Annotated in this window: 47 protein-coding genes and 1 pseudogene; 19 read left to right on the top strand and 29 right to left on the bottom strand. The window is 61.8% G+C overall.

Translation table 11 applies throughout. From position 1 onward, the window contains the following. Positions 1-9: 9 nt before the first annotated feature. Both HX793_RS03435 and HX793_RS31175 read left to right on the top strand, forming a co-directional pair. Positions 10-285: an HU family DNA-binding protein gene (locus HX793_RS03435; RefSeq protein ID WP_178905456.1), complete on the top strand. Its 276-nt coding sequence runs from the start codon at positions 10-12 to the stop codon at positions 283-285. Between the two features lie 278 nt (positions 286-563). Further along, positions 564-1,532 (top strand): hypothetical protein, encoded by a 969-nt coding sequence (locus HX793_RS31175; RefSeq protein ID WP_256733861.1) that lies wholly within the window; start codon positions 564-566, stop codon positions 1,530-1,532. Positions 1,533-1,694: 162 nt separating this feature from the next. On the opposite strand, the gene HX793_RS03445 is transcribed toward HX793_RS31175, so the two are convergent. The 12 genes from HX793_RS03445 to tssA all read right to left on the bottom strand — a co-directional run bounded on the left by HX793_RS03445 (position 1,695) and on the right by tssA (position 19,141). Further along, positions 1,695-2,312, bottom strand: coding sequence for a hypothetical protein (locus HX793_RS03445; RefSeq protein ID WP_177052577.1), 618 nt, complete (start codon positions 2,310-2,312; stop codon positions 1,695-1,697). A gap of 5 nt (positions 2,313-2,317) precedes the next feature. After that, entirely contained in the window at positions 2,318-6,721 is a 4,404-nt protein-coding gene (locus HX793_RS03450; RefSeq protein ID WP_177097228.1) for an RHS repeat-associated core domain-containing protein, read from the bottom strand. A gap of 12 nt (positions 6,722-6,733) precedes the next feature. Beyond that, a complete protein-coding gene (locus tag HX793_RS03455) occupies positions 6,734-7,168 on the bottom strand; it encodes a DcrB-related protein (protein WP_177052579.1) in 435 nt (144 codons plus the stop codon). Between the two features lie 15 nt (positions 7,169-7,183). Next, complete coding sequence (locus tag HX793_RS03460; protein ID WP_133075585.1) at positions 7,184-9,124, bottom strand: type VI secretion system Vgr family protein; 1,941 nt, start codon at positions 9,122-9,124, stop codon at positions 7,184-7,186. 160 nt (positions 9,125-9,284) lie between these two features. Continuing rightward, positions 9,285-11,948, bottom strand: coding sequence for a type VI secretion system ATPase TssH (tssH, locus tag HX793_RS03465; protein WP_177052580.1), 2,664 nt, complete (start codon positions 11,946-11,948; stop codon positions 9,285-9,287). Continuing rightward, positions 11,941-12,984, bottom strand: a complete 1,044-nt coding sequence (gene tssG / locus HX793_RS03470; RefSeq protein ID WP_177097226.1) for a type VI secretion system baseplate subunit TssG — start codon at positions 12,982-12,984, stop codon at positions 11,941-11,943. The genes tssH and tssG overlap by 8 nt, the downstream gene beginning before the upstream one ends. After that, positions 12,948-14,807 (bottom strand): type VI secretion system baseplate subunit TssF, encoded by a 1,860-nt coding sequence (tssF, locus tag HX793_RS03475; RefSeq protein WP_177097224.1) that lies wholly within the window; start codon positions 14,805-14,807, stop codon positions 12,948-12,950. The genes tssG and tssF overlap by 37 nt, the downstream gene beginning before the upstream one ends. Continuing rightward, a complete protein-coding gene (gene tssE, locus HX793_RS03480) occupies positions 14,804-15,319 on the bottom strand; it encodes a type VI secretion system baseplate subunit TssE (RefSeq protein ID WP_005792513.1) in 516 nt (171 codons plus the stop codon). The genes tssF and tssE overlap by 4 nt, the downstream gene beginning before the upstream one ends. Before the next feature lie 78 nt (positions 15,320-15,397). Next, a complete protein-coding gene (locus tag HX793_RS03485; RefSeq protein ID WP_005792512.1) occupies positions 15,398-15,886 on the bottom strand; it encodes an Hcp family type VI secretion system effector in 489 nt (162 codons plus the stop codon). 175 nt (positions 15,887-16,061) lie between these two features. Beyond that, a complete protein-coding gene (tssC, locus tag HX793_RS03490) occupies positions 16,062-17,558 on the bottom strand; it encodes a type VI secretion system contractile sheath large subunit (RefSeq protein ID WP_010207548.1) in 1,497 nt (498 codons plus the stop codon). 2 nt (positions 17,559-17,560) lie between these two features. Continuing rightward, positions 17,561-18,067 (bottom strand): type VI secretion system contractile sheath small subunit, encoded by a 507-nt coding sequence (tssB, locus tag HX793_RS03495; protein WP_010207547.1) that lies wholly within the window; start codon positions 18,065-18,067, stop codon positions 17,561-17,563. Between the two features lie 54 nt (positions 18,068-18,121). Further along, a complete protein-coding gene (gene tssA, locus HX793_RS03500) occupies positions 18,122-19,141 on the bottom strand; it encodes a type VI secretion system protein TssA (RefSeq protein WP_177052583.1) in 1,020 nt (339 codons plus the stop codon). Positions 19,142-19,535: 394 nt separating this feature from the next. Here tssA and tagH point away from each other — a divergent pair, with 394 nt between their 5' ends. The 13 genes from tagH (at position 19,536) to HX793_RS03565 (ending at position 36,971) form a co-directional block, all read left to right on the top strand. Beyond that, positions 19,536-20,831, top strand: coding sequence for a type VI secretion system-associated FHA domain protein TagH (gene tagH, locus HX793_RS03505; protein WP_016975951.1), 1,296 nt, complete (start codon positions 19,536-19,538; stop codon positions 20,829-20,831). A gap of 57 nt (positions 20,832-20,888) precedes the next feature. Further along, the gene (gene tssJ, locus HX793_RS03510; protein WP_177052584.1) at positions 20,889-21,398 is read left to right on the top strand and encodes a type VI secretion system lipoprotein TssJ; all 510 of its coding nucleotides are present in this window, start codon (positions 20,889-20,891) and stop codon (positions 21,396-21,398) included. A gap of 18 nt (positions 21,399-21,416) precedes the next feature. Further along, positions 21,417-22,751 (top strand): type VI secretion system baseplate subunit TssK, encoded by a 1,335-nt coding sequence (tssK, locus tag HX793_RS03515; RefSeq protein WP_177052585.1) that lies wholly within the window; start codon positions 21,417-21,419, stop codon positions 22,749-22,751. A 6-nt stretch (positions 22,752-22,757) separates the two neighbouring features. After that, positions 22,758-24,047, top strand: coding sequence for a DotU family type VI secretion system protein (locus tag HX793_RS03520; RefSeq protein WP_028618491.1), 1,290 nt, complete (start codon positions 22,758-22,760; stop codon positions 24,045-24,047). Beyond that, positions 24,044-27,544 (top strand): type VI secretion system membrane subunit TssM, encoded by a 3,501-nt coding sequence (tssM, locus tag HX793_RS03525; protein ID WP_177097215.1) that lies wholly within the window; start codon positions 24,044-24,046, stop codon positions 27,542-27,544. Before HX793_RS03520 ends, tssM begins: the two co-directional genes overlap by 4 nt. Next, positions 27,541-28,194 (top strand): type VI secretion system-associated protein TagF, encoded by a 654-nt coding sequence (gene tagF / locus HX793_RS03530; RefSeq protein ID WP_095014007.1) that lies wholly within the window; start codon positions 27,541-27,543, stop codon positions 28,192-28,194. Before tssM ends, tagF begins: the two co-directional genes overlap by 4 nt. Next, positions 28,195-28,914 (top strand): PP2C family protein-serine/threonine phosphatase, encoded by a 720-nt coding sequence (locus HX793_RS03535; protein WP_028618488.1) that lies wholly within the window; start codon positions 28,195-28,197, stop codon positions 28,912-28,914. Continuing rightward, on the top strand, positions 28,911-31,868 hold the full coding sequence (locus tag HX793_RS03540; protein ID WP_177052587.1) for a serine/threonine-protein kinase: 2,958 nt from the start codon (positions 28,911-28,913) through the stop codon (positions 31,866-31,868). Before HX793_RS03535 ends, HX793_RS03540 begins: the two co-directional genes overlap by 4 nt. After that, a complete protein-coding gene (locus HX793_RS03545) occupies positions 31,868-32,572 on the top strand; it encodes an ABC transporter ATP-binding protein (protein ID WP_177097206.1) in 705 nt (234 codons plus the stop codon). The genes HX793_RS03540 and HX793_RS03545 overlap by 1 nt, the downstream gene beginning before the upstream one ends. Continuing rightward, a complete protein-coding gene (locus HX793_RS03550; protein ID WP_177052588.1) occupies positions 32,572-33,756 on the top strand; it encodes an ABC transporter permease family protein in 1,185 nt (394 codons plus the stop codon). The genes HX793_RS03545 and HX793_RS03550 overlap by 1 nt, the downstream gene beginning before the upstream one ends. Then, positions 33,749-35,458 (top strand): formylglycine-generating enzyme family protein, encoded by a 1,710-nt coding sequence (locus HX793_RS03555; RefSeq protein ID WP_122729887.1) that lies wholly within the window; start codon positions 33,749-33,751, stop codon positions 35,456-35,458. The genes HX793_RS03550 and HX793_RS03555 overlap by 8 nt, the downstream gene beginning before the upstream one ends. Positions 35,459-35,542: 84 nt before the next feature. Continuing rightward, positions 35,543-36,472 carry a type VI secretion system-associated lipoprotein TagQ gene (tagQ, locus tag HX793_RS03560; protein ID WP_177005038.1) on the top strand — a complete coding sequence of 310 codons (930 nt, stop codon included), beginning with the start codon at positions 35,543-35,545 and terminating at the stop codon, positions 36,470-36,472. A gap of 124 nt (positions 36,473-36,596) precedes the next feature. Next, complete coding sequence (locus HX793_RS03565; RefSeq protein ID WP_010207528.1) at positions 36,597-36,971, top strand: hypothetical protein; 375 nt, start codon at positions 36,597-36,599, stop codon at positions 36,969-36,971. A gap of 117 nt (positions 36,972-37,088) precedes the next feature. Here the strand turns inward: HX793_RS03565 and HX793_RS03570 are convergent, their stop codons facing one another. From HX793_RS03570 to exbB, 6 genes are all read right to left on the bottom strand, one after another. Then, positions 37,089-38,489, bottom strand: a complete 1,401-nt coding sequence (locus HX793_RS03570) for an aminoacyl-tRNA deacylase and HDOD domain-containing protein (RefSeq protein ID WP_016975938.1) — start codon at positions 38,487-38,489, stop codon at positions 37,089-37,091. Between the two features lie 77 nt (positions 38,490-38,566). Further along, the gene (gene recG / locus HX793_RS03575) at positions 38,567-40,642 is read right to left on the bottom strand and encodes an ATP-dependent DNA helicase RecG (protein ID WP_178905455.1); all 2,076 of its coding nucleotides are present in this window, start codon (positions 40,640-40,642) and stop codon (positions 38,567-38,569) included. Positions 40,643-40,650: 8 nt separating this feature from the next. Beyond that, complete coding sequence (locus HX793_RS03580) at positions 40,651-41,571, bottom strand: hydrogen peroxide-inducible genes activator (protein WP_016975936.1); 921 nt, start codon at positions 41,569-41,571, stop codon at positions 40,651-40,653. A 142-nt stretch (positions 41,572-41,713) separates the two neighbouring features. Next, the gene (locus tag HX793_RS03585; RefSeq protein WP_016975935.1) at positions 41,714-42,463 is read right to left on the bottom strand and encodes a TonB family protein; all 750 of its coding nucleotides are present in this window, start codon (positions 42,461-42,463) and stop codon (positions 41,714-41,716) included. Then, the gene (gene exbD / locus HX793_RS03590) at positions 42,460-42,885 is read right to left on the bottom strand and encodes a TonB system transport protein ExbD (RefSeq protein WP_003195519.1); all 426 of its coding nucleotides are present in this window, start codon (positions 42,883-42,885) and stop codon (positions 42,460-42,462) included. The genes HX793_RS03585 and exbD overlap by 4 nt, the downstream gene beginning before the upstream one ends. A gap of 6 nt (positions 42,886-42,891) precedes the next feature. Further along, positions 42,892-43,872: a tonB-system energizer ExbB gene (gene exbB / locus HX793_RS03595; protein ID WP_177052590.1), complete on the bottom strand. Its 981-nt coding sequence runs from the start codon at positions 43,870-43,872 to the stop codon at positions 42,892-42,894. 188 nt (positions 43,873-44,060) lie between these two features. On the opposite strand from exbB, the gene HX793_RS03600 reads away from it, so the two are divergent. Continuing rightward, a complete protein-coding gene (locus HX793_RS03600) occupies positions 44,061-44,918 on the top strand; it encodes an SDR family oxidoreductase (RefSeq protein ID WP_177058464.1) in 858 nt (285 codons plus the stop codon). A 31-nt stretch (positions 44,919-44,949) separates the two neighbouring features. On the opposite strand, the gene HX793_RS03605 is transcribed toward HX793_RS03600, so the two are convergent. From HX793_RS03605 to HX793_RS03630, 6 genes are all read right to left on the bottom strand, one after another. Further along, positions 44,950-45,693, bottom strand: coding sequence for a hypothetical protein (locus HX793_RS03605; protein ID WP_016975932.1), 744 nt, complete (start codon positions 45,691-45,693; stop codon positions 44,950-44,952). 56 nt (positions 45,694-45,749) lie between these two features. Then, complete coding sequence (locus tag HX793_RS03610) at positions 45,750-46,130, bottom strand: RidA family protein (RefSeq protein WP_003176922.1); 381 nt, start codon at positions 46,128-46,130, stop codon at positions 45,750-45,752. Between the two features lie 24 nt (positions 46,131-46,154). Then, positions 46,155-48,260 (bottom strand): bifunctional GTP diphosphokinase/guanosine-3',5'-bis pyrophosphate 3'-pyrophosphohydrolase, encoded by a 2,106-nt coding sequence (gene spoT / locus HX793_RS03615; RefSeq protein WP_016975931.1) that lies wholly within the window; start codon positions 48,258-48,260, stop codon positions 46,155-46,157. A gap of 60 nt (positions 48,261-48,320) precedes the next feature. Then, positions 48,321-48,584, bottom strand: a complete 264-nt coding sequence (gene rpoZ, locus HX793_RS03620; protein ID WP_003176920.1) for a DNA-directed RNA polymerase subunit omega — start codon at positions 48,582-48,584, stop codon at positions 48,321-48,323. A 167-nt stretch (positions 48,585-48,751) separates the two neighbouring features. Further along, positions 48,752-49,372: a guanylate kinase gene (gene gmk, locus HX793_RS03625; protein WP_016975930.1), complete on the bottom strand. Its 621-nt coding sequence runs from the start codon at positions 49,370-49,372 to the stop codon at positions 48,752-48,754. Positions 49,373-49,382: 10 nt separating this feature from the next. Beyond that, a complete protein-coding gene (locus HX793_RS03630) occupies positions 49,383-50,246 on the bottom strand; it encodes a YicC/YloC family endoribonuclease (RefSeq protein ID WP_016975929.1) in 864 nt (287 codons plus the stop codon). 185 nt (positions 50,247-50,431) lie between these two features. Between HX793_RS03630 and rph the strand changes: the two genes are divergently transcribed. Next, positions 50,432-51,154, top strand: a complete 723-nt coding sequence (gene rph / locus HX793_RS03635) for a ribonuclease PH (protein WP_016975928.1) — start codon at positions 50,432-50,434, stop codon at positions 51,152-51,154. 22 nt (positions 51,155-51,176) lie between these two features. Continuing rightward, positions 51,177-51,545, top strand: coding sequence for a DUF4870 domain-containing protein (locus tag HX793_RS03640; protein ID WP_016975927.1), 369 nt, complete (start codon positions 51,177-51,179; stop codon positions 51,543-51,545). Positions 51,546-51,603: 58 nt separating this feature from the next. Here HX793_RS03640 and crc read toward each other — a convergent pair whose 3' ends face one another. Beyond that, positions 51,604-52,383: a catabolite repression control protein Crc gene (crc, locus tag HX793_RS03645; RefSeq protein ID WP_003195493.1), complete on the bottom strand. Its 780-nt coding sequence runs from the start codon at positions 52,381-52,383 to the stop codon at positions 51,604-51,606. Between the two features lie 82 nt (positions 52,384-52,465). Here crc and pyrE point away from each other — a divergent pair, with 82 nt between their 5' ends. Beyond that, entirely contained in the window at positions 52,466-53,110 is a 645-nt protein-coding gene (gene pyrE, locus HX793_RS03650; protein ID WP_177097204.1) for an orotate phosphoribosyltransferase, read from the top strand. A gap of 169 nt (positions 53,111-53,279) precedes the next feature. Here the strand turns inward: pyrE and argB are convergent, their stop codons facing one another. The 4 genes and pseudogenes from argB to coaBC all read right to left on the bottom strand — a co-directional run bounded on the left by argB (position 53,280) and on the right by coaBC (position 57,536). Further along, on the bottom strand, positions 53,280-54,185 hold the full coding sequence (gene argB / locus HX793_RS03655; protein ID WP_016975925.1) for an acetylglutamate kinase: 906 nt from the start codon (positions 54,183-54,185) through the stop codon (positions 53,280-53,282). A gap of 19 nt (positions 54,186-54,204) precedes the next feature. Then, a pseudogene (locus HX793_RS03660) lies at positions 54,205-55,626 on the bottom strand (phosphomannomutase/phosphoglucomutase); the annotation flags it as partial. Between the two features lie 240 nt (positions 55,627-55,866). Beyond that, entirely contained in the window at positions 55,867-56,322 is a 456-nt protein-coding gene (dut, locus tag HX793_RS03665) for a dUTP diphosphatase (protein ID WP_016975923.1), read from the bottom strand. Between the two features lie 5 nt (positions 56,323-56,327). Continuing rightward, positions 56,328-57,536, bottom strand: a complete 1,209-nt coding sequence (coaBC, locus tag HX793_RS03670) for a bifunctional phosphopantothenoylcysteine decarboxylase/phosphopantothenate--cysteine ligase CoaBC (protein ID WP_016970585.1) — start codon at positions 57,534-57,536, stop codon at positions 56,328-56,330. Positions 57,537-57,671: the final 135 nt, after the last annotated feature.

The following is a 57,671-nucleotide window of genomic DNA, read 5'->3' on the forward strand; positions in this document are numbered from 1 at the left end:
ACTCGGTGGGTGGGGTCGCGGTATTTTGCCAAATCAGAAAGTCTTTTTCAGAGTTTCCCTAAAGAACAGGCCAACCGCGTCCTAAACGCCGTTCTCGAAGAAATCACCGGCGCCCTGCACCGCAAGGACAGCGTCACCCTGGTTGGCTTCGGCACCTTCCTGCAACGCCACCGCGGCGCCCGCACCGGCAAAAACCCTCAAACCGGTGAGCCGGTGAAAATCAAGGCCAGCAACACGGTTGCGTTCAAGCCGGGCAAATCGCTGAAAGATACTGTTAACGAGTAACCGGCAACACCGTCTCGAAAGGGGGCGGGGCGGTAGGAAAAATGGGCACGCCGACGGGGTTGGGTGCCCATTTTTTGTGGGAAGAAGAGAAGTGGGTTAACTGTTGATAGGGTTTCATTTTATATATTTTCGTAACTTTCTGCGCAAGTTGCGATGTGCATTCGCGAATGTTTTTTATTTAAATAGTTACAGGGTTTTTGGAACTTGTTTGTGCGAAGCGTCACTTAGTTTTCGAGGTTGCAGGGAGCCCTCTCTAATAATTTTTAAGAGGTCTATTTATGAATGTGTCCGAAAAGTCATATGTTCCGCTACTTGTTCCAATGAGCCAGCCAAAAACTCATGGTGTTACGACTCCAGCAGTTTCAGGCAATCATCTGACAGCTCCAGACAGTTCTGACGTTGAATGGAGCCTGAATAACGGAGGTGGTCGCTCGTCCCAGTACCCCGTCGCAAGTGATCAAGAGAATCACGCCAGATATAAGCGCGCAGGCTTTAAGTTTAAGCTCTCCAAGCCGCCAAAACCTGGGAAGCCCGCGGTGGCACCCAAGCCGCCAAAACCAGCGAAGCCTCCGGTGGGACCTAAGTCCCCAAAGCCAATAGGTGGGCCAAATGGTGTGCAGAGCGCCGTCAATAACTCGAAAGCCATTGGCAACTTGCACAACGCAAATGCATTTACGCCATTATCCAGTCAATTGGCGCACAGCGCGCGTAACGCCTTAATAAGTGCAACCGTAGGTACATTGATTCATTTGCCCTTCAGTGTGGCAGAGCATGTAGGCTCTAAAGCCATCGCGGACAGAATTGATGCGCAAGCTGAAATGCCGGGTGCAGAAAAAAAGAACGCGGATGGCACTGTCACTACGGTAGACCCGTCCGCGACGCAACAGCAAAAATTGGACGCGCGTCTTGAGGGCGCCGAAATAAAAACCGAGCTGATGGTCAACAATATTCTTTCCATCAACGAAGGGAAAGACGCGAAGGCTATGGGTAAAGACCCCAGTGCGCCCACTGATACTCCCTCAAGGCTTGCGGCACTTGAGAAAAGAATGGACGCCATAGAAGAACAGATGCAAGACATTGGTGAACGCTACGGGATTATTTATAAACCTTATGCTGCGCCCGACTCGTCGCAAGTGCCGACTGATGAGTCTCGTATGAAAAATATTGACGAGCGTTACGCTTATATGAACAAGATGACCAAGGTGTTGAATGCGGCGAGGAACGCAACTGTAGAAGACGAAGAGTAAAGTGTCGGCAGTGCCAATCGATAATTTCAGGCCGCAGCGTCAAGTTTAAAAATTGATCTGTGGCCTGCGATGCCAGCCGACTTTATTGTTGCAGATACGATAAAGGGGGGCGATTTATTTAAAGTCCCTATCCGGATTAAATAGATCCGTCCCTCTTCATTGTTAACTCAATATGTTGCTCGCTAACGCCAGATCGAACTGCTTGTTTCCAAAAATGGATTTGGTTGCGAGTGTTTTTTTGAATACGCCCGAATCCAGGCTGATATTGTTTTTATAGGCCGCAAAGACGATGGTGAGAAACGGGAATGCGTAATTGTCAGGCTCAGCCAATACATCATCAATTAGTGCAGTTCTGCCAAGAATGCAGTTCTCCGCCTTTGACAGATAAAAAGTTTTCAACCGGTCAGATATTTTTTTTACAGCCTGGTTTATTTCTTGCGGTGCCGGCGTTTTAATGATGCCACCCAGCTCGTCGCCGAACTGTTTTGTCTCTTCTGATAAGGAGGTCTTCGAACAAAATGACGCGTTCAACAGTCGGCTCTTATAGGGGGGGGATTGACTTAGGCAGAAGCTGAATGCCTCACACGTATAAATTTCCATTCCCGCGTAGTAACCATCGGCGTTGGTCAAATGTTGTAGGTAAATTTCTGCAAGTTTCTCCTTCGCTGAAAATAGGCTAAGTTTGTTTCTGCTCACCTTCATGTCGACATGGGGAGACGCAATTTGCTTCAGCTCCGCCAGTAACTCCACTTCCAAATTTTTACGAATTTCTAGGCTCATGTTATTCACTTGTAGATCAGAAGATTGAAGGTTGCGTTGTGCTTTGCGCCTTTTCCGCCTAACGGTACCCCTGGCTTTCCTTTGGTATCAACTTTGAACGATCCTTTTGTTCCGGCGGAGGGCTTGATTGTGCCTCCGCCTAAGTGTTGAGTGGTATTGGCTGGCTTAGTCATGTCGAAGACCCCTGAGCCAGTTTGGTTCGGAGTCAGCTTCCCGGTTCCGTGCTTCACTTCAAATACATGTAATTTCCCGTTGCGGTCCTTGGCTACGAAGTCGGCCCGGATACGTTTTCCGTTCACCTTCATGGTGACTTCTTCGGAGACGACCTTGAACCCATTCTTCTTCAGGTCATGAATCGCCTTGGTTCGGCCTTTATTGCCACTCACTGCACTTTTGCAAGCCCAGCCCCATGGGTCAATCCAGGTCAGGGGATTTGGTGCGTATTGATAGAGGTTCAGGCCACCCAGCAACCCAATCGGATCCGGCGTAGTAAACCGCCCCACATCCGGATCATAAAACCTGAACGTATTGAAATGCAGCCCCGTCTCCCGATCCAGGTACTGCCCCTGGAACCGCAGGTTCTGCTCTTCAATGTAATAAGGCTCGCGCACTTCCTCCAGCGTGTTGCCCCACACCCGATAAGTCGCCTGCCAGACGCTGTGCCCATCGGTCTCGGTCAGTTGTTCGGGCGACCCGTTCAGGTCGTTGTGGTAGTAGCGAATCTTCTGCAACGGACCCAGGCCGTCGACGCGGGCCAGGGGTTCGTAGCCGTCATCATCGTAAACATAGAGGCTGGTCTGGCTGTGTTTATGCTCCTGCAACAACCGCAGTCCATCCCACACAAACTGCGTTTCTCCCAGCGGATACCCGTCACTGCCATGCTCGGTTTTTTCGATGCGTCGGCCCAGCGGGTCGTAGGTCATTCGCACGACGCTGCCGTCATCGTTACGCACTTCAATCAAGCGGCTTTCAGCATCGTAGGCAAACCGCTGCACGCCCCGTCTGGCGCTGCGTTTTTCGATCATCCGCCCAAATGCATCGTAGCGATAACGCTTGTCCTGATAGGTCAACAGCTTGTTATGCACCACCAACCCGGCACCCGCCTGCGGGCCGTCCAGCAGGTTGGCGGCGGCATCGTAGGCGAAGGTTTCGCGCTGGCCGTGCAGGCTGTCCTGGCTGGCGATGATGCGGCCGGTGGCGTCGTAGTGCAGCAGTTGGCGGTGCTGCGTGGCGGGTTGTTGGTCGAGTTTGCCGATCAGGTTGTCGGCGGGGTCGTATTCGAACTGCTTTTGCGCAGCCGCCGGCATCAACGATGGCTGACTTGCCAAGCGGCGTTGGCGCGAACGTAGGCGGCCACTACGGTCGTATTCGCTGCGGGTGGTGAGCTGGCCCTGGGTGCGCAGTACTTCGCGGTGCAGGCGGTCGCGTTCGAAATCGCTGATGACTTGGCCGTCGAGGTTGATCTGGTGCAGGTGGCCACTGCCGTAGTGCAGGCGATTGAGCCAACGGCCGTCGGGTAGCTGGGTCTGGATCAGGTTGCCGAGTTCGTCGTAGTGGTGTTGCAGGTTGCCCGCCGAACTCTGCTCGCAAAGCAGTTGGCCAAGGGCGTCGTAGGCAAAACCCAGGGCTTGGACGTTGCCCTGCGAATCGGTGAAGGTGACAGCCGTGAGCTGGTCCACTGCGTCGTAGCTGTAGTCGGTGCGGCCATCGTCGGTGGTCTTGGCAATCAGCCGGCCCACCGCATCGCGTTCCAATCGATGGACGATAGGCGCGGGCGGCGTTTCGGGCACCAGGGCCAGACCGTTTCCGTAAGGCGCCGGCACGGCAGTCACCGCCGTGATGTTATCCAGCGGGTCATAGCTGTAGTGCTTGGCGCTGCCGTCGAGGTCTTGCTGTTCAGTCAACCGATCCCCGGCGTCCCACGCAAAACGATAACGCTCGCCGTTCTCGTTGATCAGCGCTTGCAGCCGTCCATAGCTGTCATAGCCGAACTGCACCTGCCGCCCATGGGCGTCGGTGCGTTGGCGGACTTGGCCACGGCGGTTGTGTTGGTAGAGCGTGGTGTGTCCGGCTGGGTCGGTGTAACCCACCAGCTGACCGCTGACATCACGCCGATACTGCTCGCTACGGCCGTCTGGTAATTGGGTGGTGAGCAAACGCCCCTGGGCGTCATAGCTGAATTGGGTGCGCTCACCCAGGGCATCGGTGATGACCTGCAGATAGCCGCGCTCGTCGTAGTTGAATCGCGTCGGGTAACCTGAGCAGTCGATGTGCTCGACCAGTTGTCCGAACGGGTTCCAGCGCAGCTTTTTGCTTTTGCCGGTGGCGTCAATAATTTCCACGGGCTGGCCGTGGGCGTCGTAGCGGTAACGGGTGATATAGCCCAGCGGATCGGTTTCGGCGATGCAGTTGCCGCGTGAGTCATAGCGATAGTGCCAGCTGTTGTCGGCGGCATCGGTTTCCACCAGTGGCAGCGCCCAATGCTCAAGCCATAACGTCGAATCGCTGCGGCCCAGCGGGTCGGTTTCGCCGATCAGGTTGCCGGCCTCATCGTAGCTGTACTCAAAGCGCCCGCCCAGCGGGTCGGTCGCACTGAGCAATTGGCGCTCATCGTTCCAGTCGAACAGCCAGGTCTGGCCGAGATTGTCGCTGTACCGAATGATTTGATGCTGAGTATTCCAGTGCCGGGTACTGACACGTTGCAAGCCATCGGTGATGCGGGTGAGACCGGCCGGCAGGTCATAATCGAACTGGTACGCGTCGCCCTCATCGGTCCAATGCCGCACTACACGCCATTCCACACCTTCAACCAGCGCCCATTCATAGAAGCAACGCAGCCCGGTGGGCAGTTGGTGCTCCACCATCCTGCGACCACTGTCGTAGGCGAAACGACGCAGAACCTGGCCCGTTGCATCGCGCACTTCAGCCAGGTTGCCCTGCGCGTCGAAGCCATAGCTGACCAGCACTTCTCGGCGCTGATCAGGGTACAGGCGTTCGATGCGCGCCAACTGGCCCTGATCACGGATCAACTCAACCTGCACGAGATCGAACGTATCACGCAGCCGCACCAGGCGACCGGCTTCGTCGTAGTCGACATGGATGTGGTTGTCGTTACGGTCGCCCAGTTGAGTCAGGCGCAGCAGCGATAGGTCGGCAGTGGGCTCGAACAAGCGATACAAGCCGTCATCGCTCTCGATCAACAGCTGCCCATTGAGATGCCGCCGCACGGCCAGCCCTTCACCCGCGCTGAACACGGCACCGCCCAGGGGGATGGAGCCCATGTCGATAGGCCGACCTTGCTCGTCGGTATAAATCAGCGTTTCACCGCCCTCTGGGTGGGGCAGGATCTCGACGCACACTTCATAGGGCACGCTCCAGCCTGCACCAAACATTCCACCCGAGCGCTCATCGCGGCTGTTGTAGAAGCGCTGCCAGTCGATCGGCAGGATGCCGGGCAGCACGAAATCCAGCTCCTCGGCATCGCCCAGCACCTTCGCGCCTGTGGCCGCATGCACCGGGTTCGACGAGCCCATCGCTGCGTTCGCCACGGCCCCCATCGCGCTGCTGACCGCCATCGACGTGGCCCCGCCGATCAGCATGCACGGTAACTTGCTGAAGAACTTGCCTTTGCCACCCTTGAGCATCAACAGCGCCGTGACCGCCAGCCCCACGCCCGGCGTCTTGCCACTGCGAATCTCGCGCACCACCACCGAGCCGCCGCCAATGGTCACGTTGGAGGAAATCAGGCCGGACGACACCACCGTTGCATCGCAGGTGCTGCGATCACCGCTGCGCACGGCCGGTTGGCCGTTGATCGTGACCTTGTCCGAGCCCTCGGCCAGGAACTGCGGCGGCATAGGCGGGTGCTTCATGCACACCACCAGGTCCAGCGGCTTGGGTACGGCGCCGGGAGCGGGCGTCGCGACTGTGGGACGCCACATCTGCGAGAAGAAACTTTCGGCCATGTCCAGGTAGCTGGGTTCTGCTTCAGGCGTGGGTTCTTCCAGCTCGGTGCCGGCTGGCGCGACATGGGAACTGATCGCCCCGGCGGCGCGGGCGGCCGGTATGTTATTGGTGAGGGTGTCGGTGGCGCCGGTGAGAATATTGGCCTGCACTGTGGGCGGGAACAGTGCGTTGGCGAAGGTGTCGCATAAATTCGTCAGGCCCTTGTCCGCCCCGGTCTTGCTCATGGCCAGGCCGACAATCGTGCCTACCACGGCACCCAGCAGGAAGCAGCCAAGCCCGCCGGTCGCGACGGTAATCCCGGTGGCGGCAACCACGGCGGCGGTCGCCACGGCGGTGATCGCGATATTGGCCGCTACCTCCAGCACGCCGCCAAGGATGTCCGCCATCATTGAGGTGTGCGAGAGCGCATCGCCCATCCGGGCGGCCCATAACGCGTCAGACATGCAGGCCGCTCATCAAGAAATAGCGTCGAACGACAGCGAATTTTTGATCAACGCCCAGTGCGCCGCCTCGGCGTCCCCAAGCGTGTCCGCCTTCACGTAACTCAACGCGAGCATCTTGCGCGTACCCGGCAGCACCAGCGCCAGCTGGTACTGGAACACCTTGTCATTGCCCTTGTTGAACTGGCTGCGCAGCTCGATGCCTGCCACTTCTTGAGCCGCGCCCAGGCGCACGTCCACGCCCGGCTGATAACGCAGGTCCTGCACCTGTTTTTCCAGGCGCTGGAGTTGGTCATTGAAGTTGCTGTGCAGGGTTTCACCCTCGGCGAGCAGGCTGCGGCTGACGATCAGGGAGGTGCCCAATTCAGGAAACTTGAGGATATTGATCGTTGCGTCCTGCAGCTCGCTGGCCGGTAGTTGAAACTGGAATTCGTTGATCCGGTACGTCATGGCAAACAGGTCTCGTCAGGAGCTTTTGGGCGCGGGGAACGCGGCTTTGATATTGGCGTCGATGGCGGCTTTCTGGCCCTGGCCGTCCGGTGTCGCGCCGGGGCCGCCGCCGTTGTTCAGGTGCAGCACGCCGCCGGTGTTGAACTCGGCATCGCCGCTGGCATAGAAGCTGATTTGCACGCCCGTGAGGTTGATCTGCCCGCTGGCGTTCAACTCCAGGATGCTTTCGCCGCAGACCAGGCGCAGGTTTTCACCGACTTCGATCACATAGCTCTGGCTGATGCTGTCGGTCTTCCTCTGGCCTACCGAAAGGATGTCTTCCTGCTTGACGATGCGCAGGCGGTTGTTGCCGATGGTTACCGTCTCGTTATGGCCAATGCTCTTGTTGCGGTCATGCCCCACCGAATGGCTCTCATCCACCTCGACCACGATGTCCTGATTGCGCTCGGCATGGATGTACAGCTGCTCCAACCCCTTCTTGTCCTCCATGCGGATTTCATTGAAGTTGGCCGGTGTGCCGCCCTTGCTCGAACGGCTTTTCATGCCGCTCTGAGTGGCGTTTTCCGGCAGGTCGTAAGGTACGGTCTGTTCGGCGTTGTAGACCCGCCCGGTGATGATCGGCCGGTCGGGGTCGCCCTCAAGGAAGCTCACGATCACTTCCTGGCCGATCCGTGGGATCTGCATCGAGCCCCAGTTCTTGCCGGCCCAGGATTGCGACACACGAATCCAGCACGAGCTGTTCTCGTTGGATTGGTCGTGACGGTCCCAGTAGAAATGCACCTTCACGCGGCCGTACTGGTCGGTCCAGATTTCCTCGCCTTTGGGGCCGACCACCAGCGCGGTTTGCGGGCCTTTGACGATGGGGCGGTGGGTGTTGGCCAGCGGGCGGAAGCTCTGCTGGGCGTCGATGCAGGTGAGGCTGCTTTCGAACTGTGCCGAGCCCGAACCGCCGCCGCTTTCCAGGCTTTCCTGGACGATGTAGTAGCGGCAGCCGACGATCAGGTATTCGCGGTTCTGGTCCTGGCGACTGAAGCCGGTCAGGCTGAATAAATGCCCCGAGCCCAGGCCGCGAGCATTGCCGCTGAACTCGATCTGTTCATGCAGGGTTTGCAGCGCTTCGATGCGGGTGCGCGCGTAGTGCTCGCCGTCTTCGCTTTGCACGTAGGTGCCGGGGTAGTCGTACAGCGGGTAGTCGCCGGCAGTGTGCGGGCGCGGCATGGCCGAGCGCACGTCGATGCTGGCGCTGGGGCGCTGGAAATCGTAGTCGTTGAGCTCCAGCGAACCCGGCTGCACTTCGTGCGCCAGGTGCCAGTTGTGCATATGGTCGCGTTCGCGCTGCTGCTCGTCCTTGGGGTAATACGGGATCGACGCGTAGCCCGGCACCGTGGTGTGGGCGCCGTAGGCATCAGCCAGCACTAGCACATGGCGGTCTTGCTCATGGCGGAAGAAGTAGTAGATGCCTTCCTGCTCCATCAAGCGGCTGACGAAATCAAAGCTGGTCTCGCGGTACTGCACGCAGTATTCCCACTCGCGGTAGGGCCGGCTCAGGGCGTCTTCGAAGTCGGAAAAACCCAGGTCGCGGAACACCTGCTTGATGATCTGCGGGATGCTCAGGTTCTGGAAAATCCGGCAGTCCGAGGTGCGGCTGAGCAGCCAAAACCACGGGCGTAGCGTCACCTGGTAACTGGCGAACTGGCCCTGGTCGATGTTCTGGCTGCACCGCGCGACGATGCCGTGGAAGTGCCGCTCGCCACCGTCCGCCAATTGCAGGCCCACGCTCATGGGTTTGCCGAGCAACTGGTTGAGATCGATGTTGGCGTCCAGCGACGTCAGTTGCAGCTCATAGTTGAACAGCCTGCCCAGCTCCTCGCCACCGCCCATTTCATTGAGCAGCAGCACATCCGGCCCGAGGGGGCTGGTGATTTTGGCCAGGCGTGAGGCTTGGTTGAATAGCATCGGTTAACCCGTAAATGTCGTTATATCTGACGAAACCGAATCAAAACTGTGGGAGCGGGCTTGCTCGCGAATGCGGTGTGTCAGTTGATGCATTCGGTGACTGAATCACCGCATTCGCGAGCAAGCCCGCTCCCACATTTAAACCGCATTCCAACAGTCGTTATTCGGCGTCGCTGAAGTCGTAGTGCAATTCATTATCTCGGCTGCTGATGCGCACACCCGCCAGCGGCTTGCCTTCGAGCATGCGCGTGAGGAATTCACGACTCATGTCCGGCAGCAGGCTGTTGGTCAGAATGGTGTCGATCATGCGCCCGCCACTTTCGGTCTCGGTGCAACGCGAGACGATCAGGTCGACCACCGCGTCGTCGTAATCGAACGCCACCTTGTGGGTGCTCTCTACGCGCTTCTTGATGCGGCCCAGTTGCAGGCGGGTGATCGCCTTGAGCATCTCGTCGCTCAGTGGGTAGTACGGAATGGTCACCAGGCGGCCGAGCAACGCAGGCGGGAAGATCTCCAGCAGCGGCTGGCGCAAAGCCTTGGCGATTTCTTCCGGCTCAGGGATGTTCGCCGGGTCTTTGCACACATGGGAAATCAGCTCGGTGCCGGCGTTGGTGGTCAGCAGGATCAGGGTGTTCTTGAAGTCGATCACCCGGCCTTCACCATCTTCCATCACGCCCTTGTCGAACACCTGGAAGAAGATCTCATGCACGTCCGGGTGGGCTTTTTCCACCTCGTCCAGCAGCACCACACTGTAGGGCTTGCGCCGCACGGCTTCGGTCAGCACACCGCCTTCGCCGTAGCCGATATAACCCGGTGGAGCGCCCTTGAGGGTCGACACTGTGTGGGCTTCCTGGAATTCGCTCATGTTGATGGTGATGACGTTCTGCTCACCGCCGTACATGGCTTCGGCCAGGGCCAGGGCGGTTTCGGTCTTGCCCACACCGGAGGTGCCGGCCAGCATGAACACGCCAATCGGCTTGCTCGGGTTGTCGAGGCCGGCGCGGGAGGTCTGGATCCGCTTGGCGATCATCTGCAGGGCATGGTCCTGGCCGATGATGCGTTTTTTCAGGTGCTGGTCGAGGTTGAGCACTGTTTCCAGCTCGTTGCGCGCCATGCGACCGACCGGAATGCCGGTCCAGTCAGCGACCACCGAGGCCACAGCCTGGTAATCCACGGTGGGCAGGATCAGCGGGGTTTCGCCTTGCAGGGTACTCAGGCGCTGTTGCAAGTCGACCAGTTGGGCGCGCAATTCATCGTTGCCGCTGTCCACCACACCGGCTTTTTCGCGCAAGGTTGCACGGGTGGCGAGCAGTTCATCCACCAACGTTTTCTCTTCGGCCCAACGGCTTTCCAAGGTCGCCAGACGCTCACGCTCAGCGCTCAACAGCGCCTCGGTGTTGGTTTGGCGCGCACCAATCGCAATGCCGATGGCATGCTCACGGGCGATGATTTGCAACTCGGTTTCCAGTGCCTCGATGCGACGGCGGCTGTCGTCCACCTCCGCAGGCACCGCGTGCAGGCTGATGGCGACGCGGGCACAGGCAGTGTCCAGCAGGCTCACGGATTTGTCCGGCAACTGGCGCGCCGGAATGTAGCGGTGGGACAGCTTCACCGAAGCTTCCAGCGCTTCATCGAGGATCTGCACCTGATGGTGTTTCTCCATGGTCGACGCCACGCCACGCATCATCAGCAGCGCTTTGTCTTCCGACGGCTCGGCCACCTGCACCACTTGGAAGCGACGGGTCAGGGCCGGGTCTTTCTCAATGTGCTTCTTGTACTCGGCCCAGGTGGTGGCGGCCACGGTGCGCAAAGTACCGCGGGCCAGGGCAGGCTTGAGCAGGTTGGCCGCATCACCGGTGCCGGCGGCGCCACCGGCACCGACCAGCGTGTGCGCTTCGTCGATAAACAGGATGATCGGCTTGGGCGAGGCCTGCACGTCTTCGATAACCTGACGCAGGCGCTGTTCGAACTCGCCTTTCATGCTCGCGCCAGCTTGCAGCAGGCCCACGTCGAGGCTGCGCAGTTCCACGTCTTTCAGGGCTGGCGGCACGTCACCGGCGACGATGCGCAGGGCGAAGCCTTCGACCACGGCGGTCTTGCCCACGCCGGCTTCTCCGGTGAGGATCGGGTTGTTCTGGCGCCGACGCATGAGGATGTCGACCAGTTGGCGGATCTCTTCGTCACGGCCAACAATCGGGTCGAGCTTGCCACTGCGGGCCTGCTCGGTCAGGTCGACCGTGAAGCGCTTAAGGGCTTCCTGCTTGCCCATCGCGCTCGGCGCCATGGCACCGCTGGCTTCACCGGGCACGGCACCGGCATTAAAACCATCGCTGGCGCTCAAGGCGTTTTCCGGCGAATCCCCGACGTATTCGTCGAAACGCTCGCTCAGAGCCTCGGCCTTGATCTTGTCGAACTCGGCAGACAAGCCCAACAGCGCATGGCGCAGGCTTGGCGTCTTCAGGATACCGAGCACCAGGTAGCCAGTGCGCACCTGGCTTTCACCAAACATCAGGCTGCCGTAGACCCAACCGCGTTCCACGGCCTCTTCCACATGGGAGGACAGGTCGGTGATCGACGTCGAGCCACGCGGCAAACGGTCCAGCGCTTCGGTCAGGTCACGGGCCAGGCGCGCCGGCTCCACGTTGAACTGGCGGATGATGCGGTGCAGGTCCGAGTCCTGCAGTTGCAGCAACTGGTGGAACCAGTGGGCCAGTTCCACATACGGGTTGCCCCGCAGTTTGCAGAACACGGTGGCGGCTTCGATGGCCTTGTAGGCCACGCTGTTGAGTTTGCCGAACAGTGCGGCGCGACTGATTTCACCCATGCTCTGGATTCCTTGAGGTGGTGGCGTGATCGGCGTAATGCCGGGCCAGGATTAGGTCGTTGGCGTCATGCTCGGGCTTGCCGAGCCAGGTGTTGAAGCCCAGGCGGAACTGACCATTGAGTTGCAGCGCCGGCACTTCGGGTTGTTGCAGAACCAGGTTGAGGTCCCAGTCCAGTTCATGGCCCAGGTACTCGGCCACCCACGCCACCAGTTCGTTGAACGGCTGGTGCCCAGGCAGCATGCCCATGTAGTCATCCAGCGTGAGCGGGCCCAGGCGGATGCGGAATTTGTGCTGGCGGTCCCATACGAAACTGCCCAGGCAAAAGTCCACGCCCAGGCGGTTGGCGCTCACGCTGACGCGGCTGCGCTCGGGCAACTCCAGCCATTGGCCGACGTATTCTTCAATTTCCACCGGCAGGCCGAAGTACTCGCTGAGAATGGCTTTCAGGCCGTCTGGATAGCGGGTTTGCGCCGACAGGTGGCCGCTGTAATGCAGCTTCGCAGTGTCCGGGATGAGCCCCTGATTCAGCAGGCTCGGCATGCCCCGTCCACTCAAAGCAGCGAGGCGCGCGGACCAGTAATCATCATCCGGTCGGTCGTGGCTGACGGTCGGCCGCGCCTCGGCCCAGGCCCGGTAAAACAGGCTGAGCAGGCGATGGTGGAACACATCGAGGAACTGTTTGCTGGTGCTGTCGGCGTTGTTGCGCTGACGCTCGCGCACGTACTCGGTAATGTGCAGCGGCAGCGGGCCGTTGGGGCCGCCAAGGCCGAAGAAGAATTGCTCCAGCCGCGCCGGCTTGCCGTCGCCACCGGGATCGACCGAGGCCAGGGTGGCCGGGGCGAAGGTGCAATCGGCCTGTTGCCCGAGGCGCAGCGGATCGTCTGCCAGGCGCAGGGAATGGCCCAGGCGCGGTAGCTCCGGCGATTCGCACTCGATACGGCGCAGCGCCTGGAAGAAATCGTATTCCCAGGGCTCCTGGTGCATCGCATCCAGTGTGTTCACAGGGTCGGACGCCGTCCGGGCTTGGCTTTCCATCGCATGATCTCGCCGCGTTCGGTGGTACGGATCACCGTCTCGGTAAAACTGTTGATCGACACGTAGCGTGCCAGGAAGCGTTCCAGCACCGCACCGAGCAGGAACACGCCGGTACCGCGAAACGCGTTTTCATCAAATTCCAAGGTGATTTCCAGGCCACGGCCAAACACGATCGGGCCAGGCATCGGCAAGCGTCGGGTCACGGCTTTGCTGCTCACCTCGCGCAGGCCTTCGATCTGCAATTGCAGGGCGGCGTCGTTGCTGTCGCCGTACAGGCGCAGCAGTTCGCGCAAGGCCGCCGCGCCTTGGCCCTGTTCGCTCAGGGACAGGTAGTTGAGCGACAACTGGCTGATCAAGCGCCAGGCCTTGGCGTCATGGGCATGGCTGGCGCGCGGGCGGCTCGGGCCTGCCACGCAACGCACGGACAGCACCGGGGCGCTGTCGGCCAGGGTGAAGTCGGTCTTGCCGTTGCCGATGCTCATGAACAGGGGCAAGTCGCGGTTGGTACACAGCGCCGTCACGCCGAGTTGGCGCAGGTCATGGCCGTAGGGCGCTTGGCGGCTGTCCACCAGGCTGACAAAGGTCTCGCTGCCCACATAGGTGGAGCGTGGGCCGTTGCGGCGCTGGTCGCTGGACAGTACGCGGGGCTCCCGGCGCACCGTGTAATAGGCCTGGTCGCGGCCGTAGCGCGACGGATCACGCACGGCATAGAACGGCAAAAACGGCTGCTCCGGCCCGGTACCGTGACCGGTGATGCCGCTCAACGAGTGAATCTCGAAGTCCATCGGCCGCGTACGGTCGGCGATCACATGGTGTTCGTTGACCCGGTCGGACAAGTGGATACGGTCGACGCGCTTGGGGAACAGGTTGATTGCCGGCGTGCAGAACGGCAGGAACTGCGCCGCGCCGACGCTGCCTTCCAGGCTCGGTTCATGACGGTCGAACAACACGATCAGCTCCAGCTCCTGGCCGTCGCAACGCTTGACCGCACGGCTCAGCTCGGCGAACTCGACGAACAGGTAACGGTGGGGCAGGGCGAAGTATTCCTGCAACAAGCGATAGCCCTGGAACGCGAGTGCGACCACCGGCATGGCGGCGTCGGCATCGTCATAACCACGGGAGCGCAGTGTATTCTGCGGCAGGCGCTCGACCCAATCGCCCCCCGGCTTGCGTGCAAACACCGCGCAGGCATTGCCCAGCAGTTGTTCGTAGAGGCGGAATGGTTGCTCGTCGGCACCGCTGAGGTAGAGCGGCAGGTTATCCAGGTCAAGGCTGTTGAACGGCAATTCGGCGCCGGTGCGCAGGGTCAGGCGCAGGCCGGCCTTGGCTTTCGGCTCACTGGCGGCCAGGCGACCCAACACGGCGGCAGGGTTGCCGAAGTATTCGGCATTGCTCACCTGCAACGGCCACAGCGTCACCGGGTGCGCGGTGCGGTACTCGCAGCAGGTCTGAGTTTCGCGGCCCAGCGCAGCGCGCAATACTGTGTCGCGAGGCAGCTGGAAACCACTGGCCAGCGAACCTTCATCCGGGTCGGTCTGCAATTGCACCACGGTCATCGATGGCGTGGGTGCCAGGTAATGCGGGTAGGCGATTTCCAGCAGGTTGTGGGTGAAGGTCGGGTACTCGGCGTCGAGCTTGAGCTGCACGCGGGCCGTGAGGTAGGCAAAGCCCTCGAGCAAACGTTCGACGTACGGGTCGGCGCAGTCCATACCGGACAGGGTCAGCCGACTGGCGATCTTCGGGTATTCCTTGGCGAACTCGGCGGCGCTTTCGCGCACGTGGTGCAGTTCCTGGTTGTACAGCTCCAGCAGGCGCGGGTTCATGGGCGTCTCCGCTGATCGGCATTCACCACGCGCACGTGGCCGGATTCCAGGTCGAGGTCGGTTTGCAGCAGCAGGCGCAATGGCACCGGCTGTGCCCACAGGTCGCCTTCAATCTCGAAACTCAGCGCGTTATGGTTCATCTCGCCATGGCCGACGCGGGCTTTGACGCGCAGGGTGTGGCGCAGAATGCGCGGTTCAAAGGTGGCGATAGCCTGGTAGATCAAGGCCTCCAGGGCTTTGATATCCACACTGGAAACACTGTTGCCCGCCAGCGCCGGCAGGCCGTAGTTGACCACTGACGTACCGGCCGGTGTGTGCAACGTGGCATCGGCATCGAGCAACGACGTGGTGTTGAGCAGCCACGCCAGGTCGCGCAGCACCGAGGCTTTCAATTGGGTCAGGGACAGCACGCGTTTGTCGGCGCTTTCCTTGGGGTTGGTTGGATCGTCGTCAGTCAGCCGGTCCAACAGGGACGGTTGCAGACGGTCGCGGGAAGCGATTTCAGTGACCACCAAAGCGGCTCCACGGACGGGTTGTGAGAGGGACAAGTGGGCTGTGGCCGTGGCGCGAAGCCACGGCCTCAAGGGCTATCAGCGCTTGGTGTTGGAACGGATGTTCCAGCCAAACTTGATCGCGCCGCCATCTTTGGTGCCGTCGGCTTTCTGCGGCTGGTAGTCGACCATCACTTGGGCGAAGTTCAGGGTGACGTTCTCGGTCAGGCGGTCATCGGTGCCCGAACCGCCGGTGCTGAGGGAGGTCACCAGCACTTCTTCTAGGTTGATCACCATGTACTCGACCTGGCTTTCGCCGCCGGCCTTGCGCACGGTCAGCTTGACCTTGTCGATGTGCTTGCCGCTGGCGCAGTGCATCATCAGGTTCGGCGACGCCTTGTCGACGTATTTGGTCAGCGACAGGTCCTGGATATTCACCTTGCCCGCGCCGCCGCCACCGCCCACGTGCATGTTGCCGGACTGGGCCATGCCCCAGCTCCAGTTCAGCACGTCGATTTCGTCCTTGTGGGCCTTGTCCATGGACTCGCCCTTGATGTCGCCGATCTTGATGAAAATATCAACAGCCATGTTTTCTCCCTGTGTGGTCTCAGCCACAGAATGTGTTGACGTCCCCGACCCCTGTAGGAGCGAGCTTGCCCGCGAAGGTCGTTAACGCTGACGCTGGCATCCTGAATGAACGCGGCGTCTTTAAGTTTTTCGCGAGCAAGCTCGCTCCTGCAGGGAGCGAGCCGGTCCCGAATGTTTACGCGCTTTTCGCCGAAGGCAGCTTCGATACCAGGCGCAGCGACACGGTCAGCCCTTCAAGCTGGTAGTGCGGGCGCAGGTAGAACTTGGAGTTGTAGTAACCCGGGTTGCCTTCCACTTCTTCCACGATCACTTCGGCAGCCGCCAATGGGTGCTGGGCCTTGGTGGTTTCGGTGGAGTGCGCAGGGTCACCGTCCACGTAGTTGAGGATCCAGTCCTGCAACCAGCGCTGCATCTCGTCCTTCTCTTTGAAGGAACCGATCTTGTCGCGCACGATGCACTTCAAGTAGTGGGCGAAACGGCAGGTGGCGAACAGGTACGGCAGGCGCGCGGCCAGGTTGGCGTTGGCGGTGGCGTCCGGGTCATCGTATTCGGCTGGCTTTTGCAATGACTGGGCGCCGATGAACGCGGCGAAGTCGGTGTTTTTCTTGTGCAGCAGCGGCATGAAACCGTTCTTCGCCAGCTCCGCTTCACGGCGGTCGCTGATTGCGATTTCGGTCGGGCATTTCATGTCCACGCCACCGTCATCGGTAGGGAACGTGTGCGCCGGCAGGTTTTCCACTTCACCGCCAGACTCGATGCCACGGATGCGCGAGCACCAGCCGTAGTGTTTGAACGAACGGTTGATGTTCACTGCCATCGCGTACGCGGCGTTGGCCCAGGTGTATTTGGAGCTGTCGGCACCGTCGGTGTTTTCTTCGAAGGCGAAGGCTTCCACCGGGTCGGTCTTGGCGCCGTACGGCAGGCGTGCCAGGAAACGCGGCATGGTCAGGCCGATGTAGCGCGAGTCTTCCGATTCACGCAGCGAACGCCAGCCGGCGTATTCCGGGGTGGTGAAGATCTTGGTGAGGTCGCGCGGGTTCGACAGTTCTTGCCACGAGCCCATGCCCATCACGGTCGGCGATGCCGCAGCGATGAACGGGGAGTGCATGGCGGCGCAGACTTTCGACAGCTCGCCCAGCAATTCCACGTCCGGTGGCGACTGGTCGAAGTAGTAGTCGCCCACCAGGCAGCCGTAAGGTTCGCCGCCGAACTGGCCGTATTCTTCTTCGTACATCTTCTTGAAGATCGGGCTCTGGTCCCACGCGGTGCCCTTGAATTTCTTCAGGGTCTTGTGCAGGTCCGGCTTGGAGATGTTGAGCACGCGGATCTTCAGTTGCTCATCGCTCTCGGTGTTGTTGACCAAGTAGTGCAGGCCACGCCAGGCGCTTTCCAGTTGCTGGAAATCCTGGTGATGGATGATCTGGTTGACCTGGGCGGTCAGCTTGGCGTCGATGGCGGCGATGATCGACTCGATCGACTTGATCGCGTCATTGGACACCAGGTCGGTCTGCGCCAGGGCCTGTTCGGCCAAGGTGCGCACAGCGGTTTCCACGGCTTCGCGGGCGCGCTCGGTCTTGGGCTTGAACTCTTGCAGCAGCAGGTTGGCGAACTCGCTGGCTTCTTCGGTGGCACCCAGGATCTGGCTGCCTTCGCGGGCGGTATTGTCGGTCATGATTACTGATCCCCTGCAGGCTTCGGCGCGCTGGCAAGTGCCTGGAGCAGTGCCGGGTCCTTGATCGCCTTCATGATGATTTCTTCAGCGCCGGTCTTGCCGTCCATGTAGGTCAGCAGGTTGGCCAGCTGGGTGCGGGCTTCGAGCAGTTGGTTCAGCGAGTCGACCTTGCGGGCCACGGCGGCCGGGCTGAAGTCGTCCATGCTTTCGAAGGTGATGTCCAGGCTCAGGTTGCCTTCGCCTGTCAGTTCGTTCGGCACGTGGAACGCCACGCGCGGCTGCATGGCCTTGAGGCGTGAGTCGAAATTGTCGACGTCCACTTCAAGGAACTTGCGGTCGGCCACCGGCGCCAGAGGCTCGGCGGGCTTGCCGGCGAGGTCGGCCATCACGCCCATCACGAAGGGCAGCTGGACCTTTTTTTCGGCGCCGTAAAGCTCGACGTCGTACTCGATCTGCACTCGAGGCGCGCGGTTGCGCGCGATGAATTTCTGAGAACTTTGCTTCGCCACGTTGCTGCTCCTGGTCGCTTGAGCGACGGTGTTGTTACTGCACAGTCGTGCGGCTTACTCGCCGTCCGGGCCGCGCAGGTTTTCAAATTGGGACATGCCGTCGGGAATCAGATTGCGCACGATGGCCGCGAAGTCGGCGTGCACCAGATGCTTGGCCCGGTTCAACAGCACCGGCAGCGGGCTCGAAGGCTCGTGCCGGGTGTAGTACGCAAGGATCTTGTCGAGGCTGCGCAGCACGTCGTCGCGGCTGGCGATATCGCCAACCGGGCGCGGTGCTGCGGGCGCAGCGGCGAAGTCGGCCGAGGGGGCATTGTCGTCACTGACGGCCTCGGGTTCGCTGCTGCTGTCGGTGCCGGGCACCGCTTGATTGAGGATCTGCAACGCTTGTTTGAGCGGTTGCTTCAAGGCACTGAGGTCCACGCCCTGGGCAGAACCGACCTGATCGTTGACCTGCCGTTCGATGGCTTCGCACGCCGCACGCGCCGCAATCAGGGCGTCACGGGTGGCTTGCAGGTGCTCGGGGTCGCTGTCGAGGAACGCGGCGTTGAGCTGCTGGGCGCCGAGTTGCTCGTCGGGGAAGCTCAACAGGCCACTGGCGTTGAGCGCCGCGCGCAGGCTCACGGGCCCGAAAGTGCGCGAACGTGTCAGGATGCTTTCGCGCAGCAAGCGAATGTTGGTGTCGCAGGTCAGGCCGGTGAGGGCGTTGATGCGTACTGTGGGGTCGTTGTCGTCGTCAGCGTCCAGGCGTGGGTGCAGGTCGGCCCAGTAATCGCGCAGCAACGCGTCGATCAGCGTCAGTGCTTCTGCAAGACCCGCCACACCCTGGAGGGCGAGGGCGCTTTGCAGCAGGAAATGGGTGATGCGCAGGTCTTTGCTGCGCGCGAGCAAGTCGAGGCTTTGCTGCTGGATGCTGCGCCATTCCGGCGGTTCAGCGGGCAGGATGGAGTCGCCCATGCTGCGCTCGGGTTGGCCCTTGGCATCACGCTCCAATTGCAGAAATTGCGCGTCATATTCCATGTCTTCGCCACAAGGCGAAGTCGCGGAAACGGCGGTGAGCAGCAACGGCACATCCACTGAATTTGATCTCCCTATCAGCCCGTTAGATGGCGGGCAATTCATGCATTAGTTGCGCGAGGAACTTTGCATGTTTTCTTGGTCATATAAGCAAGATGCCACTAATGTGCCATCACTGGTATTCAAGAAGTTGTGCATTTTTGGTGTAGTACTTATGCCTTGTCAAGGTAAGCTATTCGCCCTCTGTGACAGATGTGCGGTGCTTAACAACCTGCGCGACTGGTGGGTCGAACGATGCGCCGGGACAGGATTTTTGTCATAGAGCCCAGTTAAGATCAGCGATCATGCTGGCATTGGCAGGTTTTAGACGGTCGATTGCTCGACCTGATGGCGATATCCCGGGAGGCGCTGTCCTGGGAATCGACCGCGCGCGAAGTATCAGCAAGGAGGCAAGATGTCGCTGTGTTTGACTATCACTAGTTATCACAAGATTACCCCTGGGCAGTGCTCCGAAAAGTCCATGAGTCAGGGCTCGATGGCTATTGGCCGCAGTTCCGATAATGATTGGGTATTGCCTGATCCAGAGCGTCTGGTCTCCTCGCAACATTGCGTTATTCAATACAAAGATGGCCGTTATTATCTAACGGATAACAGTACAAACGGAGTGGAGTTGGTTAACGCCGGTATTCGTTTGCGTAGAGGTAATAGCGAGCTGTTGCAAGATGGCGAGTTGATCCGCATCGGCGATTACGAGATCCAGGCGCGCATCGACTTCAACGTGCAGGCCGTCGACAGCCAACCGTTTGCCGGCGATTCGCCGAACAGCTTTGAAGCGCTGATGGGTGCCGTGGCGAGCAAGCCCACGCCGGTGCCGGTGATCGCGCCGCAGTTCCAGGGCGCTTCGTCGATGGACACGCTGCCGGACCTGTTCGACTTCCTCAGCCCCACTGCTGTGCCGCCGCCGACCGTCCCGGACCATGTGCCGTCCGAGCAGCATGACTTCCGGCCGCCGACACCGGTTGCGGTCGAGAAACCCGTGGTTTCGGGCTCGGTGATTCCCGAGGATTGGGACCTGTTTGGCGATGCACCTGCGCCCGTTGCACCACCGCCCGCACCGGTCATTCAGCCGCCACCTGCGGTCGAGCCTGCGGCAAACACTCAGCAATCCGACCTCCTGCAAGCCTTTCTGCGCGGCGCTGGCCTCGATCAACTGCGCCTGGACAAAGCCCAGGCCGAGGCCCAGATGGAAAACATCGGCCGCAGCTACCGCCTGATGGTCGAAGGCCTGATCGACGTGTTGCGTGCCCGCGCCAGCCTCAAGGGCGAGTTCCGCATGCAGCAGACCATGATCCAGCCCGCTGAAAACAATCCGTTGAAATTCGCCCCGAATGCTGACGAAGCGTTACTGCTTTTGCTTCGCCACGGTAACCAAGCGTTTATGGCACCGGACCTCGCCGTACGCGACAGTTTCAACGACCTGCGCGCCCACCAACTGGCGGTGATGGCAGGCGTGGAAGCGGCGATCAAACACCTGCTCACGCGCTTTGAACCGGCGCAATTGGAAGAGCGCATGGGCAAGCCCGGCGGGCTCTCAAGTATTTTCAACGGCTCACGCCAAGCCCAGTACTGGCAGCAGTTCACCGAGCTCTACAGCAATATTTCCCGCGAGGCCCAGGAAGATTTCCAGGACCTGTTCGGCCGCGAGTTCAGCCGGGCCTACGAAGAACACAGCGCACGACAGCGTCGATAAAACCGCGCCGCAACACATGGATAAACGGATAGCTAAACACGTCATTGAGGACGCAGGATGATTCCCAGGCTTTTACTCGCAGCCGCCACTTTGCTGCTGCTGACGGCGTGTGCCAAAGACGCCGCCAAACCCGAAACCAGCGCTGAGACCGAAGCGGAGACGGCCGCCGTCGAGCTGCACTTTCATGCGATCAACGGGCTCAACCCCGGCGCCAACGGTCAGGCCGCGCCAGTGCGGGTACGCATCTTCGAACTGAAAAACGCCGCCACCTTCGCCCGCTCCGATTACTTCGCATTGGCCGACCGTGCCCAATCCACCCTGGGCCTGGACCTGCTGGACCAGGACGAAGTGATGGTGCAGCCCGGCGAGCAACTGAGCCTCCAGCGCGACCTCGACCCGTCCACACGCCAGATCGGCTTGCTGGTGGGCTATCGCGAGCTGGACCGCGCGCAATGGCGCACGGTGATCAACGTGCCCGCGCGCCAGTACACCGAATACCAGATCAGCCTCGATGTGCGTGCCGTGCGCGCCGACGTCGTGGTCACCCCATCCAGCCCTGCCCAATAAGAAGTAATCGGAGCCCCCATGTCCTGGAACAATCGCGTGGTCTGGTCGGAAGGCATGTTCATCGGAACGCAGCACTTCCAGCAGCATGACCGTTACCTGGAAAACCTGATCGATGCCCGCAGCCGCCCGTTGTCTGCCGGGGCCTGGGGCTTTTCCGAGCTGCTGATCGACCAGGGCCTGCTGGCCCAGGGCAAGCTGGCGATCGTCTCGGCGCGTGGCCTGTTGCCCGACGGCACGCCGTTCAACATTCCCCAGGACGACCTGGCGCCGAGCCCGCTGAACGTCGATGACAACCTGCGCGATGGCCTGGTGTACCTGGCGCTGCCGCTCAAGCGTGCCGGTGCCCGCGATACCGTGGAGGAAGGCGAAGCCCTGGAGGCGGCGCGTTATGTGAGCCAGGTCCGCGAAGTGCGTGACGACAATGCACCCTTCGAAAACCGCGCACCGGTGGCCTTGGGCTCCCGGGCTCTGCGCCTGCTGACCGCGCAGGATGGCATCAGCGATTACGCCGCCATCGGCCTGGTGCGCATCAAGGAAAAACGCGCCGACCGCGCGCTGGTACTCGACGACACCTACATCCCGTCGGTCCTGGACGTCGCTGCTAGCAAGCCGCTGACCGCATTCCGTAGCGAACTGCTCGGCTTGCTGCACCAACGAGGCGAAGCCCTGGCGGGGCGCGTGGTCGCTTCGGGCGCCGGTGGCGCGTCGGAGATTGCCGATTTCATGTTGTTGCAACTGGTCAACCGCGCCCAACCGCTGATCCAGCACTTGAGCCAGCTGAGCCCGCTGCATCCGGAGCGCTTCTTCAGTGAATTGGTGAGCTTGGCCGGTGAGTTCTCGACCTTCTCGACCTCGGGCCGCCGTCCCCAGGAGTACCCGCAGTACCAGCACGACGACCTGGCGCTGAGCTTTGCTCCGGTGATGGCCGCCCTGCGTGAAGCGCTGTCGATGCTGATCGACAGTAAGGCCACGCCGATCCCGATTGTCGAGAAAGCCTACGGCGTCCACGTGGCGATGCTGGCCGACAAAACCCTGCTCGACAACGCCAGCTTCATCCTGGTGGTGCGTGCCGATGTTCCCGGCGAAACCCTGCGCGCGCGCTTCGGCCAGCAGAGCAAGGTTGGTTCGGTGGAGCACATCCGCGACCTGGTCAACCTGCAACTGCCGGGCATCACCCTGTTGCCTCTGCCCGTGGCGCCGCGCCAATTGCCGTACCACGCAGGGTCCACCTACTACGAGCTGGATCGCGGCAGCGAGGCCTGGCAACAGCTGGGCAATTCCGGCGGCTTTGCCTTCCACATCGCCGGGCAGTTCCCGGGCTTGAACCTGGCCTTCTGGGCGATCCGAGGATAATCCGCGATGCATCCCAATGATGATGACCGCACCCAGTTCATGCCGCGTCCGGGTGGCCGGGCGCCGGAACCTGCGCGTGCCGAACCTTCGCCACTGGCCATGCCAGCCGCACCGATGCTCACCGGCAAGAGCCAGGGCCTCAACCCGCTGGAAAGCGCCGCTGGCCCGTTGTTGGCCCTGCTGACGCGCCTGCGTAACACCATCGCCCACCCGGCGCCGGCCAGCCTGCGCGCGCAGTTGCTGGCGTATCTGCGCCAGTTTGAAGAGCGCGCCGAAGCGGCCGGCATCGCCCGCAACGAAGTGCTGCTGGCCCGTTACGCGCTGTGTACCGCGCTGGATGAAGCGGTGTTGAGCACGCCTTGGGGCAGCACCAGTGATTGGGGCAAACAGAGCCTGCTGATCACCGTGCATAACGAAGCTTGGGGCGGTGAGAAAGTCTTTCAGTTGCTAGACCATTGCCTGCAAAGTCCAAGGGAACGCCTGTACCTGCTGGAGCTGCTGTACCTGTGCATGTGCCTGGGTTTTGAAGGCCGTTATCGCGTAATGAACGACGGCCGCAGTCAGTTGGAAACCCTGCGTGAACGCACGGCTGCCGCCATTCGCAGTGCCCGTGGCGAACACGAACGTGAACTGTCGCCACACTGGCGGGGCGTGACCGTAGCGCGGGATCGCCTGGCGCAATTCATGCCGCCGTGGATCGCCGTGGCTATCGGCGTGGCGCTGTTGCTGGCGCTGCTGTTTGGTTTGCGCATGAAGCTGGCGTCGGATGCCGAGCCGGTGTTCAAGAATATTCACGCGTTGGGCGAAATCCCGGTGCAGGCCATCGACCGCCCGGTGGCACAGCCCAAAGTCATCGAGCGTCCACGCCTGGCCGGTTTCCTGGTGGAAGACATCAAGGCCGGGCGCGTTGCCGTGGAAGATGCGGTCGACCGTTCGGTGGTGACCATCCGTGGCGACGAGCTGTTTGCCTCCGCCAGCTCCAGCATTGTCGATGACTACCAACCGCTGATGCTGCGCATCGCCGATGCCATTCGCAAAGTCAAAGGCCAGGTACGCGTGACCGGGCACAGCGACAACCGCCCGATTGCCACGCTGCGCTTCCCGTCCAACTGGGCGCTGTCCGAAGCGCGGGCCAAGTCTGTGCTGGAAATCCTTGCGGCCAAGACCGGCCAGGCGGAGCGCTTCAGCGCCGAGGGCCGAAGCGACACCGAGCCAGTGGCGACCAACGCCACCGCAGAAGGCCGCGCCCGCAATCGTCGGGTTGAAATCACCGTATTGGCGGAGGGCGTCGAGTGAAGGCGTTTTTCAGTTTCATGATTCGCTGGGTGATCCCCGTGTTGGGTTTGATTGCCCTGAGCCTGATCATCTGGTTTGTCGGGCCGTTGCTCGACGTGCTGGTGCCGGAAGGGCGCCGCTGGGCGCTGATCATCCTGGTGTTCGCGGTGTGGATTGCCTACCGCGTATTCCGCATCATCCAGGCGCGGCGTCAGGCCGCCGAAGTGATGCGCAGCCTGGCCGCCGAAACCCCGGCTGACCCGAACAGCGTTGCCACCGCCGAAGAACTCAGCACCCTGCGCCAGCGCATGGACGAGGCCCTGGCACTGCTGAAAAAGGCCAAGCTGGGCGGCGACGAACGTCGCAACCTCTACGAGCTGCCGTGGTACGTGATCATCGGCCCACCGGGCTCGGGCAAGACCACCGCGCTGGTCAACTCCGGCCTGCACTTCCCGCTGGCCGCGCAGTTGGGCGCCGGTGCCGTGCGGGGTGTTGGCGGTACGCGCAACTGCGATTGGTGGTTTACCGATCAGGCCGTGTTGCTCGACACCGCCGGGCGCTACACCACCCAGGACAGCAACTCCACGGTGGATAAAGCCGCGTGGCTGGGCTTCCTCGACCTGCTGAAAAAGCAACGCTCGCGCCGGCCTATCGACGGTGCCTTCATCGCCATCAGCCTGTCGGATTTATTGCTCGGCACCGATGCCGAGCGCGCGGCCCACGCCGCCGCCATCCGCTTGCGGATCCAGGAGCTGTACACCCAACTGGGCGTGCGCTTCCCGATCTACCTGATGCTGACCAAGCTCGACCTGGTGCCGGGCTTCATGGAGTTCTTCGACAACCTGAGCAAGGAAGAGCGCGCCCAGGTGTGGGGCATGACCTTTGCCCTGGACGACGGCAAGAACAGCGACAGCCCGCTGGCCCACCTGCAAAGCGAGTTCGCCGGCCTGGAACAGCGCCTCAACGAACGCCTGGTCGAACGCCTGCAACAGGAGCGTGACCCGGCTCGCCGCGACCTGATCTACGGCTTCCCGCAGCAGTTCGGTGCGTTGAAGGATTGCCTGCAAAGCTTCCTTGAAGGCGTGTTCAAGCCCAATGCCTTTGAAGAGCGCGTGTTGCTGCGCGGTGTGTATTTCACCAGCGGCACCCAGGAAGGCAGCCCGATCGATCGCCTGATCGGTGCGATGGCCCAGAGCATGAACCTGGACCGCCAGCACCTGGCGCGTCAGAGCGGTACAGGGCGCAGTTACTTCATCGAAAAACTCTTCACCGCCGTAGCGTTTGCCGAGCGTGGACTGGTCGGGGTGAACCCCAAGGTCGAGCGCCGACGCAAGTGGATTGCACGCGGTGTGCTGGCCGCTACCGTGGCGACTGTCGTGGTGGTCAGCGGTTTGTGGTGGGTGAGTTACCGCGCCAACCAGGCGTATATCGCCCAGGTCGACCAGAAGGTCGCACCGCTGGGCCAGTCCGTGCAGAACCTGAGCCCGGCGCAGCGGGACATCCTCGCGGTGCTACCATTGCTCAACGCCGTGAAGAACCTGGCCGGCGACTCGCCGAGCTGGTCCGAAGGCCTCGGGCTGTACCAGGGCGACATGCTGGAAGCCGAGTCCGCCAGTGTCTACCGCAAGCTGTTGATCGCCGTGTTCGCGCCACGCCTGGTGACGCGCATCGAGGAACAACTGCACGGCGGCGGCAATTCCGACTTCCTCTACGAAGGCCTCAAGGCCTACCTGATGCTCGCCGATGCCGAGCATTACGACCCGGACTTCATCAAGGCCTGGATCGCCCTCGACTGGGACCGCAACCTGCCGCGCGACTTGCCGGCCGATCAGCGCCAGGCACTGGCCGGGCACTTGCAGTCGCTGTTCGAACGCCATCCGCCGAATGCGCGCTTGGATCCCCGGCTGATCGACGACCTGCGTCGCCAGTTGCAGCAACTGCCGGTGGCCCAGCGTGTGTATGACCGGGTCAAGCGCCAGAAACTGCCAGAAGGCATCCCGGACTTTCGCATCAACGAAGCTGCCGGTCGTGATGCGGCGCTGGTGTTCAGCCGCAAAAGTGGCAAGCCGCTGGGCGAGCCGTTGAGTGGGTTCTTCACCGCCAAGGGCTATCGCCAGGCGTTTTTGCTGAGCAGCCTGAACCAGACCGGCACCCTGGCCGAAGAGCAGTGGGTGTTGGGGCACGAACAGGCCGACCAGCGGAATGTGGTGAGCCTCGCCGCTGACGTACGCCGCCTGTATTTCCAGGATTACCAGCGTCAGTGGGATGCCTTGCTGGCGGACATCGACTTTGTGCCGATCACCAGCGTGGCCCAGGCGGCCGACGTACTGCGGGTGATTTCCGGCCCGACCTCGCCGCTGAAAAAACTGCTGGTGGCAGTGGCCAAGGAAACCGATCTGCAAGCCGAAGAGCGACAATTGGCCGTCAAAGGCGTGCCGGTGGAAGGCGGCGTCGACAAGCTCAAGGAGCGCCTGGGCAGCCTGCTTGGCCAGGAGCAACCGAGCGCCAATGCACCGGCTGCTGCGGATGATCCGGTGACCGCACACTTTGCCGAACTCAACAGCATCGTCAGCAAGAGTGAAGGCGAGCCGGCGGCTATCGATGGCCTGCTCACCGACATGAACGCGCTGTATGTGCAGGTCAGCGCCATGGTTGGCGCTAGCGGTGATGCCTTGCTCGGCGAGGCGAAGAACCAGGCGGCGGCTGCGGCCACGCGGGTCAGCCTGAATGCCGAACGCCAGCCGCCGCTGGTGCAGGGCCTGGTCAAGTCGGTGGTCAACTCCACCACCAACAGCATGATGGGCGGGGTGCGCAATCAACTGAACGCGGCCTGGGTCAGCGAAGTGGTCAACGTGTATCGCCAGTCCCTGGCCGGCCGATACCCGATGTCGCCGGGCAGTGCGCGGGACGCGACGCTGGATGATTTCGGCATGTTCTTCGGCGTCGGCGGGGTGATGGACAACTACTTCCGCAAATACCTGCAGCCTTACGTAGACACCTCCGCGCAGACCTGGCGCTGGCAGCCGGGCGCGGCGCAGAAGCTCGGCATTGCTCCGGGCGTGCTGCAAACCTTCCAGCGCGCAGCGACGATCCGCGATGCGTTCTTCCGCGCTGGCGGCACCCAGCCGATTGTGCGGTTCGAACTCAAGCCGGTGTCGATGGACCCGACCATCACCCAGTTCCTGCTGGACCTGGACGGTCAGCAACTGAGCTACGACCACGGCCCAAGCCGCCCAGTGGCGATGCAATGGCCAAACCCCGGCAGCATTGGCGTGGTGCGTCTCTCCATCATGCCGCCGTCGGCCAGTGGCCGTTCCGGCGTGACCCTGGACGGGCCGTGGGCCTGGTTCCGCTTGCTGGAACAGTCGGACCTCACCGCTGGTAATTCCCCGGACCGGTTCAACCTGCGCCTGCGTGTCGACGGTGCGAGCATTGCCTATGAACTGCGCGCCAACAGCGCCTTCAACCCGTTCAAGAGCCGCGTGCTCAGTGGCTTCAGCCTGCCGGAGCGGCTATGACGACGCTGGGTTTCTACGGCAAGTTGGCCAGTCGTGGTGACTTTGTCAGCCGCGCACTACCCCAGAGTTTTATCGGCCCGTGGGACAGCTGGTTGGCGGCGGGTCTGCTCGCCAGCCAGAGCAGCCTGGGCGGCGACTGGCTCAACACCTACCTGGTCAGCCCGTTGTGGCGCTTTGTGCTGGCGCCGGGTGTATGCGGACCGGACGCGGCGGCGGGTGTGGTGATGCCGAGCATCGACCGGGTCGGGCGTTACTTCCCGCTGGCGGTGGTGACCTTGCTCGACCACGACACCAATCCTGCGTCCCTGGTGGGCGGGCCGGACACCTGGTTTGAGCAGGCCGAAGCGTTGCTGCTCAGCACCCTGGATGCCGGCGCCACCTTCGAAAGTTTTAATGACGGCCTCGACAGCCTGGGCTTTCCGGCGGGCGAGCCGCGCGCGGTGGGTGGCCGTTTCGCCGGCTTGCAACGGGTGGCCGCCACCGTGCCTCACGGGCGCATGACCGCCCTGGCCGAACAGGCCTGCGAAGGCGCGAGCCTGTGGTGGGGCCGTGGCTCGCAGACGATTTCCCCTGGTTTGTTGCGGTGTCAGGGCCTGCCTGCCGCCGGCGATTTTGCGCAGTTTTTGCTCGGACAAGAAGGTGTGGTGTAGATGGGGTCGACGTACAAATCCGCGAGCAAAAGCCATGTGGGCATGGTCCGCCAGGTCAACGAAGACGCCTGCCTGGACCTGCCGGAAAACCGCCTGTGGGTGGTGGCCGACGGCATGGGCGGGCACGCGGCGGGGGATTACGTGAGCAGCCTGATCGTCGACAGCCTGCGCAGCGTGCCGGTGGGGCGCTCGCTGGATGAATACACGGCGGCGCTGCGCAACGACCTGCTGCGCATCAACGCCGCCGTGCGCGAAGAAACCGCCCACCGTGGCGTGACCATGATGGGCAGCACCGTGGTGCTGTTGGCCGCCCGTGGCCTGCGCGGCGTTTGCCTGTGGGCTGGCGACAGCCGCTTGTACCGCCTGCGCGACGGCGTGCTGGAAGGCATCTCCCGCGACCACAGCTACGTGCAAGACCTGCAAGACAGCGGCCTGCTCAGCGAAGCCGACGCCCGCACGCATCCACGCGCCAATATTGTCACCCGTGCGATTGGCGTGGAAGCGCACCTGGAACTGGCGGTGGTCGACCTGCTGATTGCCCCCGGTGACAGCTACCTGCTGTGCAGCGATGGCCTGAACAAGACCGTCGAAGACCATGAGATCCGCGAAGTCCTCGGCCACGACACGCCGGATGAAATCGTGCGCAGCCTGGTGCACCTGGGGCTCAACCGGGGTGCGCCGGACAACATCACCGCCATCGTTGTGAAGGTATCGGCATGAACATCGTCATTCCCGGTTATGACATCGAAGGCGAGATCGGCGAAGGCGCCATGGCCAGCGTGTACCTGGCGACCCAGCGCTCCCTGGAGCGCAAAGTGGCGTTGAAGGTAATGGCGGCGGCATTGGCGGCTGACCCGAGCTTCTGCGAACGCTTCCTGCGTGAGGGCAAGACCCTGGCGCGCTTGTCGCATCCGCACACGGTGACCATCCATGACATCGGCAACGTCGGTGAGCTGTATTACATGGCCATGGAATACCTGCCCAACGGCACGCTCAAGGAGCGCATCGCCGCCGGCATGACGCCGGAGCAGGGCGTGACGCTGATCCGCCAGATCGCCTCGGCGCTGGGCTATGCCCACGCCCAGGGCCTGGTGCACCGCGATGTGAAACCGGCGAACATTCTGTTCCGTGCCGATGGTACTGCGGTGCTGTCGGACTTCGGTATCGCCAAGTCGCTGGATGATCGCACTCAGTTCACCCAGGCCGGGTTTGCCGTGGGCACGCCGAGCTATATGAGCCCAGAACAGGCGCGGGGCCAAGAGATTGATGGTCGCGCCGACCTGTACGCGTTGGGTGTGGTGCTGTACGAGATTCTCGTCGGCAAGCTGCCGTACACCGGCACTGATGCACTCTCCACGGCGCTCGCGCACCTGACTGAACCGCTGCCCGAATTGCCGGTGCACCACGGTCGTTATCAGGAGGTGCTGCGCAAGCTGTTGGCCAAGGATCCGGCGGAGCGTTTCGCGGATGCGGCGGCGTTGTTGCGGGCGTTGGATAACCTGCCGTCGGAATCGCCAGAGGCTACGTTGGTGCGGCCGTTGCCGATCCCGATGAGTTTTGATCTGGCTGGCATCACCCCGGAATCCATCGAGATCCCCACCGAGAAACCCCAGCCGGTGCGCCAACCGGTGGTGCCGCCGTCCCAGCACAGCGAGCAGCGCCGTGGGCCGGTGTTGGCACTCGCCGCTGTTGCAGTGGCGGTTGCGTTGGCGATTGGCGGTGCCAGTTATTGGTGGTTGAGCGGCAGCGATGAACCTGTGGCCAAACCCCCGGCTGCGGTGGTTGTGCCGCCAGTGGCGCCGCCTGTGGCAGAAGTGGATGGCGGCCAGCGTCCGTTGCTGATGGCGGGCAAGAAAACCCTGTTCCAGCGCGTCCTCAGCAAACCCGGCGCCAAGCTTTCAACCGACGCCGCCAGTGCGCCGGGCAAGGCCTTGCCGGCGTTTTCCGTGCTTTACGTCTACCAGCGCAAGGACGTTGACGGCAGACCGTGGGTGCGCGTCGGCGCCGCCACCGATGGCCGCAGTGATGGTTGGTTGCCTGCGTCCCAGGTCAGCGACTGGAAGCAGAGCCTGGTCTTGAAGTTCACCGAGCGTTCAGGCCGCGCGCCGGTGATGTTCCTGCGCCAATCCGCTGAAGTGGAAAAGTTGCTGGCTGACCCGGCCGCCGCCAAAGGCGCACTGGCCAAGGCGCAGAAAAACAGTGAGGACAACAGCCAGATCCTGGCCCTGGAACCGACCGCCAGTGCAGTGCCGCAAAACCAGTTCTACCTGCTGCCGATCTTCGATTCCAAAGAGAGCTTCGACGAAAACGGCCAGCCGGTGCAGTTGCTCAATGTGGCCTCCATCGACCCAGGCAGCAGCGCCGCTAAACCGGCCACGCCGGTGATCAACGCCAATGCCGACGCCTTCCGCACGGCTGTTGTGCTGGTGGTGGATACCACCGTTTCCATGCAGCCCTACATCGACCAGGTCCGCGACGTGGTGCACGAACTGCAAACGCGCATCGGCGAACGCGGCGAGTTGGACAGCGTGAGCTTCGGTATGGTCGGCTTTCGCAGCAGCATCAAGAAAACCCCTGGCTTGGAATACGTCGCCAAGACCTTGATCACCCTCGATCAGGGCCGCGACCCGCAACGTTTCCTCGACATGGCGCGCCAGGTCAGGGCGTCCACCGTGTCCAGCCATTCGTTCAACGAAGATGCGTTCGCCGGCGTGATGCAGGCAGTGGATGGCATGGATTGGTCCGGCTATGGCGGACGCATCATCCTGCTGGTCACCGACGCCGGCGCGCTGCGCAAGAACGACCCGTTTGCCGCCACCCAGATGAACGAAGCCGAGGTACGCCAGGCCGCGCTGGGCAAACAGATCAAGATCTACGCCCTGCACCTGCGTACCGACGCCGGCAAGAAAACCCATGCCGGTGCCGAGAGCCAGTACCGCATCCTTACCGCTGATGCCAACCCGCAGATCGGCGACCTCTACACGGCGGTGCCCGGTGGTGATGTGCGCAAGCTCGGAGAGCGTGTGGATGAGATCGGCACGGTGTTCGCCAACCTCGTGCACCAGGTGCGCAGCAACACGCCGCAGCCGGTGCCGTTGCTGAACAGCGCACCGAGCCTGGCGGACAAATCCGCAGCCGTCGGTTATGCCATGCACATGGATTTCCTCGGGCGCAAAACTGCAAGCCAGGCGCCACAATTGGTCAGCGCCTGGACCGCCGACCGTGACCTGACCAACCCGGCGCTGCCGGCGTTCCAGGTGTGCGTGATGCTGACCAAGCTGCAGCTCAACGACCTGCAGCAGTCGCTGAAACTCATCGTCGATGCAGCGCGCAAGACCCAGACTTCACCCAAGGATTTCTTCCAGGAAATCGCCAGCGCCTCGGCCTATATGAGTCGCGACCCACAAGCCCTGCGCAAGGGCGGCAACCTGGCCGACGGCGGCATCCTCGGCGAATACCTGGAAGGCCTGCCGTACCGCAGCAAGTCGCTGAACATGACCCAGGACCTGTGGTTGTCGTTGAGCGTGGCCGAGCAGGAAGACTTTATCGACGAGCTGGACTCGAAGATCCGCCTCTACGAAACCTTCCACAATGACCTGGCCAACTGGGTCCGTTTCGGCGATGCCGAGCCGGGTGACGCGTTGTACCGCGTGCCGTTGTCGACGTTGCCGTGATGCTGAACCTGAACGCGGTGCACAAGAGCCGGGGCGTCGGCAGTCAGCGCTACAGCCTGGTGATTCCGGCGCTGACGCTGCGTGCGGGTGAGCAATTGGCGATTGTCGGGCCCAGCGGTTGTGGCAAAAGCACCTTGCTGGATTTGCTGGCGTTGGTATTGGCGCCGGATCAGGTCGGGCAGTTTGAATTTCATCAGCAGGACATTGCCGGATTGTGGCGCGGTGATCAGCAATCCACGCTGGCTGCGCTGCGTAGCCAGCATCTGGGTTACGTGCTGCAAACCGGCGGCTTGCTGGGGTTTCTCGATGTGCGCGGCAATATCGCCTTGTCACGGCAACTGTTGGGCTTGAAAGACGACGGCAGCGTGGCGTGCCTGGCCGAGCAATTGGAGATCGGCGACCAGTTGGCCAAGAAACCGGCGACGCTCTCGGTGGGCCAGCGCCAGCGCGTCAGTTGTGCCCGCGCCCTGGCCCATGCGCCGCAACTGGTGTTGGCGGATGAACCGACGGCGTCCCTCGACCCCTTGAATGCCGAGCGCGTGATGCAGGCGCTGCTGGCCCAGGCGCGCGAGCACCGTGCCGCCTGTGTGATCGCCACCCATGACGAACCCCTGGCCCGCGCCAGTGGCTTGCAGGTGCGGCGCATCAGTTGCCGTCGCGACACCGACGGCGGCGTCACCGCGACCCTAGGGGAGGTGTGCTGATGCGCCTCGGTCTGGTGGCGTCGCTGGCCTGGCAGGACTATCGCAACGATGCCTGGCTGTCGGCCTGTTCGGTGCTGGCGCTGGTCGCCGTCATCGCACCGTTGCTGGTGTTATTCGGCCTGAAATTTGGACTGGTTAGCAGTTTGACCGAACGTTTGCAGACCGACCCCGCCACCCGTGAAATTATTCCGTTGGGCGGTGGTCGATTCAGCAGCGCCTTTATCGAGCAACTCGGCCAGCGCAGCGATGTGGCGTTTGCACTGCCGCGTACGCGACAAATTGCGGCGACCGCGCAGGTGGGCGCCTTGGCCCTGGAAATGCTGCCGACCGCCTCGGGTGATCCCTTGCTGGCGGGTCTGCCGGTGCCCAAGGGCCTGGACCAGATCGTGCTGAGTCACACCGCCGCCGAGAAGCTGGCAGCGCGGCCGGGGGATTGGCTGGAGACCAGCTTTGCACGGCAAGTGGCGGGACGTGTGGAAGCCCAGCGCACACGCTTGCAGGTGCTGGCGGTATTGCCGCTGGAAGCCTTCGCCCGTGATGGGCTGTTTGCCGATTTGAAATTGCTGGAAGCAGCAGAAGATTACCGCGATGGTCGTGCGGTGCCGGCCTTGGGCTGGGAGGGTGAAGCGGTCGGTGTGAGTGAACAGCGCGTGTATCCGGCATTCCGCCTGTATGCGCAGAGCCTCACCGATGTGGAACCGCTGCGGGTGTTTTTCGCCGGGCAGAACCTGCTGGTGTCGACCCAGGCGCAGACCATCGCGCAGGTGCAGTCGTTGAGCCGCAACCTGTCACTCGTGTTCTGGGTGATCTGCGGGTTGGCGTTGGCGGGCGCGTTTGCGGCGATCTTTGCTGGAGCGTTGGCCGCCGTGGTGCGTAAGCGTCGGGAATTGTCGGTGCTGCGCCTATTGGGGTTTTCCACCGGAGGGCTGTTGCTGTTTGTGGTGGTGCAGGCGCTGTACAGCGCAGGTTTCGCCGCTGTGCTCAGTGCCGGCCTGTATGGCATGGCCGAGGCGGCGTTGAACAGGATATTTGTGCAGGTGCCGGGCGAACACGCCAGCCACCTGTTGGCGCGTCATTACGGCCTGGCCCTGGCTGCAGTCATGGGCGTCAGCGCCGTGGCGGCGGCCTGTGGTGGCTGGCGAGTGGCGCGGATCCAGGCTTCTGAAGGAATCAGAGATGTATAAGTTACTGGGCGCCTGTGTGGCGCTGACCCTGGCCTCTATGGCCTGGGCCGATGAGGCGAGTGACAAACTCGATAACCCCAAGCCGTTGGAGGGCGACGTCAGCCTGCCGCTGCCGTGCGAAGGCAACATGGTGTTTCGTTACGCCTACGTGTTGGCCCAAGGCACCCTGGATGACCGCGAGATCAGCCTCGGCTACCCCTTTGCCGAAGGCGAGGCGGGTTATCAGCAGTCATTCATTTCCGGCTACCGCCGCGACTTCATCAATGGCCAGTTCACCCTCAAGGACCTGCCCAAAGACTGGAACAAAATCATCGCGCCCTTGATGCCGAAGACCGACGCCAAGACCCCGCTCAAGCCCATGCTCTACTTCATCGGCAAGTACGAAGTGACCGCACGCCAGTACGCCCAGGTGATGTCCCAGGCGCAGTCCCTGGCCAGCGGTGAACCGGCGCCGGCGTGCGACGCGCCCACCGGCATGGCCGGGCGTTTGCCCAAGGTGAAGCTGTCGCGCTTTGAAGCCGAGCGTTTCTCGGCGGTGTACAGCGCCTGGCTGATGAAATACCACCGTGAGTTGCTGCCGGTCAGCGGGCGCGGCTCTTCGGCGGACGACGGCGGCTTGGGTTTTGTGCGCCTGCCCACCGAAGTGGAGTGGGAATTCGCCGCGCGCGGCGGTCATGCCGTCAGTCGCCAGGACCTGGAAGGGCGCCTGTTCCCGCGCCGTACTGAAGGCAGCGACAGCGATGGCCCGCTCGGCGATTACGCCGTGTTCAACCAGGTCGCCGGCGGCACCGGCCAAGCGGCGCGCCTGATGCCCATCGGCACCAAGTTGCCCAACCCGATCGGCCTGTTCGATGTAATCGGCAATGCGGCGGAAATGGTCCAGGAATCCTTCCAACTGGTGCACGCCGGGCGTCGCCAGGGCACCTACGGCGGTTTTGTGGTCAAGGGTGGCAACTACCTGGAAGGCGAGGGCACGCTGTTCACCGGCATGCGCCGCGAGTACCCGCTGTTCGCGGCCGATGGCACCGAGCAAAGCAACGAAACCACCGGTTTCCGCGTGGCGATCGGCGCTTTGTCGGCGCCGCGCTCGCGTTACAAGGAGCTGTTCGCCCAGTGGCAGAAAGAAGGCCGTCTGGCCTCGCTGACCGACGCCATCGACGACGCCCAGGACCCGACCAAACGCCTGGACAGCATCATCGCCGCCAGTGCCGACCCCAAGCTGCAAGCCGAGCTGGGACTGGTCAACGAAGAGCTCAAGCGCAACGTCTCGTTGATCGCCCAGCAACGCGAAGAGGCGGCGGGCAACCTGATCCAGTCGGCCGCGTTGGTGGCCGAGACCATCGCCAACTACAACATCCGCCTGGCCAACCTGCAGAAGAGCCGCCAACAGTCCCTGGACAACAAGGACGAGGCCAGCGCGCAGCTGTTCGACATGGCGATTGCCAATGGGCGTAGCGCGCTCGATGGCGCGGTGGCGATCTATATCGACAACCTGGCCACCGGCACGCGTTACACCGATGCGGTGATCCAGGCGCAGTTTCAACGGATCAAGGAAGAGTTGGATCGTAAGCCAGTGCTCGGCAAGAGCCTGGTGACGCGCGCAACACTGTTCGTTCGCCATGTCGGCAACTACCGCAAGCAACAGCGGGCCGACCCGGCAACGATCTTGAAGGAATTGCTCGCAGCGAGCGGTCAGCGATGAGCGCTGGCTGTATGGCGAGCTTGGAAGGGACTCAGGCGGCGGTGGGCCGTGCTGGGCAAGTCAAACTTAAACGAGAACACACCTATGCTTTTTTCCCGTAAGGCGGTTTCCAAGCGTCACTTGCTGCTGATCGCGGCCGGTTTCAGCACTGTGTTGACCGGTTGTGCCACGTCGCCGGCCTCTAAGGTCGCGTCGAGCACCAAGGTCGAGTACTACCCGAACTGCTATGAGCCGGTGCAGCACCTGCGCGCGACCGATTCGGACATGACCAAGTCGGTGGTGACCGGTGCGGCTATCGGCGCTGCTGGCGGTGCACTGCTGGGCGCCCTGACCGGCGACTCCGACAAGCGTGGCCGTAACGCTGCCATCGGCGCAGCGGGCGGCGCATTGGCAGGCGGCGCGGCGGGTTACTACACCGAGCGTCAGAAGCAGATCAGCGATGATAACCAGCGCATCGCCTCTTACTCCACCGACTTCAACAAAAGCGCCTCCGACATCGACCGCAGCACCGCCTACGCCAAAGCGTCGCAGCAGTGCTACCAGAGTGCATTCACCAAGCTGGTGGCTGACCGCAAGGCCAAGACCGTCAACGACACCGAAGGCCGCAAGCGCCTGGCGGAAATCGTGGCGGGCCTGAAGGAATCCAATGACCTGATCGTCGCGGTCAACGGCAAAGCCAGCGAAGACCTGAACAACTACACCCAGGCCTACGAAAAAGACCTGCAACAAGTGGGTGTGCAGCGTAACGACGTAGTGACCGTGGCCCAGGCAGACGTAGCCCCTGCGGTCGTCCCGGCCAAGAAGGGTGGCAAGACGCCACCGAAAGTCGCGAAGAAGAAGGACCTGCCGGTTGTGCCGAAAGAAGCGGTGACCACCGAGAAGAGCATCCAGACCGTGCAGGCCAAGCAAGCTGAAAGCAAGCAGGTTGCCAGCGCCGGTAAGGCGCAGATCGAAGGCACCTGCCGCGATCCTAACCTGGCCGACTGGGCGCCAGTGCCTTGCCCGAACGTTTAAGCAATATGCAGCTATAAGCGTCAAACGCCAGCCGATCTTCCGCTAATGCGCAAGATCGGTGGCGTTCTTTTTGCAAATCGTTAAACTGCTGCGGCCACTCAATAAATACACCGAGGCCGTGTGCATGAAATTTCGTCTTCTCCTGTGGGTGCTGGGCCTGATGATGGGCAAAGCCAGCCGCACCAATCCTGCCTTCCAGCAACAGTTGGGCGATAAAGACCTGGCGTTCCAGTTGCAGACCCTCGACGGCAAGGTTGCCCGTCACTTCATCGTCAAAGACCAGCGCATCACCAGCCGTTCGGGTGTTCACCCGTCGCCGGCGTTCGCCATCGCCTTTAAAGATGCGGCCTATGGCTTCGCCACGATGCAGGCGAAGAACAAGCAACTGGCGTTCATGACGGGGATTCAGGACAAGTCGATCCAGATCAAGGGCAACCCGGCGCTGGTGATCTGGTTCCAGGGGTTGACCAAGTATTTGAAGCCGAAGAAAAAGAAGTAACCACTGTAGGAGCGAGCTTGCTCGCGAAGACCGTGAACGTTGACGCGGGGTGTCTGGAGCCCCGCGGTGTTCTCAGGTGTTTCGCGAGCAAGCTCGCTCCTACAGGGAGTGGGTGGCTCAGTTCTGGCTGAACTGCGAGGCCAATTCGCGCAACAACACCTCGGCATCCAGCACCTTGCCCACCACTTCCTCCGCTTTGTCACGGCTCAAGCCCAGACGCTCAAGCAGCGCATCCGGAATCGCCTCATCCGGCCCGGAACCAATCCCTCGGCTACGCAACAAGCGTACCGCCAGACACACCAGGTTCGGGTATTCAGCGTACTGACCATCGTAGGTCGGGTCGTGCTGGAAGCGCAGGGCGGTGGACAGTTCGTCCGGCATGTCCCAATAGCGCATCAGCCACGCACCGATCTGCTCGCGGCTGATGCCCAGCAGGTGTTGCTCGACATAGCTGTGGCACAGGTGCGGGTTGACCTCCAGGTGACGGCAGATCAGCGAAAAGTGCGGCGGGAACACGTGGGCCAGCAGCAGGTAACCGAAGTTGTGCAGCAGGCCGGCGAGATAAGTCAGGCCGGCTTCCGGGCGCTGGGCGCGCGGCATGGCGCGGGTCAGGCCTTCGATCACGGCGGCGGTGTAGATCGACTGGTGCCAGTACGGTGTGGACTGGTGCGGGTGGTCCTTGGGCAGGCTCAAGGTCTTGCCCAATGCCAAACCCAGCGCCAGGTTGATCACCAGGTCAAAACCCAGCACGCGCACGATGGCGTCTTCCACGGAGCGGATCTTGCCCGGCGACGCGTAGTAGGGCGACGCGGCCCAGCTCACGACCTGCGCGGCCAAAGCGGGGTCGGTTTCGACCACGCCGGTGATGTCATCGATGGTGGCGTTCGGGTCGACGCGCAGCTTGATGATCTTCTGCGCCGTGTCGGCCAGCGGTGGAATTTCGATGGTCGCTTCCAGGCGTTGCTGGATGCGGCGGGCGGTGAACGCCTGCATCGCCTGGGTGATTTCCTCGCGGTCATCATTCGGACGGTCAAGGTTGGGGCGGATGTTGCTCAGCGGCTCGCCGAAGTGGCCGGCGCTGGCCTTGGTGAGCATCGTCTTGAAGGCGTCGCTGGAGATCTCCAGCAGCAGGCCTGCTTCACCCGAATGCACCAGCAGGTTCGGCTCGTTGAGCAGGCTGCCTTCATACAGACACGGCGAACTGGTGAGCGGCGGCAGGCCCGGCAGCAGGCTGAGTTCGTGCTTGCCCAGCATGCGTTCGACGCGATCTGGCGATACCGCTGTGAGGCGACGGCCGGTGAGTTCGGCGAGGCGGTTGAGGTCGAGCAACTGGTTCTGCGGGAACAGCACCATCAGTGCGCCCACCGCGTCCTCCAGCAGCACGGCCTGGACCTTTCGCGCAGGATTCAGGCCCGGTAGGTCGGTGACTTCCGTGTAGGGGATGGCGAGTTTTGCGAGCAGAGCCCGAATGACCGGCGGGGCGGTCAGTGGGGCTGTGGCGAGGGCAACTTCTGACATGGCCTGATCCAATTTCTTACAGTCCACGAAGTATAACCAGCTTGATACAACTGTTGGTCGACTAAGTGAGTCAGGCGTCACACTTGGCCGTATTGCTGCCCATGGCGTAGCCAGCGGTCCAGCAATGGGCTGACATGATCTGGCCAACGTTCGAGCAGCGCTTGCGCCGCATCGCGCACGGCGGGCAGCAAGTCGGCGTCGCGCATCAGGTCGGCGACCTTGAATTGCAGCAGGCCGGTCTGGCGGGTGCCGAGCATTTCACCGGGGCCGCGCAGCTCGAGGTCTTTTTCGGCAATGATAAAACCGTCGTTGGTTTCACGCATGATGCCCAGGCGCTGGCGACCAATCTGTGACAGCGGCGGGTGGTAGAGCAGCACGCAATGGCTGGCGGCGCTGCCCCGGCCGACCCGGCCGCGCAACTGGTGCAGTTGCGCCAGGCCAAGGCGCTCGGGGTTCTCGATAATCATCAAGCTGGCGTTGGGTACGTCCACACCGACCTCGATCACCGTGGTAGCCACCAACAGTTGCAGGTTGCCGGCCTTGAATTCGGCCATCACGGCGGCTTTTTCTGCGGGCTTCATGCGGCCATGGATCAAGCCGACCTTGAGCTCGCCCAAGGCGCTGGTAAGGTCTTCAAAGGTGGTCTCGGCAGCCTGGCAGGTCAGCTCTTCTGACTCTTCGATCAGCGTGCACACCCAGTACGCCTGGCGCCCTTCGGCACAGGCGCCGCGCACGCGCTCAATCACTTCGACACGTCGGGTGTCGGTGACCAGCACGGTGTTGACCGGGGTGCGACCGGGCGGCAGTTCGTCGAGGATCGAGGTGTCGAGGTCGGCGTAGGCGCTCATGGCCAGGGTGCGCGGGATCGGCGTGGCGGTCATGATCAACTGGTGCGGGTTCATGCGCCCGCCCACGCCTTTCTGGCGCAGGGCCAGGCGTTGTTGCACGCCGAATCGATGTTGTTCGTCGATGATCACCAGCGCCAGATTCTTGAATTGCACTTCATCCTGAAACAGCGCGTGTGTGCCCACCACCATGGGTGCACCACCGGCAATCTGTTCCAGTGCCGCTGCGCGTACCTTGCCCTTGAGCTTGCCAGCCAGCCACGCCACTTCCAGGCCCAGGGGTTCAAGCCAGCGCTTGAAGGTGATGAAGTGTTGCTCAGCGAGAATCTCGGTGGGGGCCATCAGTGCCACCTGGTAACCGGCTTCCAATGCTTGCAGGGCGGCGAGGGCGGCGACCACGGTCTTGCCTGCGCCCACATCGCCCTGGATCAGGCGCAGCATGGGTTCCTGCTGGCTCAAGTCATAGGCGATTTCATTGCCGACGCGCTGTTGGGCGCCGGTCGGCGCAAAGCCCAGGTTGGCCAGGTACTGCGCAGGCAAACGTGTGGCCTTGGGCATGTCCGGTGCACGCAGGGAGCGCATGCTTTCGCGCAGGCGCTGCTGGGACAGTTGGTGGGTCAGCAGTTCTTCAAAGGCCAAGCGATGCTGGGCCCAGTGGTGACCCAGCGCCAGCTCGTCGACATCGGCATCGGCAGGCGGGTGATGCAAGTAGCGAATCGCGTCGTCCAGCGACGCCAGTTGGTAGTCGCGTGCCAGCTCCAGCGGCAGCCAGTCGGGCAGGCTTTTCGGGCCGAGCATCGTCAGCGTCTGCATGCACAGTTGGCGCAGGCGTTGCTGGGTCAGGCCTTCGGTGAGCGGATAGATCGGTGTGAGCGTGGTGTCGACTGGCGGCGGTTCGTCGCCGGTGATGGCGCGGTATTCCGGGTGATAGATCTCAAGACCCGACGCGCCGGGCCGCGCTTCGCCGTAGCAGCGCACGCGGGTGCCGCGCTTGAGCCCTTCTTTCTGCGCGTTGCTGAAATGGTAGAAGCGCAAGCTCAGGCCACCGGTGCCATCCTGCAGGCGTACCACCAGGCTGCGGCGCTTGCCCATCACCACGTCGGCGCCGCTGACCGTGCCTTCGACCACCGCGTCCTGCCCAGGGCGCAACTGGCCGATGGGCACCACGCGGGTGCGGTCCTGATAGCGCAGGGGCAGGTGGAACAACACGTCCTGGAGGTTTTCCAGGCCGACCTTGGCCAACTTCTCGGCCATGGCTTCACCGACACCCTTGAGTGCCGTCACCGACACCTGCGACAGCTCAGTCATACCGTTGCTTAGCTCGCAGCCGTCGGCTTGGCCACCGAGCACAGGCGGATCGAATCGGCGAGGATCTCAATCGCTTTTGGCCGTGGGAAGCTGGCGCGCCAGGCGATCGCCACGGTGCGGAATGGCACTGGCGGTGTCAGTGGGCGCACTTCGATCACGCCGGGGGCGTAGTGGTGGCTGTCCACCGCCGACAGCGGCAGGATCGAAATGCCCAGGCCGGAGGCGACCATGTGCCGGATGGTTTCCAGGGAGCTGGATTCCACGGTGGTGTGCTTGGCGCCGTCGTTGCCCTTGGTCAGGGTCGGGCAGGCTTCCAATACCTGGTCACGGAAGCAGTGGCCTTCGCCCAGCAGCAGGAGGCTCTTGTCGTTGAGCAGGCCGGCGTCGATGGTGTCTTTTTGCGTCCACGGGTGGGACGCGGGCATCAAGACGTAGAACGGCTCGTCGTAGAGCGGCAGTGTCAACACGTCCGCTTCGTTGAATGGCAGGGCGATGATGATCGCGTCCAGCTCGCCATTGCGCAGTTTGTCGCGCAGCACGTGGGTGAAGTTTTCTTCGATATACAGCGGCATCTGCGGCGCGACGCGGTGCAGTTGCGGGATCAGGTGCGGGAACAGGTACGGGCCGACGGTGTAGATGGCGCCGACTTTCAGCGGTGCAGTCAGCTGGTTCTTGCCGGCTTGGGCCAGTTCGCGAATGCTCTGTGCCTGCTCCAACACCTTCTGAGCCTGGGCCACAATGCCTTCGCCCACAGGCGTTAGGCGCACGGCGCTCTTGCTGCGCTCGAAAATCAGCACACCGAGTTCGTCTTCAAGCTTTTTCACGCCCACCGACAGCGTCGGCTGGCTGACATGGCAACGCTCGGCCGCATGGCCGAAGTGCTGCTCTTGGGCGAGGGTAACGATGTAGCGTAATTCTGTAAGAGTCATAGCGGGCGTCCATGAGGTTGCGGGCCAAGCATACCGGCTGCAATCGATAGACGCACGTTATCAGAACTTTGCTGGGGATTGAGCGGGGAGTTACGCAGATTTTGCTGAAGGTGGTGAGGATTGCCCCTCACCACCGTCATTTTCAGCGACGACGCTTCTCGATGTTGTACACGAACGGTGCAACGATCTCGATGCTGCCACCTTTGAGCATGTCTGCCGGTGGCTTGGGCAGCGGCTGGGCACGACGGATCATGTCCAGCGTGGCGCGGTCCAGGTCGGCGTTGCCGGAGCGGCCCACCAACTCATAGGACAGCACGTTGCCTTCGGCATCCACCACGAACTTCAGGCGGTTCAAGCCTTCCTTGCCACGGGCCTGGGCGCCTGGCGGATACTTCTTGTACTTCTGCAGGTGCGCCAGCAAGGTGCCTTCCCAGGAAGCCTTCGCTGCGATTTGCTGCGGAGAAGGGCCTGGTACAGGCTGGGCCGATTTCTCAGCCGGTGCCTGGGTCGGCGGAGCGTCGCTCGGCGGATCCTCGGAGGGTTTCTCCTTGGGCGGCTCGATCTTCTTCTCCACGGGCTTGGGCGGCTGCGGTTTAGGCTTGGGCTTGACCGGCTTGGGCACCTGGATCGTTGGCTTCGGTGCCTCGGCCAGTTTCGGCAGGGGCAGCTCTTCCACCGGTGCAGGCGGTTGCGGCGGCGTTACCACCTTGGGCGGCGCTGGCGGCGGCGGGGCTGGCATCGGTGCCAGGTCGATGACCATGGCAGCCGGTGGCAGCTGCACCGTACGCGGCGCTGACCAATGAAGCGCGATAGCGATCGCGACGGCATGCACGCCCAGTACGACGGCGAGGCTGGTGCCATAACGCGTCAGTTTGTGGCGCGTCGTGATCATTTCTTGGCTGCCGTCTCAAGTCCGACCAGGCCGACCTTGAGGTAGCCGGCTGCCCGCAGGGCATCCATCACGCTCATCAGGTCGCCGTAGTCCACGCCCTTGTCAGCCTGGAAGAAGATCGTCGTGTCTTTCTTGCCTTGGGTCTTGGCGTCGAGCACCGGGCCCAGGGTTTCAGCTTTGACTTCTTCTTCGCCCAGGAACAGGCGTTGGTCCGCCTTGACGCTGAGGAAGATCGGTTTCTCTGGCCGTGGCGCAGGTTTGGCGCTGGACGCGGGCAGGTCGACCTTGATGTCCACGGTTGCCAACGGTGCCGCCACCATGAAGATGATCAGCAGCACCAGCATCACGTCGATAAACGGCGTGACGTTGATTTCGTGGTTCTCGACGAGTTCGTCGTCGCCTTGATTCAAATGCAGGCCCATGGCCGATTACCCCACTTTCACCATGTGCGGTTGCGAGCTGCGCTCGGTAGGCAGGTGATCGAGGTCGCGGCTGACCAGCAGCAGGACTTCTGCCGACGCGTCCGATACCTGGGCCTTGTAGCCGGCAATCGAACGGGCGAAGACGTTGTAGATCACCACCGCAGGAATTGCGGCAACCAGGCCCAGGGCCGTTGCCAGCAGGGCTTCGGCGATGCCAGGGGCAACGACGGCAAGGTTGGTGGTCTGGGTTTTGGCAATGCCGATGAAGCTGTTCATGATGCCCCATACGGTACCGAACAAGCCGACGAACGGCGCGGTGGAACCGATGGTTGCCAGCACGCCGGTGCCGCTGCTCATGTTGCGACCGCAGGCCGCCACCAGGCGCTCCAGACGGAAGGCCACACGTTCCTTGATGCCTTCTTTTTCGCGGGTGTTGGCCGACAGGCGCATTTCTTCCAGCGCGTCGTGCACCAGGGTATTGGCCAGGGTGCCCTTCTTGGTCGCGCTTTCGCTGGCTTCCTTGAGGGTGGTGGCCTTTTTCAGGTGGACGATTTCAGTGCGCAGACGACGTTTGGCGCCCAGCAGCTCGAAGCCCTTGGCGATCCAGATGGTCCAGGTGATGATCGACGCGATGGCCAGGCCGATCATGACGGCTTTCACCACCACGTCAGCATTCTGGTACATGCCCCACGGCGACAGGTCATGGGCCATGCCCAGGGTGTTGTCTTCTTCCAGCACCACACCGGTGTCGTCGGCGGATGCGGGGTCAGCCGCCAGAGCCGGGTCGGTGGCGGCCGGCGCAGCCGCTGGAGCAGCCGGTGCCGCAGTGTTGTGCTCGGCAGCAGCCGGGGTAGCGGGTGCGGTGGCATCAGCGAATGCGGCGGTCGGTGCCAGCAGGACGCTGAACAGCAGCGCAGCTATCGCGCGCCAGGCGCGGGATGGGCTGTGAAGCTTGGTTGGCGAAGCGGGGGTTGTATTACGTGTCATGCTGGCCGGACCTGAGAGAAAAAAATGAGTGATCGTCCTTCCAGACCCAGTGGGTCGAGGACAAATGGGCGGTTATTATTGCAAGTAATTCTTGTTAACAGAAGTAATACAGTAACTTTATTTGTGCTTTTTCTGGCCGTCTGTCACTCGCGAGGGCTAATCTAGACCTTTCAGTACGGAGTTTTGTGATGTCTGCGCCTTCTGTTGTGATTGCCGGCTGTGGCGATGTGGGGAGCCGGCTGGCCAGCCAGTTGCTCGCCTCGGAATGGGAGGTCCATGGCCTGCGCCGCGATGTTTCGCGGCTGCCCGACGGCGTGATCGGCATTGCCGGCGACCTGTTCAAGAAAGATTGCCCTGACACCTGGCCGATCGGCGGGGTGGATTACCTGGTGTACTGCGCGGCTGCGACGGACCATGACGAAGCCGGCTACCGCGCTGCTTATGTAGAAGGGCTGAAACATGTGCTGGAATGGCTGGGCGATTACGGCCAGGAGCCGAAGCACCTGCTGTTTGTGTCCAGCAGCAGCGTCTACGGGCAGCAGAATGGCGAGTGGGTCGACGAAACGTCGGAGACGCAGGCGAAGGGATATTCCGGGCAGGTAATGTTGGAGGCTGAGCAAGTTGCGCTCGACAGTGGCATCCCCGCCAGCATTGTGCGTCTGACGGGTATCTATGGACCGGGCCGCGAATGGCTGTTGACCCAGGTTCGCCAAGGCTACCGCGTGGCAATCGACCCACCTTTATATGGCAACCGTATTCACGCAGATGACGCAGCGGGTTTGCTGGCGTTTTTGTTGCGTCATGTGGAAAAAGGCGGCTCGCTGGAGAAGGTATACATCGGCGTCGACGATGCGCCTGCACCACTGGCTGAAGTGGTGGGCTGGTTGCGTGAGTACCTGGGTGTGACCGAATGGGCTGATGACGCGAGTGTGCGGCGTGCTGGCAGCAAGCAATGCAGCAATGCCCGAGCCAAGGCGTTGGGTTGGGTGCCGACGTACCCGACTTATCGGGAAGGCTATGCGGCGATCCTCGAAGGCCAGCGTTAAATGAAAAAGGAGCCCAAGGGCTCCTTTTTTATCACTGCTTTTCCAGCAGCCACTGGCGAGGCCCTGGTGTAAACGAAGGCACCTCATCCGCCTGCGCGGTATTGATCGCCTGGAAGATCTCCAGTTGCTTGCCCTTGCGCACAAAGATCCACGGGTTGCCCTGGCCGTTCAATTGCAGCCAGATACTGTCATAGCCACCGCTCATGGACGCGCAATCGCCCGCCAGGCACAGCGAGTACTGATCGACATTTGGCAGGCCGGCGACCTTGCCGTTGGCCTGGAATTGCACGATGGCGCCGCTTCCGAAGCCGTCGAGGATCTTCCAGTCACCCCCCATGTAAGCGGCGTACAGCGCACGCTCGAAGTTTGCGCCCAGTGGCGCGCCTTCCGGTGCGGGCTCTTTGGGGCGGGCGAACAGCTGTTCAGGTTCGTTGTCGTTGGCCACTTGCAGCAGCTGTTTGCCTTTGCGCTTGAGTTCGGTGGCGGAGCTGCCGTAGAAATCCACGCTCCACGCACCGGACTTTTCACCCAGCAATTTGCCTTCCGCTACTTCAAAACCGTTGTAGTAGCGTGCCTGCGAGGCCTTGGTATTGACCTCCCATTCGAGGTTCGGGCCAAAGCTCTGCAGGGCTTCACGCAAAGGGCCGCCTTTGGCTGCCGCATCGATGGCGACCTGGTTGATCCAGGTGCCGCTCACATCCCGGTCGGCAGGGTTGCTGGCGCAGCCGCCGAGCAACAGGGCGAGCAGTGATGAGGCTACAAGCGCTTTGCGCATCATGAAATCCTTTTAAAACGAAGTCGGCGCAGCCTATGGGGGCTGCGCCGGGTGTTTTACTCGATGACCAGAATCGCGTCCATCTCAACCTGCGCACCCTTTGGCAGGGCAGCAACGCCGATGGCGGCGCGGGCTGGGTACGGCTGTTCGAAGTACTTGCCCATGATCTCGTTGACCTTGGCGAAGTGGCTCAGGTCAGTGAGGAAGATGTTCAGCTTGACGATGTCTTTGAACGAGCCGCCGGCAGCCTCGGCCACCGACTTGAGGTTTTCGAAGACCTGCACGGTCTGTGCTTCGAAGCCTTCAACCAGTTCCATGGTCTTTGGGTCCAGTGGAATCTGGCCGGACATGTAGACGGTGTTGCCTGCCTTGATCGCCTGGGAGTAAGTGCCGATGGCGGCTGGGGCTTTGTCGCTGGTGATAACGGTCTTGGTCATGTGTGACTCCTTGTGGGAGGTTTATTAGGCACGCATACGGGTGATGCGGATGACCCCGGTCAAGGCGCGCAGTTTCTTGATCACGCGGGCCAGGTGCACGCGGTCGTGAACGCTGACCACCAACTGGACCACGCTGATGCGACCATCGCGCTCGTCCATGCTGATTTTCTCGATATTGCCGTCGGCTGCGTTGACGCTGCTGGCGAGCAGGGCGATCAGGCCGCGCTGGTGTTCCAGCTCCACCCGCAGTTCGACATTGAATTCTCCGGTGACATCCTTGGCCCACGAGAGCTGGATGCATTTTTCCGGGTTGTGGCGGATTTCGGTGATGTTGCGGCAGTTGTCCAGGTGCACCACCATGCCTTTGCCGGCGGACAGATGGCCGACAATCGGGTCGCCCGGGATCGGCGTGCAGCACTTGGCGTAGCTGAGCACCAGGCCCTCGGTGCCGCGAATCGCCAGCGGACCTTCGGGGCTTGGCAATTGTTCGCCTTCGCCGAGCAGGCGGCGGGCGACCACGTAGGCCATGCGGTTGCCCAGGCCGATATCTTCCAGCAGGTCTTCGATGGTTTCCTGGCGATACTCGTGGAGCATCGCTTGCACGCGCTCTGTAGGAATCTTGTCCAGGGCGCTGTCGAAACCGTTGAGCACCTTGTTCAGCAGGCGTTCGCCCAGGCTGATGGACTCGGAGCGGCGTTGCAGTTTCAGGGCGTGGCGGATGTGCGTGCGCGCCTTGCCGGTGACCACGAAGTTGAGCCATGCCGGATTCGGGCGTGCGCCCGGTGCGCTGACGATCTCGACCGTGGAACCACTTTGCAGCGGCTCTGACAGCGGTGCGAGACGACGATTGATCCGACAGGCGATGCAGCTATTGCCCACATCGGTGTGCACGGCGTAGGCAAAATCGACCGCCGTGGAGCCTTTGGGCAACTCCATGATCCGGCCTTTGGGCGTGAACACGTAGACCTCGTCCGGAAACAGGTCGATCTTCACGCTTTCAATAAATTCGAGGGAGTTGCCGGCACGTTGCTGCATTTCCAGCACGCCCTTGACCCACTGGCGGGCTCGGGCATGGGTGCCTTTTGGCTGCTCGTCGCCACTGGATTTGTACAGCCAATGGGCGGCGATGCCGTTGTTGGCCATCTCTTCCATTTCGCGGGTGCGAATCTGGATCTCGATCGGCACCCCGTGCATACCAAACAACGTGGTATGCAGCGACTGATAGCCGTTGGCCTTGGGAATTGCGATGTAATCCTTGAAGCGCCCCGGCAAAGGCTTGTACAAATTATGTACAGCGCCCAGCACACGGTAGCAGGTGTCGACCTTGTCGACGATGATCCGGAACGCATACACGTCCATGATCTCGTTGAAGGCCCGACGCTTGCCGCGCATCTTCTTGTAGATGCCGTAGATGTGTTTCTGCCGGCCGCTGACCTCGCCTTCGATCTCGTCGATCGCCAGGCAATGGCTCAGGGACTCTTCGATCTTGTTGACGATTTCCTTGCGGTTGCCCCGGGCGCGCTTGACCGCCTGGTAGATGCGCGCCGAACGCATCGGGTGCATGGCTTTGAAGCCGAGGTCTTCGAATTCGATACGAATGGCGTGCATGCCCAGCCGGTTGGCGATGGGTGCGTAGATTTCCAGGGTTTCCTTGGCGATGCGCCGGCGTTTTTCGCCGGACAGCACTTCCAGCGTGCGCATGTTGTGCAGCCGGTCGGCCAGCTTGACCAGAATCACCCGGATATCGCGGGCCATGGCCATGGCCATCTTCTGGAAGTTTTCCGCCTGGGCTTCGGCCTTGGTCTCGAAGTTCATCTGAGTCAGCTTGCTGACCCCGTCGACCAGTTCGGCCACGGTTTCGCCAAATTGTGCGCTGAGCGCTTCCTTGGCGATGCCGGTGTCTTCGATCACGTCATGCAGCATCGCGGCCATCAGGCTTTGATGGTCCATGTGCATGTCGGCAAGAATATTTGCCACCGCAAGAGGATGGGTGACATACGCCTCGCCGCTACGGCGGCGTTGGCCGTCGTGGGCTTGTTCGGCGTAGAAATACGCTCGGCGGACCAGGTTGACCTGGTCTGGGCCGAGGTAGGCCGATAAGCGATCGGCGAGGGCGTCTATGCTCGGCACAGTGTGAACTCCTGCCGTTGGCTGTGACCCCGCGCCGTGCTACGTCGACCAGGCATAGGCTTAGACGGCCTCGTTGGACTCGTCCTCGAACGCTGCAAACAGCGGTTCGTCTTCAACGATTTCGGCGTTGGCGATGAACTCGTAGCTCATCAGGCCTTCAGCGATTTCACGCAGGGCTACAACGGTAGGCTTGTCGTTTTCCCACTGGACCAGGGGCTCTTTGCCGCCAGTGGCCAGTTGACGGGCACGCTTGGTAGAGAGCATGACCAGCTCAAAGCGGTTATCCACGTGTTCTAGGCAGTCTTCAACGGTTACGCGGGCCATGGTATTCCTCGGAGCGAATGCAAGATGCGCGCTGCCCGGTTGGGCGAGCGGACTGAGCAGTTTAAAAAATCACCAGCGTTTAGGGAAGCGCTGATTTTTCGCAGGCCCTCGCAAAACCGCTACAAGTGCCAATGTAAAGCCCTTGCAGCGGTTTTGGGAAGGGCCAATCAACCGAGCAGTTCGGCCAGTAATTTGCCGAAACGCTGTTGCTGACGCTTTTGCTGGAGCTGATTGGTGCGGAAAATCGCCTTCAAATCGTCCAGTGCGTGGGCAAAATCGTCGTTGATGATCAGGTAGTCGTAGTCGACGTAGTGGCTCATTTCGCTGACGGCTTCACGCATACGACCTTCGATGATCTCGTCACTGTCCTGGCCACGGTTGGTCAGGCGCTGGTGCAAGGCTTCCAGCGAAGGCGGCAGGATGAAGATCGAGCGCGCCTGGGGCATCAGCTTGCGGACTTGCTCGGCGCCCTGCCAGTCGATTTCCAGGATCAGGTCGTGGCCTTCATCCAGGGTCTGCTGCAGGTGGCTTTGCGACGTGCCGTAAAGGTTACCGAACACTTCGGCACGCTCCAGGAAGTCGCCGTGCTCGATCATCTTGACGAACTCGGTGCGCTCTACGAAGTGATAGTGCACGCCGTTGACCTCACCCGGGCGCATGGCGCGGGTGGTGTGGGAGACCGAGATGCGGATCTGCTCGTCAGCGTCGGTCAGGGCCTTGACCAGGCTGCTTTTGCCCGCGCCAGAAGGGGCGGAAATGATGTACAGGGTGCCGGTGCTGTGGGTCATGGAGGTTGCCTTACTCAATATTCTGTACTTGTTCGCGCATCTGCTCGATCAACACTTTGAGGTTGACCGCAGCCGTGGTGCTGCGCGGGTCGAACGCCTTGGAGCCCAGTGTATTGGCTTCGCGGTTGAGTTCCTGCATCAGGAAGTCCAGGCGCCGACCGGCGGCACCGCCGGACTTGAGCACGCGGCGCACTTCGAGGATGTGGGTGCTCAGGCGGTCGAGTTCTTCGGCGACGTCGCTCTTTTGCGCGAGCAGAACCATTTCCTGTTCCAGGCGCGTCGGGTCGAGGTCGGCCTTCATGTCGGTGAAGCGGTCGAGCACCTTCTGGCGCTGGGTGGCGAGCATCTGCGGGACCAGTTCTCGCAGCGTGACCACGTCTTCTTCAATGGCGGTCAGGCGCTCGCTGATCAAGCGCGCCAGTTCGGCACCCTCGCGCTCGCGGCCGGCTTTCAGCTCCTTGAGGCCTTGGTTGAACAGGGCGAGGGCTTCGGCGTTAAGGGCTTGCGGGTCGGTGGCATCGGCCACCAGTACACCGGGCCAGGCCAGCACTTCCAGCGGGTTGAGCGCGGCCGGCTGCTTGATCAGGCCGGCGATAGTTTCGGCGGCGGCGACCAGTTGCGCGGCGCGGTCGCGGTCAATCTGCAAAGCTTTGCCGGTGGTTTCTTCGGTAAACCGCAGGGTGCATTCCAGCTTGCCGCGGGATATACCCTGGCGCAGCGCTTCACGCACGGCGCCTTCGAGATCGCGGAACGACTCCGGCAGGCGCAGGTGCGGCTCCAGGTAACGGCTGTTGACCGAGCGCAGTTCCCAGCTCAGGGTGCCTTGGACGCCGGCTTTTTCGACGCGGGCGAAGGCGGTCATGCTGTGCACCATGGAGGTACCTCGCGTTGCAGCCCGCAAACACGGGCTGATGATTAAGAAGGCGCAGGATTGTAGCGCAGTGGGGCGGACACGCCCAAACCCGAGCATTCGTAACCGAATTTTTTAGCAGTGCCCCGAAACGGCTCGCGGCTCTATAATGCTCGGCAGTTTTTCGTCCTCAGTACAGGTGTCTCCCTATGAAACGTCCAAGTGGTCGCGCTGCCGATCAGCTCCGCTCGATCCGCATCACCCGCAACTACACCAAACACGCCGAGGGTTCTGTACTGGTCGAGTTTGGCGATACCAAGGTCATCTGCACCGTCAGCGTCGAAAACGGCGTGCCGCGTTTCCTCAAAGGCCAGGGCCAGGGTTGGTTGACCGCCGAGTACGGCATGCTGCCGCGCGCCACAGGCGAGCGTAACCAGCGTGAAGCCAGCCGCGGCAAGCAAGGCGGCCGTACCCTGGAAATCCAGCGCCTGATCGGCCGCTCCCTGCGCGCAGCCCTGGACATGTCCAAGCTGGGCGACGTGACCCTGTACGTCGACTGCGACGTGATCCAGGCCGACGGCGGTACCCGTACTGCGTCCATCACCGGCGCCATGGTGGCCCTGGTTGATGCACTCAAAGTGATCAAGAAGCGTGGGGGCCTGAAAGGCGGTGACCCGCTCAAGCAAATGATCGCCGCTGTGTCGGTGGGCATGTATCAGGGCGAGCCAGTGCTGGACCTGGACTACCTGGAAGACTCGGCTGCCGAGACCGACCTGAACGTGGTCATGACCAGCACCGGTGGTTTCATCGAAGTACAGGGCACCGCCGAAGGCGCGCCATTCCAGCCGGCCGAGTTGAACGCCATGCTGGCCCTGGCCCAGAAAGGCATGACTGAAATCTTCGAGCTTCAGAACGCCGCACTGGCTGACTGAGCCCGCCTCAAGGAGAAGCGCCATGAATGACAACCAGGAACTTGTGCCGATGCCTTCCTACGAAGCGCGGCAGGGGGCGATGTTGTGCCATCTCGCGGCCTTTCTCGGGTTTGTGTTCCCCTTCGGCAGTGTCGTGGGCCCGCTGATCCTGTGGCAGATGAAGAAGGAAAAGGATGCGTTCATTGATGACCAGGGTAAGGAAGCCTTGAACTTCCAGATCACCGTGGCCATCGCCTGGATAGCCTGCATCGTACTGGCGTTCACGATAGTTGGGTTTTTCCTGATGTTTGCCCTGGCGATCGCCACGATCGTGCTGACCATCATCGGCAGCATCAAGGCCAACAAAGGGATCGCCTATCGCTACCCGTTGACCTGGCGTGTGATCAAATAATGAGCACCCACAAAAAAACCGACAGCGATGTCGGTTTTTTTGTGCCCGGAAAAAGACCTCAGATGGTCAGTGTCCAGTCGTAGTCCACGATCAGCGGCGCGTGCTGCGAGAAGCGTGGCTGGCGCGGCAGGCGTGCACTGCGCACGAACCGGCGCAGACCTGGAGTCAGCAACTGGTAGTCGAAACGCCAGCCCAGGTTGAGCATCTCAGCCTGTTCGTTGTCCGGCCACCAGCTGTACTGGTCGCCTTCGCGGCTGACTTCCCGCAGGGCATCTACATAGCCCATGTTGCCGACAATCTCGTCCATCCAGGCGCGTTCCGGCGCCAGGAAGCCCGGGGATTGCTGGCTGTCGCGCCAGTTCTTGATATCCAGCTTCTGTTGCGCCACGTACAGCGAGCCACAATAAATGTACTCGCGACGTTTGCGTCGCTGTTTATCCAGGTAACGGGCGAAATCGTCCATTAGCTTGAACTTCTGGTTCAAGTCTTCATCGCCGTTCTGCCCCGAAGGGAGCAGCAAGGTCGCGATGCTGACCTTATCGAAATCGGCTTGCAGGTAGCGCCCGTAGCGGTCGGCTGTCTCGAAGCCGAGGCCGCTGATGACCGCCTTGGGTTGCAACCGCGAATACAAAGCCACGCCACCTTGGGTGGGCACTTCGGCATCGCAGGCATAAAGGAAGTAGCCATCCAGTTGGAAGGCTGGGTCGTCCAGTTCAAAGGCGGAGGCACGGGTATCCTGCAGGCAGATGACGTCGGCATTCTGGGCTTGCAGCCAACTGAGCAAACCACGCTCGACTGCAGCCTGAATACCATTAACGTTCACACTGATGATCCGCATAAATGGCCCCAAAAATCGCGTGCGTGTATGATACACGCCGTCCACCCAATTAGCTAAATCCGTGGTATCTGAGGCTTTTTTCATGCAGGCGTATCAACGCGATTTCATTCGTTTTGCTATCGATCGCGGCGTTTTGCGCTTCGGTGAGTTCACTCTGAAGTCCGGGCGCACCAGCCCGTATTTCTTCAATGCAGGCTTGTTCAACTCGGGTTCGGCCCTGGCCCAACTGGGTCGTTTCTACGCGGCAGCCATCGTTGAAAGCGGTATTTCCTTCGACGTGCTGTTCGGTCCAGCCTACAAGGGTATCCCCCTGGCAGCGGCAACAGCCGTGGCTTTGGCTGAGCATCATGGCCAGGACCTGCCATGGTGTTTCAACCGCAAAGAGGCCAAGGCCCACGGCGAAGGCGGCAGTCTGGTCGGGGCTCCGCTCAAGGGCGAAGTGCTGATCATCGATGACGTGATCACGGCCGGTACCGCGATCCGTGAAGTGATGCAGATCATCGCTTCCCAGGACGGCGCCAAGGCTGCCGGCGTGCTGATCGCGCTGAACCGTCAGGAGCGTGGCAACGGTGAATTGTCTGCGATCCAGGAAGTGGAGCGCGATTTTGGCATTCCTGTAGTGAGTATCGTGTCGCTGAACCAGGTGCTGCAGTTCCTGGAAGATGACCCGCAGCTCAAGCAACATTTGCCGGCGGTGAAGGCGTATCGCGAGCAGTTCGACGTCTGACACCGATCCCCTGTGGGAGCGGGCTTGCCCGCGATAGCGATGTATCAGGCGATAGAATTGTTGAATGTTCCGCCGTCATCGCAGGCAAGCCAGCTCCCACATTTGGACCGAGTACAAACAAAAAGGCCCCGCTCAATCAGATTGAGCAGGGCCTTTTCGTTTGTAGCCGTTAAGGCCGCTTGCGGTTACTGATCAGCGTGCCCATGCCGGTATCCGTGAAGATCTCCAGCAGTACCGCATTCGGTACCCGGCCATCGATGATCAGCGAGCTGCCAACGCCGCCTTGCACCGCTTCCAGCGCACAGCGGATCTTCGGCAACATGCCGCCGTAGATGGTGCCGTCGGCGATCAGCTCGTCCACTTGTTGCGTGGTCAGGCCGGTCAACACCTTGCCTTCCTTGTCCATCAGGCCGGCGATGTTGGTCAGCAGCATCAGCTTTTCAGCTTTCAGCGCCTCGGCCACCTTGCCGGCCACCAGGTCGGCGTTGATGTTGTAGGACTCGCCATTGGCACCCACGCCGATCGGCGCGATCACCGGAATGAAGTCGCCTTTCACCAGCAGGTTCAGCAGGTCGGTGTTCACGCCAACCACTTCGCCCACTTGGCCGATGTCGATGATTTCCGGCTGCGTCATCTCTGGCGTCTGACGGGTCACGGTCAGTTTTTTCGCACGGATCAGCTCCGCGTCCTTGCCGGTCAGGCCGATGGCGCTGCCGCCATGACGGTTGATCAGGTTGACGATGTCCTTGTTGACCTGGCCGCCGAGGACCATCTCCACCACGTCCATGGTCTGCGCGTCAGTGACGCGCATGCCATCGATGAAGTGACTCTCGATCGACAAGCGCTTGAGCAGGTCGCCGATTTGCGGGCCGCCGCCGTGCACTACGACCGGGTTGATCCCCACGGCTTTCATCAACACGATGTCGCGGGCAAAGCCGGTTTTCAGCTCGTCGCTTTCCATGGCATTGCCGCCGTACTTGATCACCAGCGTCTTGCCGACATAGCGTCGGATGTAAGGCAACGCTTCGGACAGGACCTTGGCAGTGTTGGCAGCGGCTTCGCGTTCGAGGGTCATTCAGGGCTCCGGTAAAAAATCAGAACGGTAATTGGAGATCAGGGGCAACACGTTTCAACTGGGCGTGGAACACGTCCTTGATGCGCTGCAACTCAGCCTCGGTATCCGCCTCGAAACGCAGGACCAGCACCGGTGTGGTGTTGGACGCGCGAACCAGGCCCCAGCCTTTGGCGTAATCGACTCGCACACCATCAATGGTGGTCAGGTTGGCGCCTTCGCCCCATTGCGCATCGTGCAGTGCGTCAATGATGCTGAATTTGCTCTCCTCGGTCACATGGATATTGATCTCTGGCGTAGAAATATCGTTCGGGAAGGTCTGGAACAACTCTTCGGCGGTGGATTTTTCCTTGCTGAGGATCTCCAGCAGGCGCGCAGCGCTGTAAATCCCGTCGTCAAAGCCGAACCAGCGCTCCTTGAAGAACACGTGGCCGCTCATTTCGCCGGCCAACAGCGCGCCGGTTTCCTTCATTTTCTTTTTGATCAACGAGTGACCGGTCTTCCACATTAGCGGGCGACCGCCATATTCCTTGATCAGAGGCGTGAGGCGGCGGGTGCACTTTACGTCGAAGATGATCTCGGCGTTGGCATTGCGCGCCACCACGTCGCGGGCAAACAGCATCAGCAGGCGATCGGGGAACACGATCTCGCCGGTTTCGGTCACCACGCCGACGCGGTCGCCGTCACCGTCAAAGGCCAGGCCGACGTCAGCTCCGGTTTCCTTGACCTTGGCGATCAGGTCCACCAGGTTTTCCGGCTTGCCTGGGTCCGGGTGGTGGTTGGGGAAGTTGCCGTCGACCTCGCAGAACAACGGAATCACTTCGCAGTTCAAGGCTTCGAGCAGTTGCGGGGCGATCACGCCAGCCGCGCCGTTGCCGCAATCCACCACCACTTTGAGGCGGCGCGCGAGTTTGACGTCACGGGTGATTTCATCAGAGTAGCGTTGCAAGATGTCGACTTTGGTGATGGTGCCCTTGCCGCTGGTCAGATCGTTGTTTTTCAGGCGGTCGTGCAGGGCCTGGATCTGTTCGTTGGCCAGGGTGTCGCCAGCGATGACGATCTTGAAGCCGTTGTAGTCCGACGGGTTGTGGCTACCGGTGAGCATCACCCCGGACTTGCCGGCCAATACGTTGGCGGCGTAGTACAGCGCGGGCGTTGGCACCAGGCCCACGTCGCTGACATGGCAACCGCTATCGGCCAGGCCCTGGATCAGTTGCTCCACCAGCTCCGGGCCGGACAGGCGACCGTCACGGCCGACCGAAACGTTGGGTTCATCCTGGGCCAGGCTCTGGGAGCCGATGGCGCGGCCAATCCAGTAGGCGGTTTCGGCCGTCAGGGTCTTGGGCACCACGCCACGGATGTCATAGGCGCGAAAGATACTGTCGGGGAAGGCTGGGGCTACGCGGGCTGCGGTACTCATCGCGGGGGGAAACTCCATCTGAAGGGGGCAAAGCTGGCCTTAATGTGGCTGACCGGCAGGCTCAAACTGAAGGGTATGACGGTGTTTTCGGCAGAGAGTTCGTGGTGCAAAAATGCCATCGGAGCGCTGGCCCCGTGTTTATGCTTGCGTAATGCTTTGATTTCTATCGAGAAATCTCGCTGATAAAATCCGCGCATTCTTCGTCCTGAAAAGCCTTGCGGTGGCGTCGGGCCGGGCAGCGGCGCCCGGCCAGATTCAGCTTAGTCAGTGACTGCCGGAATGCCCAAAACCGCCTGCGCCGCGTTGGGTTTCGTCGAATTCCTGTACCAGTTCGAAGTGTGCCTGCACCACAGGCACCAGCACCAACTGGGCAATACGCTCGCCGACGGCGATGTTGAAGGCGGTCTGGCCACGGTTCCAGCACGACACCATCAGTTCGCCCTGGTAGTCCGAGTCGATCAGGCCGACCAGGTTGCCCAGCACGATGCCGTGTTTGTGGCCCAGGCCGGAGCGCGGCAGGATCAGCGCTGCCAGGCCAGGGTCGCCCACGTAGATCGACAGGCCGGTCGGAATCAGGATGGTCTGGCCCGGCTCAAGGACGGTGTCTTCCTTGAGCATGGCGCGCAGGTCGAGGCCGGCGGAGCCTGGGGTGGCGTAGGCCGGCAGTGGGAATTCGTTGCCGATGCGTGGGTCGAGGATCTTGGCTTGCAAAGCGTGCATGGAAATTAAACCTGGTTCAGCCGTTGGGCGATAAAAGAGATCAGTTGGCGGGCAATCTTGCCCTTGCTGGTCTGGGCGAAAAGGGTGGCGTGCAAGTCGCGGTCGATCACGCTGCAGGCGTTTTCCTCGCTGTTGAAGCCGATGCTCGGGTTGGCGACATCGTTGGCAACGATCAGGTCGAGGTTTTTGTCTTTCAATTTGCGTGCGGCGTAGTCCAGCAAATGCTCGGTCTCGGCGGCGAAGCCGACGCTGAACGGGCGGTCCGGGCGCGTGGCGATGGTGGCCAGGATGTCTGGGTTGCGCACCATTTGCAGGAGCAGGCCGTCGCCGCTTGTGGGGTCTTTCTTGAGCTTTTGCGGGGCGACCACTTCCGGGCGGTAGTCCGCCACCGCTGCCGAGGCGATGAACAGGTCGCACGGAATGGCCGCCTCACAGGCCGCCAACATGTCCCGGGCGCTGACTACGTCGATGCGCGTGACCCGATCCGGGGTCGGTAAATGCACCGGGCCGGTGATCAGGGTGACGCGTGCGCCTGCCTCGACCGCCGCTTCAGCCAAAGCAAAGCCCATTTTTCCTGAGCTATGGTTGGTGATGTAGCGCACCGGGTCGATGTTTTCCTGGGTCGGGCCAGCGGTGATCAACACGTGCTTGCCGGTCAGGGCCAGGTGCTGGAAGCACTCGGCCGCACACAGCGCCAGGTCGGTGGCTTCGAGCATGCGGCCCATGCCGACGTCGCCGCAGGCCTGGCTGCCGGACGCCGGGCCGAACACCTTGAGGCCACGGCTTTGCAGGAGCTGGGTGTTGGCCTGGGTCGCCGGGTCGCGCCACATGGCCTGGTTCATAGCCGGGGCGATGGCGACGGTGGCGTCGGTGGCCAATACCAGGGTGGTCAGCAGGTCATCGGCGATGCCTTGGGCCAAGCGGGCGATCAGGTCGGCGGTGGCCGGGGCGATCAGCACCAGGTCGGCCCATTTGGCCAGCTCGATATGGCCCATGGCGGCTTCGGCTGCCGGGTCCAACAGGTCCAGGTGAACCGGGTGGCCGGAGAGCGCCTGCATGGTCAGTGGGGTGATGAACTCACTGCCACCGCGGGTCATGACCACGCGCACTTCGGCGCCTTGGTCCAGGAGCCTGCGAACCAGTTCTGCGCTCTTGTAGGCGGCAATGCCGCCGCCAACGCCGAGAACGATGCGTTTCCGATACAGACGCTGCATTGGTTTGCCTTTCCAGTTCAGTGATGCCAGTTCAGTGACGCCTGCGATGCCCCCTCCCCAGGGGAAATCACATGCAAAAAAGAGGGCCTACGATAACACAGCGTCCGCTGGGCAACAGCGGCGTACATGCCACGG

It is taken from the genome of Pseudomonas reactans (assembly GCF_013387025.1).
GTDB lineage: Bacteria > Pseudomonadota > Gammaproteobacteria > Pseudomonadales > Pseudomonadaceae > Aquipseudomonas > Aquipseudomonas reactans.

Coding starts and splice junctions, on each gene's coding strand:
- HX793_RS31175 (WP_256733861.1), top strand. CDS start 564: ATGAATGTGTCCGAAAAGTCATATGTTCCGCTACTTGTTCCAATGAGC.
- HX793_RS03445 (WP_177052577.1), bottom strand. CDS start 2,312: ATGAGCCTAGAAATTCGTAAAAATTTGGAAGTGGAGTTACTGGCGGAG.
- HX793_RS03450 (WP_177097228.1), bottom strand. CDS start 6,721: ATGTCTGACGCGTTATGGGCCGCCCGGATGGGCGATGCGCTCTCGCAC.
- HX793_RS03455 (WP_177052579.1), bottom strand. CDS start 7,168: ATGACGTACCGGATCAACGAATTCCAGTTTCAACTACCGGCCAGCGAG.
- HX793_RS03460 (WP_133075585.1), bottom strand. CDS start 9,124: ATGCTATTCAACCAAGCCTCACGCCTGGCCAAAATCACCAGCCCCCTC.
- tssH (WP_177052580.1), bottom strand. CDS start 11,948: ATGGGTGAAATCAGTCGCGCCGCACTGTTCGGCAAACTCAACAGCGTG.
- tssG (WP_177097226.1), bottom strand. CDS start 12,984: ATGGAAAGCCAAGCCCGGACGGCGTCCGACCCTGTGAACACACTGGAT.
- tssF (WP_177097224.1), bottom strand. CDS start 14,807: ATGAACCCGCGCCTGCTGGAGCTGTACAACCAGGAACTGCACCACGTG.
- HX793_RS03485 (WP_005792512.1), bottom strand. CDS start 15,886: ATGGCTGTTGATATTTTCATCAAGATCGGCGACATCAAGGGCGAGTCC.
- tssC (WP_010207548.1), bottom strand. CDS start 17,558: ATGACCGACAATACCGCCCGCGAAGGCAGCCAGATCCTGGGTGCCACC.
- tagH (WP_016975951.1), top strand. CDS start 19,536: ATGTCGCTGTGTTTGACTATCACTAGTTATCACAAGATTACCCCTGGG.
- tssJ (WP_177052584.1), top strand. CDS start 20,889: ATGATTCCCAGGCTTTTACTCGCAGCCGCCACTTTGCTGCTGCTGACG.
- tssK (WP_177052585.1), top strand. CDS start 21,417: ATGTCCTGGAACAATCGCGTGGTCTGGTCGGAAGGCATGTTCATCGGA.
- HX793_RS03520 (WP_028618491.1), top strand. CDS start 22,758: ATGCATCCCAATGATGATGACCGCACCCAGTTCATGCCGCGTCCGGGT.
- tagF (WP_095014007.1), top strand. CDS start 27,541: ATGACGACGCTGGGTTTCTACGGCAAGTTGGCCAGTCGTGGTGACTTT.
- HX793_RS03535 (WP_028618488.1), top strand. CDS start 28,195: ATGGGGTCGACGTACAAATCCGCGAGCAAAAGCCATGTGGGCATGGTC.
- HX793_RS03540 (WP_177052587.1), top strand. CDS start 28,911: ATGAACATCGTCATTCCCGGTTATGACATCGAAGGCGAGATCGGCGAA.
- HX793_RS03545 (WP_177097206.1), top strand. CDS start 31,868: ATGCTGAACCTGAACGCGGTGCACAAGAGCCGGGGCGTCGGCAGTCAG.
- HX793_RS03550 (WP_177052588.1), top strand. CDS start 32,572: ATGCGCCTCGGTCTGGTGGCGTCGCTGGCCTGGCAGGACTATCGCAAC.
- HX793_RS03555 (WP_122729887.1), top strand. CDS start 33,749: ATGTATAAGTTACTGGGCGCCTGTGTGGCGCTGACCCTGGCCTCTATG.
- tagQ (WP_177005038.1), top strand. CDS start 35,543: ATGCTTTTTTCCCGTAAGGCGGTTTCCAAGCGTCACTTGCTGCTGATC.
- HX793_RS03565 (WP_010207528.1), top strand. CDS start 36,597: ATGAAATTTCGTCTTCTCCTGTGGGTGCTGGGCCTGATGATGGGCAAA.
- HX793_RS03570 (WP_016975938.1), bottom strand. CDS start 38,489: ATGTCAGAAGTTGCCCTCGCCACAGCCCCACTGACCGCCCCGCCGGTC.
- recG (WP_178905455.1), bottom strand. CDS start 40,642: ATGACTGAGCTGTCGCAGGTGTCGGTGACGGCACTCAAGGGTGTCGGT.
- HX793_RS03580 (WP_016975936.1), bottom strand. CDS start 41,571: ATGACTCTTACAGAATTACGCTACATCGTTACCCTCGCCCAAGAGCAG.
- HX793_RS03585 (WP_016975935.1), bottom strand. CDS start 42,463: ATGATCACGACGCGCCACAAACTGACGCGTTATGGCACCAGCCTCGCC.
- exbD (WP_003195519.1), bottom strand. CDS start 42,885: ATGGGCCTGCATTTGAATCAAGGCGACGACGAACTCGTCGAGAACCAC.
- exbB (WP_177052590.1), bottom strand. CDS start 43,872: ATGACACGTAATACAACCCCCGCTTCGCCAACCAAGCTTCACAGCCCA.
- HX793_RS03600 (WP_177058464.1), top strand. CDS start 44,061: ATGTCTGCGCCTTCTGTTGTGATTGCCGGCTGTGGCGATGTGGGGAGC.
- HX793_RS03605 (WP_016975932.1), bottom strand. CDS start 45,693: ATGCGCAAAGCGCTTGTAGCCTCATCACTGCTCGCCCTGTTGCTCGGC.
- HX793_RS03610 (WP_003176922.1), bottom strand. CDS start 46,130: ATGACCAAGACCGTTATCACCAGCGACAAAGCCCCAGCCGCCATCGGC.
- rpoZ (WP_003176920.1), bottom strand. CDS start 48,584: ATGGCCCGCGTAACCGTTGAAGACTGCCTAGAACACGTGGATAACCGC.
- gmk (WP_016975930.1), bottom strand. CDS start 49,372: ATGACCCACAGCACCGGCACCCTGTACATCATTTCCGCCCCTTCTGGC.
- HX793_RS03630 (WP_016975929.1), bottom strand. CDS start 50,246: ATGGTGCACAGCATGACCGCCTTCGCCCGCGTCGAAAAAGCCGGCGTC.
- rph (WP_016975928.1), top strand. CDS start 50,432: ATGAAACGTCCAAGTGGTCGCGCTGCCGATCAGCTCCGCTCGATCCGC.
- HX793_RS03640 (WP_016975927.1), top strand. CDS start 51,177: ATGAATGACAACCAGGAACTTGTGCCGATGCCTTCCTACGAAGCGCGG.
- crc (WP_003195493.1), bottom strand. CDS start 52,383: ATGCGGATCATCAGTGTGAACGTTAATGGTATTCAGGCTGCAGTCGAG.
- pyrE (WP_177097204.1), top strand. CDS start 52,466: ATGCAGGCGTATCAACGCGATTTCATTCGTTTTGCTATCGATCGCGGC.
- argB (WP_016975925.1), bottom strand. CDS start 54,185: ATGACCCTCGAACGCGAAGCCGCTGCCAACACTGCCAAGGTCCTGTCC.
- dut (WP_016975923.1), bottom strand. CDS start 56,322: ATGCACGCTTTGCAAGCCAAGATCCTCGACCCACGCATCGGCAACGAA.
- coaBC (WP_016970585.1), bottom strand. CDS start 57,536: ATGCAGCGTCTGTATCGGAAACGCATCGTTCTCGGCGTTGGCGGCGGC.